The 57,671-nt window shown below is 37.1% G+C and carries 51 protein-coding genes (2 of these 51 cut by a window edge); 32 read left to right on the forward strand and 19 right to left on the reverse strand.

What is annotated here, in order from left to right:
- From P0092_RS04185 to P0092_RS04195, 3 genes are all read left to right on the forward strand, one after another.
- Positions 1-123 carry the end of a hypothetical protein gene (locus P0092_RS04185; RefSeq protein WP_004618633.1) on the forward strand. 204 nt of this gene lie to the left of the window's left edge, so only the last 123 of its 327 coding nucleotides appear in the window; its start codon lies off the left edge, out of view; its stop codon occupies positions 121-123.
- A gap of 33 nt (positions 124-156) precedes the next feature.
- Positions 157-387 (forward strand): small acid-soluble spore protein Tlp, encoded by a 231-nt coding sequence (gene tlp / locus P0092_RS04190; RefSeq protein ID WP_004618630.1) that lies wholly within the window; start codon positions 157-159, stop codon positions 385-387.
- A 129-nt stretch (positions 388-516) separates the two neighbouring features.
- Positions 517-2,106: an IS1182 family transposase gene (locus P0092_RS04195; RefSeq protein WP_117407395.1), complete on the forward strand. Its 1,590-nt coding sequence runs from the start codon at positions 517-519 to the stop codon at positions 2,104-2,106.
- A gap of 164 nt (positions 2,107-2,270) precedes the next feature.
- Here P0092_RS04195 and P0092_RS04200 read toward each other — a convergent pair whose 3' ends face one another.
- The 3 genes from P0092_RS04200 to P0092_RS04210 all read right to left on the reverse strand — a co-directional run bounded on the left by P0092_RS04200 (position 2,271) and on the right by P0092_RS04210 (position 4,989).
- Positions 2,271-2,375, reverse strand: coding sequence for a MetS family NSS transporter small subunit (locus P0092_RS04200; RefSeq protein ID WP_004621141.1), 105 nt, complete (start codon positions 2,373-2,375; stop codon positions 2,271-2,273).
- A complete protein-coding gene (locus tag P0092_RS04205; RefSeq protein WP_004621142.1) occupies positions 2,376-3,884 on the reverse strand; it encodes a sodium-dependent transporter in 1,509 nt (502 codons plus the stop codon).
- A 289-nt stretch (positions 3,885-4,173) separates the two neighbouring features.
- The gene (locus P0092_RS04210) at positions 4,174-4,989 is read right to left on the reverse strand and encodes an alpha/beta fold hydrolase (protein WP_004621144.1); all 816 of its coding nucleotides are present in this window, start codon (positions 4,987-4,989) and stop codon (positions 4,174-4,176) included.
- Positions 4,990-5,128: 139 nt separating this feature from the next.
- Here P0092_RS04210 and P0092_RS04215 point away from each other — a divergent pair, with 139 nt between their 5' ends.
- Complete coding sequence (locus P0092_RS04215) at positions 5,129-5,770, forward strand: hypothetical protein (RefSeq protein WP_004621147.1); 642 nt, start codon at positions 5,129-5,131, stop codon at positions 5,768-5,770.
- A 1-nt stretch (position 5,771) separates the two neighbouring features.
- Positions 5,772-6,326: a hemerythrin domain-containing protein gene (locus tag P0092_RS04220; RefSeq protein WP_004621149.1), complete on the forward strand. Its 555-nt coding sequence runs from the start codon at positions 5,772-5,774 to the stop codon at positions 6,324-6,326.
- A 25-nt stretch (positions 6,327-6,351) separates the two neighbouring features.
- Here P0092_RS04220 and P0092_RS04225 read toward each other — a convergent pair whose 3' ends face one another.
- From P0092_RS04225 to P0092_RS04245, 5 genes are all read right to left on the reverse strand, one after another.
- Positions 6,352-6,951, reverse strand: coding sequence for a nitroreductase family protein (locus tag P0092_RS04225; protein ID WP_004621151.1), 600 nt, complete (start codon positions 6,949-6,951; stop codon positions 6,352-6,354).
- A gap of 123 nt (positions 6,952-7,074) precedes the next feature.
- The gene (locus P0092_RS04230; RefSeq protein WP_004621153.1) at positions 7,075-7,320 is read right to left on the reverse strand and encodes a phage tail protein; all 246 of its coding nucleotides are present in this window, start codon (positions 7,318-7,320) and stop codon (positions 7,075-7,077) included.
- Between the two features lie 31 nt (positions 7,321-7,351).
- Positions 7,352-7,612, reverse strand: a complete 261-nt coding sequence (locus tag P0092_RS04235) for a phage tail protein (protein WP_004621155.1) — start codon at positions 7,610-7,612, stop codon at positions 7,352-7,354.
- 29 nt (positions 7,613-7,641) lie between these two features.
- A complete protein-coding gene (locus P0092_RS04240) occupies positions 7,642-7,896 on the reverse strand; it encodes a phage tail protein (RefSeq protein WP_004621157.1) in 255 nt (84 codons plus the stop codon).
- Between the two features lie 72 nt (positions 7,897-7,968).
- Positions 7,969-8,211 carry a phage tail protein gene (locus P0092_RS04245; protein WP_004621159.1) on the reverse strand — a complete coding sequence of 81 codons (243 nt, stop codon included), beginning with the start codon at positions 8,209-8,211 and terminating at the stop codon, positions 7,969-7,971.
- A gap of 189 nt (positions 8,212-8,400) precedes the next feature.
- On the opposite strand from P0092_RS04245, the gene P0092_RS04250 reads away from it, so the two are divergent.
- The gene (locus tag P0092_RS04250; RefSeq protein WP_004621161.1) at positions 8,401-9,759 is read left to right on the forward strand and encodes a cadherin-like beta sandwich domain-containing protein; all 1,359 of its coding nucleotides are present in this window, start codon (positions 8,401-8,403) and stop codon (positions 9,757-9,759) included.
- A 74-nt stretch (positions 9,760-9,833) separates the two neighbouring features.
- Positions 9,834-14,933: a Calx-beta domain-containing protein gene (locus P0092_RS04255; protein WP_004621162.1), complete on the forward strand. Its 5,100-nt coding sequence runs from the start codon at positions 9,834-9,836 to the stop codon at positions 14,931-14,933.
- Positions 14,934-15,021: 88 nt separating this feature from the next.
- Here the strand turns inward: P0092_RS04255 and P0092_RS04260 are convergent, their stop codons facing one another.
- Entirely contained in the window at positions 15,022-17,709 is a 2,688-nt protein-coding gene (locus P0092_RS04260; RefSeq protein ID WP_004621164.1) for a M4 family metallopeptidase, read from the reverse strand.
- 422 nt (positions 17,710-18,131) lie between these two features.
- Positions 18,132-19,826, reverse strand: a complete 1,695-nt coding sequence (locus tag P0092_RS04265; RefSeq protein ID WP_004621166.1) for a DEAD/DEAH box helicase — start codon at positions 19,824-19,826, stop codon at positions 18,132-18,134.
- Positions 19,827-20,016: 190 nt separating this feature from the next.
- On the opposite strand from P0092_RS04265, the gene P0092_RS04270 reads away from it, so the two are divergent.
- Both P0092_RS04270 and P0092_RS04275 read left to right on the forward strand, forming a co-directional pair.
- Positions 20,017-20,679, forward strand: coding sequence for an MtnX-like HAD-IB family phosphatase (locus P0092_RS04270; RefSeq protein ID WP_004621168.1), 663 nt, complete (start codon positions 20,017-20,019; stop codon positions 20,677-20,679).
- A gap of 34 nt (positions 20,680-20,713) precedes the next feature.
- Positions 20,714-21,775: an iron-containing alcohol dehydrogenase family protein gene (locus P0092_RS04275; protein WP_004621169.1), complete on the forward strand. Its 1,062-nt coding sequence runs from the start codon at positions 20,714-20,716 to the stop codon at positions 21,773-21,775.
- A 50-nt stretch (positions 21,776-21,825) separates the two neighbouring features.
- On the opposite strand, the gene P0092_RS04280 is transcribed toward P0092_RS04275, so the two are convergent.
- Positions 21,826-22,776, reverse strand: a complete 951-nt coding sequence (locus tag P0092_RS04280; RefSeq protein ID WP_004621171.1) for an L-lactate dehydrogenase — start codon at positions 22,774-22,776, stop codon at positions 21,826-21,828.
- Between the two features lie 189 nt (positions 22,777-22,965).
- Between P0092_RS04280 and P0092_RS04285 the strand changes: the two genes are divergently transcribed.
- From P0092_RS04285 to P0092_RS04300, 4 genes are all read left to right on the forward strand, one after another.
- A complete protein-coding gene (locus P0092_RS04285; protein WP_004621174.1) occupies positions 22,966-24,111 on the forward strand; it encodes a GGDEF domain-containing protein in 1,146 nt (381 codons plus the stop codon).
- A gap of 91 nt (positions 24,112-24,202) precedes the next feature.
- Positions 24,203-24,595, forward strand: a complete 393-nt coding sequence (locus P0092_RS04290) for a bacteriohemerythrin (protein ID WP_004621175.1) — start codon at positions 24,203-24,205, stop codon at positions 24,593-24,595.
- 136 nt (positions 24,596-24,731) lie between these two features.
- Positions 24,732-26,066, forward strand: coding sequence for an FAD-dependent oxidoreductase (locus P0092_RS04295; protein WP_004621177.1), 1,335 nt, complete (start codon positions 24,732-24,734; stop codon positions 26,064-26,066).
- A gap of 108 nt (positions 26,067-26,174) precedes the next feature.
- Complete coding sequence (locus P0092_RS04300) at positions 26,175-27,635, forward strand: MFS transporter (protein ID WP_004621179.1); 1,461 nt, start codon at positions 26,175-26,177, stop codon at positions 27,633-27,635.
- Positions 27,636-27,639: 4 nt separating this feature from the next.
- Here the strand turns inward: P0092_RS04300 and P0092_RS04305 are convergent, their stop codons facing one another.
- The 3 genes from P0092_RS04305 to P0092_RS04315 form a co-directional block, all read right to left on the reverse strand.
- Positions 27,640-28,263, reverse strand: a complete 624-nt coding sequence (locus tag P0092_RS04305; protein ID WP_004621180.1) for an HAD family hydrolase — start codon at positions 28,261-28,263, stop codon at positions 27,640-27,642.
- A gap of 61 nt (positions 28,264-28,324) precedes the next feature.
- Positions 28,325-29,830 (reverse strand): stage V sporulation protein B, encoded by a 1,506-nt coding sequence (gene spoVB, locus P0092_RS04310; protein WP_276187080.1) that lies wholly within the window; start codon positions 29,828-29,830, stop codon positions 28,325-28,327.
- A gap of 105 nt (positions 29,831-29,935) precedes the next feature.
- Positions 29,936-30,202 (reverse strand): DUF1294 domain-containing protein, encoded by a 267-nt coding sequence (locus tag P0092_RS04315; protein WP_004621186.1) that lies wholly within the window; start codon positions 30,200-30,202, stop codon positions 29,936-29,938.
- A 276-nt stretch (positions 30,203-30,478) separates the two neighbouring features.
- Here P0092_RS04315 and P0092_RS04320 point away from each other — a divergent pair, with 276 nt between their 5' ends.
- From P0092_RS04320 to P0092_RS04330, 3 genes are read left to right on the forward strand one after another with little or no spacing between them, the layout of a single operon-like run.
- The gene (locus P0092_RS04320) at positions 30,479-30,907 is read left to right on the forward strand and encodes an FHA domain-containing protein (RefSeq protein WP_004621187.1); all 429 of its coding nucleotides are present in this window, start codon (positions 30,479-30,481) and stop codon (positions 30,905-30,907) included.
- 27 nt (positions 30,908-30,934) lie between these two features.
- Positions 30,935-32,134 (forward strand): FtsW/RodA/SpoVE family cell cycle protein, encoded by a 1,200-nt coding sequence (locus tag P0092_RS04325; protein WP_004621190.1) that lies wholly within the window; start codon positions 30,935-30,937, stop codon positions 32,132-32,134.
- A gap of 25 nt (positions 32,135-32,159) precedes the next feature.
- Positions 32,160-33,575, forward strand: a complete 1,416-nt coding sequence (locus P0092_RS04330; RefSeq protein ID WP_004621192.1) for a peptidoglycan D,D-transpeptidase FtsI family protein — start codon at positions 32,160-32,162, stop codon at positions 33,573-33,575.
- Between the two features lie 8 nt (positions 33,576-33,583).
- Here the strand turns inward: P0092_RS04330 and P0092_RS04335 are convergent, their stop codons facing one another.
- The gene (locus P0092_RS04335; protein WP_004621193.1) at positions 33,584-34,135 is read right to left on the reverse strand and encodes a GNAT family N-acetyltransferase; all 552 of its coding nucleotides are present in this window, start codon (positions 34,133-34,135) and stop codon (positions 33,584-33,586) included.
- A 92-nt stretch (positions 34,136-34,227) separates the two neighbouring features.
- Entirely contained in the window at positions 34,228-34,404 is a 177-nt protein-coding gene (locus tag P0092_RS04340) for a YjfB family protein (RefSeq protein WP_004621195.1), read from the reverse strand.
- Between the two features lie 203 nt (positions 34,405-34,607).
- On the opposite strand from P0092_RS04340, the gene P0092_RS04345 reads away from it, so the two are divergent.
- The 12 genes from P0092_RS04345 (at position 34,608) to P0092_RS04400 (ending at position 49,533) form a co-directional block, all read left to right on the forward strand.
- Positions 34,608-36,365 (forward strand): bifunctional homocysteine S-methyltransferase/methylenetetrahydrofolate reductase, encoded by a 1,758-nt coding sequence (locus tag P0092_RS04345; RefSeq protein ID WP_004621197.1) that lies wholly within the window; start codon positions 34,608-34,610, stop codon positions 36,363-36,365.
- Complete coding sequence (locus P0092_RS04350; protein WP_004621199.1) at positions 36,366-37,151, forward strand: dihydropteroate synthase; 786 nt, start codon at positions 36,366-36,368, stop codon at positions 37,149-37,151.
- An 85-nt stretch (positions 37,152-37,236) separates the two neighbouring features.
- On the forward strand, positions 37,237-38,955 hold the full coding sequence (locus tag P0092_RS04355) for an AMP-dependent synthetase/ligase (protein ID WP_004621201.1): 1,719 nt from the start codon (positions 37,237-37,239) through the stop codon (positions 38,953-38,955).
- Positions 38,948-39,733 carry an inositol monophosphatase family protein gene (locus P0092_RS04360; protein ID WP_004621202.1) on the forward strand — a complete coding sequence of 262 codons (786 nt, stop codon included), beginning with the start codon at positions 38,948-38,950 and terminating at the stop codon, positions 39,731-39,733. The genes P0092_RS04355 and P0092_RS04360 overlap by 8 nt, the downstream gene beginning before the upstream one ends.
- A 259-nt stretch (positions 39,734-39,992) precedes the next feature.
- A complete protein-coding gene (locus P0092_RS04365; RefSeq protein WP_004621204.1) occupies positions 39,993-40,487 on the forward strand; it encodes a hypothetical protein in 495 nt (164 codons plus the stop codon).
- A gap of 50 nt (positions 40,488-40,537) precedes the next feature.
- The gene (locus tag P0092_RS04370; protein WP_004621206.1) at positions 40,538-42,445 is read left to right on the forward strand and encodes a clostripain-related cysteine peptidase; all 1,908 of its coding nucleotides are present in this window, start codon (positions 40,538-40,540) and stop codon (positions 42,443-42,445) included.
- Positions 42,446-42,801: 356 nt separating this feature from the next.
- Positions 42,802-43,191, forward strand: a complete 390-nt coding sequence (locus P0092_RS04375) for a hypothetical protein (protein WP_276187081.1) — start codon at positions 42,802-42,804, stop codon at positions 43,189-43,191.
- Positions 43,192-43,301: 110 nt separating this feature from the next.
- Complete coding sequence (locus tag P0092_RS04380; RefSeq protein ID WP_004621210.1) at positions 43,302-45,479, forward strand: extracellular solute-binding protein; 2,178 nt, start codon at positions 43,302-43,304, stop codon at positions 45,477-45,479.
- A 144-nt stretch (positions 45,480-45,623) separates the two neighbouring features.
- Entirely contained in the window at positions 45,624-46,370 is a 747-nt protein-coding gene (locus P0092_RS04385) for a carbohydrate ABC transporter permease (protein ID WP_276187082.1), read from the forward strand.
- Positions 46,367-47,209 (forward strand): carbohydrate ABC transporter permease, encoded by an 843-nt coding sequence (locus P0092_RS04390; RefSeq protein ID WP_004621215.1) that lies wholly within the window; start codon positions 46,367-46,369, stop codon positions 47,207-47,209. Before P0092_RS04385 ends, P0092_RS04390 begins: the two co-directional genes overlap by 4 nt.
- A 52-nt stretch (positions 47,210-47,261) precedes the next feature.
- Complete coding sequence (locus P0092_RS04395) at positions 47,262-47,573, forward strand: hypothetical protein (protein WP_276187083.1); 312 nt, start codon at positions 47,262-47,264, stop codon at positions 47,571-47,573.
- Between the two features lie 94 nt (positions 47,574-47,667).
- Positions 47,668-49,533 (forward strand): MutS family DNA mismatch repair protein, encoded by a 1,866-nt coding sequence (locus P0092_RS04400; protein ID WP_004621219.1) that lies wholly within the window; start codon positions 47,668-47,670, stop codon positions 49,531-49,533.
- Positions 49,534-49,702: 169 nt separating this feature from the next.
- On the opposite strand, the gene P0092_RS04405 is transcribed toward P0092_RS04400, so the two are convergent.
- Positions 49,703-49,909, reverse strand: coding sequence for a hypothetical protein (locus P0092_RS04405; protein ID WP_004621221.1), 207 nt, complete (start codon positions 49,907-49,909; stop codon positions 49,703-49,705).
- 318 nt (positions 49,910-50,227) lie between these two features.
- On the opposite strand from P0092_RS04405, the gene P0092_RS04410 reads away from it, so the two are divergent.
- The 3 genes from P0092_RS04410 to P0092_RS04420 are packed head-to-tail and all read left to right on the forward strand — an operon-like array spanning position 50,228 to position 53,707.
- The gene (locus P0092_RS04410; protein WP_040759236.1) at positions 50,228-50,698 is read left to right on the forward strand and encodes an NADH-quinone oxidoreductase subunit NuoE family protein; all 471 of its coding nucleotides are present in this window, start codon (positions 50,228-50,230) and stop codon (positions 50,696-50,698) included.
- Positions 50,691-51,980 (forward strand): complex I 51 kDa subunit family protein, encoded by a 1,290-nt coding sequence (locus P0092_RS04415; RefSeq protein ID WP_004621224.1) that lies wholly within the window; start codon positions 50,691-50,693, stop codon positions 51,978-51,980. Before P0092_RS04410 ends, P0092_RS04415 begins: the two co-directional genes overlap by 8 nt.
- A 2-nt stretch (positions 51,981-51,982) precedes the next feature.
- A complete protein-coding gene (locus P0092_RS04420) occupies positions 51,983-53,707 on the forward strand; it encodes an NADH-dependent [FeFe] hydrogenase, group A6 (protein WP_004621225.1) in 1,725 nt (574 codons plus the stop codon).
- Between the two features lie 71 nt (positions 53,708-53,778).
- On the opposite strand, the gene P0092_RS04425 is transcribed toward P0092_RS04420, so the two are convergent.
- On the reverse strand, positions 53,779-53,907 hold the full coding sequence (locus P0092_RS04425) for a hypothetical protein (RefSeq protein ID WP_004621226.1): 129 nt from the start codon (positions 53,905-53,907) through the stop codon (positions 53,779-53,781).
- A 38-nt stretch (positions 53,908-53,945) separates the two neighbouring features.
- Complete coding sequence (locus P0092_RS04430) at positions 53,946-56,576, reverse strand: cation-translocating P-type ATPase (RefSeq protein ID WP_004621227.1); 2,631 nt, start codon at positions 56,574-56,576, stop codon at positions 53,946-53,948.
- 276 nt (positions 56,577-56,852) lie between these two features.
- Between P0092_RS04430 and P0092_RS04435 the strand changes: the two genes are divergently transcribed.
- Positions 56,853-57,671, forward strand: the 5' end (the start) of a protein-coding gene (locus P0092_RS04435) for an outer membrane protein assembly factor BamB family protein (RefSeq protein WP_276187084.1). It continues 996 nt past the right edge of the window; 819 of the gene's 1,815 nt are visible here — the first part of the coding sequence; it begins with the start codon at positions 56,853-56,855; its stop codon lies off the right edge, out of view.

The following is a 57,671-nucleotide window of genomic DNA, read 5'->3' on the forward strand; positions in this document are numbered from 1 at the left end:
TTGAATCATGACAGCGGGATTGTAGTGTTTGTAAAAGCTGCAAGGCACAAAGCTCAGGAAGTAAAGTCGGTAATGGAACAATCAGGAGCAATAGAAATTAAGATTGATGATGACAAAGACTAAAAATATTGTTAATCAAAAGGGAGGATATTTTATATGAATAAGCCTAAACCGGATGACAGAAGCGATAATGTAAAGAGAATACAAGCAAACATCAATTATACAATTAAGAATATTGAATTAGCTGATGAACTTATTGAAAAAACTGATGACAGTAAAATGGCAAAAACCCTTGAAGAGAAAAATGACAGAAGACGTGACGCACTTGAAGGCTTCAGGGCAGAAATAAGAGATGAAGCCCTAGACCAGAAGCGCAGGGGTAAATAAAAAAGGGGCTGTTGCACAATGAATAAATTTTATTCGCTGTGCAGCAGTCCCCTTTTTGTACCTAAAATAGTAAAATGCGGGTCCCGTAGGGCCCGCAAGTGTTGTATAATTTAATTTGTGAAAAAACTTATCCAACATAAAAATTATACCGGATTTAACGGATACTATCAATTAGTTTTGCCTTTAAATTTGGAGATGTTAATACCTGAAGATGATTCTGTCAGACTGCTAAGCCAAATATTGGAGGGATTGAATTACACAAAGTTGTATAAGGCTTACTCTTCTACGGGAAGAAAACCGGCAGTTGACCCAAAGACTATGTTCAAGATAATAACATATGCAAACTCAAATAACATATACTCAAGCAGAAAAATTGAAACTGCATGTAAAAGAGATATTAATTACATGTGGCTGCTCCAAGGGGAATCAAAGCCTGACCACTCAACTATAGCCAGATTTCGCAAGGATTATCTTCCAGAAGCAATAGAAGACCTATTCTATCAAATGGTTCAGCACCTGCATTCTATAGGAGAAGTCAAATTCGAAAACCTGTTTGTGGATGGTACTAAAATTGAAGCAAATGCAAACCGCTATACCTTTGTATGGAAGAAAGTAGTCAATAAAAACGAAGCAAAGATGTTTGAGAAAATCAAAGCTTGCTTAGTGGATATAAACCAGTCATATTTAACTAACTTTTCAGTATCAAAAGATAGTATACTGGCGGATTTAGAGCAAGTCCTTAAATATTTAAAGGATAAGCAAAAAGAAGACAATATAGAATTCGTTCATGGAATCGGTAAACGTAAAACTCAAGTACAGAAATTCACAGAGCAGCTTAAGGAATTTAAAGAACGTCAGGAAAAATACAATGCTCATAACCGGCTGTTCGAGGGGAGAAACAGTTATTCTAAAACGGATACTGATGCAACATTCATGCACATGAAAGATGATCACATGCGTAACGCTCAGCTAAAACCTGCTTACAATGTACAGATTGGTGTAGAAAGCGAATATGTTACCGGCGTTGGAGTCTTTCAGGATAGGAATGACATTGCTACACTGATCCCGTTTCTAAAAAGTATGGAATCAAACTTAGGAAGGTGTTATGAAAATATAATTGCAGACTCTGGCTATGAGAGCGAAGAAAACTATCTGTACTTGGAAGAAAAGCAACAGCAAAGCTACATAAAACCTCAAACATACAAGATATGGAAGAAGAAAAGTTTCAAGAAAGATATCAGCAAACGTGAAAATATGAAATATGATGAAGATAAAGATGAGTATACGTGCCATAATGGAAAACAATTAAAAATGTCAGGAACAACTCATAGAAAATCTGCAACAGGATATCGTTCCGAGATTAGCATATATGAATGTGAAGATTGTAGTAATTGCCCCTATAAGTCTAAGTGTACAAAAGCCCAAGGAAATCGCAAAATGCAGGTATCTAAAACATTTGTAAAAAAGAGACAAAAATCTTATGAAAACATCTTGACGGAAAAAGGCATTCTTCTAAGAGTAAATCGTTCCATCCAAGTTGAAGGAGCCTTTGGGGTTCTAAAAAGTGACTATAATTTTAAACGATTTTTAACTAGAGGGAGAACCAGTGTCAAAACGGAATTTATGCTGTTGTGTTTTGGCTATAACATAAACAAGCTACACTCCAAAATTCAAAATGACCGATGTGGAAAAGAACTTCATGAAATAAAAGCCTGCTAAAATTCCAACGAAATCTAATAGGCCTATTAAAGTGCGCTCAAATTCAATAAAATCAGGAATATCCTACAGGATAATCAACAATTTAGCAATAATATATATTGGAGCAAAAGAAAGGAGCATCACTGACTACTTTCTAAGTAGTTTTGCGACACTCCCTTTTTTATTTACTTTTTAGTTTCATTTTTAACTGCAATGGTGATTGTTACAGCGAGTCCTCCCCAGAGGAAAATAGCACCAAATAGAAAGAAAGCTATGGACGTAGCAGTCATCTACTTCACCTCCTCAGGATTATAAGAGGTAATACTTCTGTCCTTCCAAGGTCTTTGACACAATATCAAAGATAGAGCAATTCCGATAATTATTACACTCCAACCGAAGGCAATCAGTGCTTTTTGAGAATATCCTCCGTATGGTTTTATTACTTCATTTATGATGTTAGAAACAATCATGAAGGTCAAAATTGATGGAGTTACAAATTTTACCATAACATTCCACCACTTCCCTATAGAAAAATAGGAAATAGGATTGGTATGTTCTCTTATCTTGGAAGCTCCGAACAACCATCCTATAGTAATTGCCTCAAGTAAGCCAACTGTTACGATTCCGTATGAATTAATAAAGTTGTCTATAATATCAAGGAAGTATAGTCCTGCCCCTGTAGAATAAACTATACTTATGGAATACCCAACAAGGCAAACTAAAGAAACAACTTTTTTTCTTCCGGCTCCAGTTTTATCAATCATTGCGGAGGAAGAGGCTTCAACCAGAGATATGGAAGAGGTTATTCCGGCAAAAACAAGACATAGAAAGAATAATATACCAAATAGCTTACCTATACCTCCCATAACCGTAAATACTTTAGGGAAAACTACAAATGCAAGTCCGATACCCTGTGAAGCAACCTTATCTACCCCTACACCCTGAGTAGAAGCCATGTATCCTAATATTCCGAAAACACCGATTGCAGACAAGAATTCAAATCCGCAGTTGGCAAAAGCTGTCATAAATGCACTGTTGTTGATATCTGTCTTTTTTGGAAGATAACTGGAGTAAGTTACCATAATTCCCATTGCAAGGCTTAATGAAAAGAAAACTTGTCCATATGCAGCTATCCAGACTTTTGGCTCAAGTACTTTTGACCAATCCGGTGTAAAAAGTTTGTTCAGTCCAAGACTTGCCCCCGGAAGAGTTACTCCTCTGATAACAATAATTATTATTGCAATTACCAGGGTAGGAAGCAAAATCTTATTTATCTTTTCTATTCCGCTTGCAACTCCTTTAAAACATACAAGCCAGTTTATCAGCCATATAATAGTAATACCCACAAATACAGGCCATACAAAGCCTCCAAGCTTGAAAGGACTATCTGTCATTTTTAAAAAGTTCTTGAAGAAAAATGAATTTGTATCAGAGCCCCAAGCCTGATTAAAACTGAAAAACAGATAATTGACGGCCCAACTAAGTATCAAGGTATAGTATGTTAATATAATAAATGAATTAATGCTAGGCCACCAGCCCAGCCACTCCCATTTTTTGTTTGCTCTGGCAAATGCTAAGGGCGGAGAACCTTTAAATTTGTGTCCTAACCCATATTCCATAATCATTAGCGGTATTCCGGCAGTTAGTATGGCGAAGAAATATGGAATTAGAAAAGCACCTCCGCCGTTGGAATAGAGTACATACGGATATCTCCATATATTGCCCAGCCCCACAGCAGAGCCAACAGCAGCAAGGATAAATCCGGCTTTAGACCCCCACTGATCCCTCTTTTGTGTCATTTTGATACACTCCTTATTAATATATTTTTTCCCTAAATAAATAAAAATGATTATAGTCACTTTTGTCTTCTAACAGTTTACTACCCTAAATATCGTGACTAGATAATAATAGCAAGGATGAAAAAATATTTCAATTAGAAATTAATAATTGCTATTAGGAAATAATTAACAAAATACATTAATTGGAGTATTATTATTTGTTATACAAAAAAATAACTGGAGCTGTTGCAAAAAGGATAGAATTTAATTTTGCGACAACTCCAAGAATCAGTCTTATACTAAACTTATGCTAAAGTTGGTCGGCGAATTTGACTAATTCCATATTAAACTTATCTTTTTCCTCAAAAAACAGACTATGTCCGCTATACTCAAAGGGTACGAGCCTTGAGTTTCTTATTGCCTTGTTCATGGCTTCCGCCAGTGGAAACAGACAAACACGGTCATGTATGCCGTGAAGTATCAGGGTGGGAACCTGAATTTGGGGAAGGTCATTAAAAAGGCTTTCATCACGGAAGGTTTTGGCGCACTCTGCCGTTGCCCAGCTAGCGGCCTCAAAGCCAAGCTGGAAAAACCAGTCGGATAGAGCCTTGGTTACAGGTTTATAAAAAAACATCGGTGCAGTATCCAGAAGCATTTGGGGGCGATTGTCGTATATACTCTGAATTATTTTTGTTATATCTTCTTTAGGAAGACCGTAAGGAAAGTCAGGGCGCATAGTCAGACTTGGTGCAGCTGCAGCGAACAGTGCCAGTTTTGAAACGCCATATCCTTTAAACAGCGACATATAGCGTATAACAGTAGCACCTCCCATTGAGTGGCCTCCCAGAACGAAGTTTCTAAGCTTCAATGCATCAACTACACAACGTACATCTTCAGCCAATCTGTTATAGTCATAACCCCAAAAAGGCTTACTTGAATTGCCGAAGCCTCTCGTATCTATACCAATACATCTGTAGCCCATTTTAGGAAGCACATTGAATTGATACTCAAATGCCCGGTGGCTTAAAGGCCAACCGTGTACAAAAAGAATTGTTTTTTTACCATAAGGATTGATGTCGTTTACATAAATATTTACATCCTGTTCTGTCTTAACAGTGTACTCCATAATTTTTCCTTTCAATAAAGTACAAGAAATTCTATAATATAATATTCAAAATGTATTAATTGAGTGTGTTAAATAAAAATCAGCACTTGAGAACAAAATAACTAATAGAAAATAAATATAAAATTTAACGGAGGAAAATATGAGTCTATTTCTTGGTAAGATACATTACTGGCTTTATAACAAGATTATTTGGTATGAAAAAATCGAGTTGGATATTATTAAATGGGCTCAGGAAGAGGAGCTGCCCATAGGCACATGGGTTCAGGATATAAATGAAAAGTATGGCCCTCCTTTGGGGGCTGAGCCATTGGAGCAGTTGATTGATACCTCAAACATACACGCGTGGCTTCAGGAAAGGATAGAAAGTGCTGAACTAAGGCAGGCAGCTATTATAACTCAGGTATTAAACAGAAATGTTGATTATATGAAGGCTTTGACCGGGATTTACAAAAATCAGGGAAAAGCTGCCGCTGAGGATTATCAAGGAGAAACATCTGTACCGGAGGACGTATTTAACGCATTGAATGACTATATCCTAGAGGGAATGCCTTGTGACCGTGTAAATGAAATATTATCTTCCGATGACAATGAATTTGTATGGAAATCAACAATATGCCTTCATGCTCCATATTGGAAAAAGGTTGAGGGAGATGTGAATATTTTTTATGAACTCAGAGAGACTTGGGTAAAAGCCTTCGTAGAAGAGCTGAACCATGATTTTACTTATGTAAGGTCAGTTGATAATACACACAGTATATCCCGTAAGCAGAAAGGAAGATAATATGGATTGTATTGATTTAATGGTTGATGAACATAAAAATATAAAGCGTATGCTGAAAGTCATTCGTGCATATTGTTACAAGATTTTAAAGGGTGAAGAGGTTAGGTATGAGGATTTTTTCACAATGATTGATTTTGTGAGAAATTATGCAGATGCTCACCACCACGGAAAGGAGGAAAAACTACTTTTTGACAGGATGGAAAAAGAAATGGGGCCGGCTGCACAAAAGCTTGTAAGACATGGTATGCTTGTTGAACATGATCTAGGACGGCTTCATATGCAGGAACTTGAAGCTGCTGTAAAAAGAGTTATGGAAGGTGATGATGAATCAAGGCTTGATATAATTGCCAATGCCGTTTCATATACACACCTGCTTTACAGGCATATTGAAAAAGAAGACGGAGTAGTATACACATTTGCAAGAAACAACCTTGTTAAAGAAACAATGGACAAACTGAACTATGAATGTGAAAAGGCAGAAAACAAAGCGCAGGAACAACATTTACAGGAGAAATACCTCAAAATGATAGAAGAATTTGAGCAAAAGATATTATAAAAAAAACCGGCAATAGCCGGTTTTTTTATTTGAAAACTTTAAATCTTGATTCAATTGGCTGAAATTGCTTTTCATCAGGCGATGCAGTTGGTTTTCCAAAAGGCATTTGGGCAACAAGCCTCCAGTTCAGCGGGATTTTCCATTCAGTTCTGACCGCATCATTTATCAATGGGTTATAATGCTGAAGAGAAACTCCTATGCCCTCAATTTCTAAAGAAGTCCAAACTACATACTGCAACATTCCGCTTGACTGCTCTGACCAAATGGGAAAATTATCCTTGTACGCTGCAAATTGCTGTTGTAGTGATTCGACAACTGAGTTATCCTCAAAAAACAAAACAGTACCATAGCCACTTTTGAAAGAGTTGATTTTTTGCTCTGTTGCTGAAAAGTTTTCAGGCGGCACCACTTTACTGAGGGTATCTTTAGTTATGTCCCATAGCTTATCATGGTTCGCTCCCAATAATAATACAACTCTTGCACTTTGACTGTTAAAGGCTGAAGGCGTGTGGAGAACCGCGTCTTTAATAATCTCCTGAATCCTTTCATCGGAAACAGGAATCTGCTTATCAATTCCATAGTATGTGCGCCTGTCTTTTACTGCTGTATAAAAATTTTTAGACAATATAACTTCCTCCCTTATTATTAAATCTGTTATTAACATATTAATGTGTTTAATTTACCAACATTAACATATCAATAAACATATTTTTTACAATAATAAGGTAACTATCCATAAAAACTGTTTTTATTGTCTTTCAGGATATAATCCTTCAGTTGCAATGCAGAAGGCAGTATTTGAATCTGGTTCCGCACCTCTTAAATCAGGCAGTCCAAACGTAGTACTGCCATTGCCTCCAAACTGAACTCCCAGCAGTGAATATAAGGCAGTATTTGATTGAATGTTTAAAATTGCACCGTTACAAATGGCCCACCCACGAGGGACATAGGAAAACGGAAAGAGTTTTATCATACCCATAATAGGACAATCCATTATAATAACCTCCATAAATAAATTTTCATTTTTAACTTCTTTGGGGATATAAACCTTCTATCGCAATGAAGTAAGCCATAGGACGCGGTGACTTAGACTGATAAGCACTCGCCTTTAGCATATTTGGAACTACAAAAGTTGAATTTGGGACTCCTCCGAATTTATTACCGATTAATGAATATAATGCCTGATTTTGACTTACTGGTAATGTTGCACCATTGCATAATTGCCAACCTAGTGGTTGAAATCCAAGGGCGAAAAGTTGAATCTGACCTAGAAAAGGACAATCCATTATAATAACCTCCCTGAAAATATAACTACTTAATTAGGTGTAGGAAATAAGCCTGTCATAGCAATATAATACGCCATGGGGCGAGATGCTTGATACGCACTGGCTTTTAGCAGATTCGGAACGGCGAAGGTCTGACCGGTTATACCGCCAAATTTGTTTCCTATTAATGCATATAATGCCTGATTCTGTGCAATTGGATACACCGTTCCATCACATAACTTCCAATCCATTGGAGCGAAGCCTAAGGCAAAAAGCTGAATCTGACCTATAAAAGGAAAATCCATAATAATAGCCTCCTGAGCCGCAGAACGGCTAAAATAAATTTTTTTAAAGCTTAAATTTTATTAACAAGCAACCTAACCCTGTGTAGGATAAAAACCTTGTATTGCTATATAAAACTTTGTATTCGGTATAGGCTCTGTGCCTAATAAATTAGGCAGGGCAAAGGTTGTTCTTCCGTCGCCGCCATAAGAATTTCGCAGTAACGAATACAGTGCTTGATTTTGTGCGATGCTTAATAACTGGCCATTGCACAGAAGCCAACCTCGCGGTACAAAGGTAAACGGGAAAAGTTCTATTTCACCTAACATCGTCTCCATATAAACACCTCTCGCTGATTTAGTATATTGTATATTATATATTATCGTGTAAAAATATGTCAATAGAATGTCATAAATAATGACAATTAGAAAAGTTTTGATTGTAATTTGGATTAAGTTACAATATAATAATAGTATCACATAATGTAAAAAAATACAAATTTTAAAATATACAGGGAGGAAGTACATATGGGGAATATCGCATTAGCCGGCCTTGTTTCAGCATCCAGTTATATAGCTCCTTTTGAGGCCAAAAGAGCAGTTGATGGAATAGCAAAGCCTGTCAACAGATGGGTTGGAGAAGTACCTTGTTCACTTAATTTTATACCGGGCAGCTTGTATTGTGTAAATCGGTGGGTTGTAAGTGGCATGGCATCAGTGGGGTGGGACTCTCAGCAATACTATTTGCTGACTTATTCTTTACAGGGTAGCAATAACAATACTTCATGGGTAACCCTTGATACAGTTGATAACACAAATACCAGCACAATAGCGTATAGTTCGGACAGAACCTTTGTCCCTACTGCCGCATATACATATTATAGGGTTCTTGTATCAAAAGGATTAAAATGTAATCCAAATATTGCGTCAATTTCCAATTTTCAATTGTTCTCTGTTGACCCATCAAGCCCATATCTGTCAAAACTGACAATAAACAGCGGTACACTTACACCGACTTTTAATAAAAGTACATTTGCATATACTGCCACAGTTGATTATGGAGTTACCAGTATTGTAGTAACACCTACTGCAGAAACTCCGGCTGCCTACGGACAAAATGCAGTTATAAAGGTAAATGGAGTTCCAACTAATAGTGGAGCAGGAGCAACTGTAAACCTTGCAGTCGGTGCTAATAACATAGCTATTGATGTTACTTCGGCGGTTGGGTATGTTACTCAGAGGTACACACTGATTGTCACCAGACTAAACAGTAATAAACTCACCAGTCTTTCTGTACTTAACGGAACCACAGTACTTCCTATGGCGCCGACTTTTGATAAAAATACTTACGGGTACACGGTAGAAGTTGATAGCACGGTTCAAAGCGTAATGTTAAATGCGACATGTGAAAACCCTGCATCTACCATGACTATAAACGGAGGAGCTGCTGTCAGCGGTACACCATACGGGCCGATTGCATTGCAGGCAACTGGAGATACAACAGTAAATGTCATAGTATCTACAGCAACGATGTCACCGCAGACGTATACGGTAACAATTAAGAGGAAAGAGGATTTGACGTTGACAGCGTTGGTATTGCAAACCACGTCACAGCTTATACTTGATCCAACTTTTAGCCCGCAATCGTTTTATCCGGGGACTACATATAATGCAAGTTGTGCATATACTACTTTTATAGGTGTAAAAGCAACAGCTTCAAACCCATTGGGAGTAACACTCACTGTAAATGGTACTACTTTAACAAGCGGAGTCAGAAAATCTGTAAATGTTACACCGGGTGCAAATGATATTAGCATTACTGTTACATCAAATACAACGGGTAATTTCATTGTATATAAATGTAGTATAAATGTTGCAAAACAATAAGAGTGCCAACAAAAATCACATCTCGATATTATATATTCGGGATGTGATTTTCATGCTATTTAAGGAGGTTAACTATGAAAAGGGTAAGCAGGAGTCTGTTACTAGTATTTTGTATTGCTTTGATTTTTATTTTTGTAAGCTCTCAGGTGGGTGTGGTATATGCGGTGGCACCACAGGATCAGAATTTTGATACAGATAATGTTTCTGGAGATATAGAAGGAACATTACGTATCGGTGATTTGACTTTTGAGTCTAAAAACACAGTTGTTTCCGTAGTAGGCTGCGATGGAGTCAGTGCGGGTTATCCCGCAAATAAGTTAGAAAATATTTTTGAAAAAAAAGCTATAATTAATGACTACTATGGGGATTTAGTAGCCAAAGAATTTAAAATCACTTCAAATCAGGGAACATTCAAGCTAAATTCTTTTTTTGTATTGACACATGATTTAGAGGAGACGCTAGGTACAGCTACAGCTAAAGTTATAGACATTAAGGGCTATCGTGGTTCAGATGTTATAGCTACAGCTACAGGTATTGACTTAACTATAGATGGAGAAAAAACATACGATGGAGGTGTTACATATACGAGGAAATGTACCTTTACAAATGGTACATTTGGTAACGAATATGGAGGAATTCTTCAGTTTAGTGATGACTGGTATAACATAGATACAGTGGTTATATCAACCTCAGATACGAATAAGCCCCTTCGTATTGCTTTAGATTCCCTCGACTTCTCAAACCTGACAGACCTTTCAATAGATAATACAACTGCCAATGAAGGAGAAGATGCAGTTTTTAAGGTAAATTTGACAAAGCCTTATACCCAAGATATAACTGTTAACTACTCAATAATTGTCGGTGATTCTGCAACAGCCAATGCCGACACTGCAACAGCAGATGATTTGGGCACCACTGTACTAAATGATAAAATTACTATTTCTGCAGGGAAGCCTTATGTGGATATAAAAGTACCGATAAAAACTGATACTGACTTTGAAAAAGACGAAGTCTTTAAAGTCACTATTTCGAACCCCAGTGTAGGCGGTATTATAAAAGGAGAGGCTACCTGTACCATAAACGCCAATGGTACTCCTCCAAAAGTTAAATTAAGCATTGATAAAAGCAGTATAAGTGAGAAGGATGGTTCTGCAAAAATAACGGCTACTCTATCAAATAAGACCTATGAAAATGTCACAGTTAATCTTGGCTTTTCAGGTGCAGAACCCGGAACTGATTTTAACGCTCCTGCTTCAATTACCATACCAGCTGGAAAAACCTCTGATTCGGTTGACATAACCCCAGTATATGATGATATCTTTTCAGGTGAAAGTAAAAATGTAACCGTTGACATAAGTGGTGTAACGGGTGACATAAACGGTGCGGATGGAGGAGATAAAGACGACAGCTTTATTCCACCTAAACTTACTATAACGGATAACGAAACCGAGCCAAAAGTAAATTTAAGAATAACACCGGGCTCAATATCAGAAAGCGGTACTAATACAGCAACAGTAACAGCCAAGCTTACAAATAAATCAAGCAAGGACGTAACTGTAAAACTTTCTTATGCAAATGCTGTGAAAGATAAGGATTTTACAGTTTCAAATGATACTATTACAATACAGAGTACCAAGACTGAAGCTTCAGTAGAAATTAAAGGAATACCAAATAGTAAATTCAACAAAGACAAGACTCTTAACATTAGCACCTCCGATGCTGATGTTACAAACGCAATTCTGGGAACCGATAAATCAGTAGATTTAACAATAACCAACGTAGACCCGAAACCCAAGGTAACTATAGCGCCTGTTACACCTGAATTTAATGAAAAGGATTCAGCTAACCAAAAGGCCATTTTTGAAGTTTCATTGTCACAAACAAGCGACGAAGCTGTCACTGTTGACTATGAAACCTCGGACGGGACTGCAAAGAGTAATGAAGACTATACAGGTAAATCAGGACAGTTAACCATACCCAAAGGCGAAACAAGCGGCAGAATTGAAGTAGATATAATAAATGACACCATGGATGAATATGACGAAGATTTTTCACTTACCCTAAAAAATCCTATAGGTGCAGATTTGGGTGCTTCACCTTCTGCAACATGTACTATACAAGACGATGATGCTGCTCCCGACTTACTTGTAACCAATCCGGAGGTAGAAGAAAGTGATTCCAGCAATACTACCAAGCTTGTATTTGAAGTAAAACTTTCAGCAAAAAGCGGAAAAACCGTAACGGTAACTTACTCAACTGCTGACGGAACTGAAATTCAAGATAAAAAACCCGCTACGCAAGGAGAAGACTATACCGCTATTACTGGTATAACTCTGAATATTGCTCCGGGTGACACAAGCCCACATCAAATTGAAGTGACTGTTTTAGGAGACGATTTACAGGAGCCGGATGAGACAGTTACATTGATTTTGACAGCTGACAATGCGAACGGTTGTACTGCAACAGGTACAATTAAGGATAACGATAAACCAACAATCTCTATAAGCGATGCCACTGTTACAGAAGGAGCCGCTCCAAAGATAGAATTTAAGGTGTCACTAAGCAAGCCATGCTCTGAAGGCGTAAGTGTTGAGTTCAGAACAAAAGACGGTACTGCTTTAAAGGGACAGGATTATGTACAAAAGGAAGATAGTGTTACTTTTGATAAAGGTGAATACGGGGATAAGATTATAGACATTGACATAAAAGACGATGAAATATATGAGGGAACCGAATCCGAATTCTTTAATGTTGAACTGTTTGGTTTAACAAATACATCTGTAAAAATGGATAAAGCCACAGGAAAAGGAACTATAAATGACAATGAATCCAAGCCTTTAATATCAGTTGAAAATATTGCCGTAGAAGAAGGTGATTCAGATAAGACTACCGCTTCCTTTACAGTATCTCTTTCAACAGCCAGTGCAAGTGAGGTATCTGTAGATTATGCTACATCAGATGTAAATGCGAAAGCAGGAAGAGACTATACAGCTGCAACAGGCACCCTAAAAATACCTGCCGGACAAAAAAGCGGAATAATCAATGTAGATGTGTTAGGAGACAAAGTGTATGAAGATGACGAAACCTTTAAAATAATTCTTTCTAATTCACAAGGTGCAGATATAGACGCTTCAAAAGGAACTGCAATATGCACAATTAAGGACAACGATCCCATACCTGCCTTGAAATTTGAAGGTGAGGTACCTGTAGAGGTATCTGTAAAAGAAGGAGATTCAGGAACTACACAGCAGGAGTTGAAAGTAGAGCTTGATGCGGCGCGCGAAAAAGAAGTTGTTATTGATTACGTAACAGAAGACGGAACAGCAACAACTGCTGATAACGACTACATTCCGTTGTCCGATAAGTTGAAATTTGCTCCGGGTGAAACAACCAAGAAAATAACAGTAAGTGTCGTAGGAGATAAAACAGGAGAGCCTGACGAAAGCTTCTATGTCACTTTGAAAACCAAAACCGGAGATATTAAAGCTGAGGTAATTATTAAAGACGACGATAAGGCTTCTATTAAGATGGTGGAAAATGAAGGCAATACTGAGATTGCAAACGGTGGTACTGTTAAATTTAAAGATACAAAGGCAGGGGAGAAAAACGAGTTGGCGTTCACAATTTCAAATACCGGTAACAGTGAACTTGACTTGGAAAAACCTTATATAACCATAAACGGTGATAAATCGGATTTTTCGGTTAAATCAGAGCCGGTTAGTCCTATTGACGGAAAAGATTCAACCACCTTCAGCATACAATTTAACCCGTCTTCTTCTGGAACAAAAACAGCTGAAATAACCATAGCGGGCAAAGATGCAGAAAACAGTCCGTTTACGTTTAAGGTTTCAGGAACTGTACCAAGTAGCCAGACAGACAGCCCTTCCGGCGGAGGTACAACACCTGAACCCAAAAAAGAAACAATAGACATAAATGTAGGAGATCAATCTCTTAAAAATATAGCTGTTGATGTAAAAAATGAAAACAATACTAAAACTACCACGGTAAATCTGGATGAAACAGAAGTACAAAAAACCCTTAATGAAATGGAAAAAACTAAGCCTGACAAGGAAAAGAAGGTAGTAATTCCTGTTACTAATAATTCAGATAAAGTAGTGGGAGAGTTAAAGGCCAGTACATTAAAGGCTATGGCAGATATGGACACCATACTTGAGGTTAAAACGGAAACTGCATCCTATACCTTGCCTGCCAACGATATCAATATAGATGAAGTCGTGAAAAAATTGGGCGGCAACCCCGAACTTAAAGACATTTTGGTTAAGGTCACAGTTACTAAAGCTACTGGAGATAAATCGGATAAAATAAATGCTGCGGCAGCTCAAAAAGGCTTTGAAGTTAAGGGCAAACCTGTTGAGTTTGAAATATCATTTACAAATGCAGGCAGAGAAGTTACAGTTTCTTCTTTTAACAAGTACGTTGCAAGGACTGTAGCAATACCTGCGGGAATGGACCCAAATAAAATAACAACAGGTGTTGTGTATAATACTGACGGTTCCTTCTCTCATGTACCAACAGCTGTTACTGTAATCGACAAAACTTACTACGCACAGATAAACAGTCTTACTAACAGCACATATGCACTCATATATAATCCGCTGACGTTCAAGGATGTTGAAAAACACTGGTCAAAGGATTACGTAAATGATGCAGGTTCAAGACTTATAGTCAGCGGGACAGGAAATGGAAACTTTACTCCTGACAAAGCAGTTACAAGGGCTGAATTTGCAGTAATGATAGTAAAGGCATTGGGGCTGAAGGGTTCCCAGTTTGCTGATAACTTCTCTGATGTGGGCAAGGATAATCCATATTACTCATATATCTATACTGCATACAAATATGGAATTATTACAGGCTATACTAACGGTAAATTCGGGCCAAATGATTTGATTACAAGAGAACAGTCTATGACAATGATTTCAAAAGCCATGAAAATTGCCGGAATTAATACTCAACTTATAGATACTGATAATCTTAACAAATACTTTGCTGATTCCGGAAATATCTCAAAATGGGCAAGAGAGGGAGCGGCTATCAGTGTAAACGGTGGATTGTTTGTAGGAAACAAGGGAATGCTTAATCCAAAAAATAATGTTACAAGAGCTGAAAGTGCTACAGTAATTATAAAGCTTCTCAAGAATGCACATTTAATATAGGACACTTACTAAAAAAAGGGCATCTGCAAAACCCATTGTTTTGCAGATGCCCTTTAATGTTGAAAAATATTTCATTTAGTTTTATGTATTAAGAATTTACAGTCACAGGTTGACTCAAAAATGATATTCTGTTTCCTGCTTCATCTATCTGTGCAACATAGAAATTATAACTGCCGATTAATGTATACACTGTTGCAGTTGTACTTGTGGTTTCTATACATTTTTCCGGTAATTCGGTTGAGTCGGCAGCCACTTTATATATTGCATACCTTGCACCCGAGGTACCCTCCCAGGAGAAGTTTATCTGTAAGCCTGAGCGGTTTGTAATATGAAAGTTTGACGGAGCAGGGTATTCAGTATTAACAAGAACAGAATTGCTAAGGAAAGATGATATTTCTCCATTCTCGTCAATCTGTGCTACATAATAATTGTAGTTTCCGTATATTGTACTCAAGGATACTGTTGTGCTTGTGGTTTCAGCGCATTTTTCAAGGGGAGCAGTTGAACCTTGGGCTTGTCTGTATATGGCGTATTTTGTACCGGAGGTACCAGTCCAACCGAAGCCTATAATAAGACCAGAGCGGTTTGTAATATGAAAGTTTTGAGGAGCAGGATATTGAGTACTTACAGTAACTAATAGGCTTGAAGTAGAAACAATATTTCCATTTTCGTCAATCTGAGCTACATAATAATCATAGTTTCCGTATAAGGCAGTTACTGATACTGTGGTATTTGTGGTCTCGGCACATTTTTCAAAGAGAGTTTCTGAACCTTGCAGCTTTCTGAATACACCATATCTTGTACCAATAGTACCCTCCCAACCAAAGCCTACCTCCAGACCTGTTCTGTTTGTAATATGGAAATTTTGGGGAGCGGCGAAGGGAAGTGTATAAGTAAGAGGACTGCTAAATTCTGAAACTCTGTTTCCGTTTGCATCTATTGCTGCAATAAAATAATCATAACTTCCCGGTATTGCCTGAACGGACTCTTTGGTGTTAGTAGTTTCAAGAATTTTTACAGGTTCGGCTGTAGAGTTTTTTTCTCTTCTATATATTCCGTAATGTGAACCTGATAGAGGAAGCCATGTTAATGACAATGATGGCCCTGATGCATAAACTATTCTCAAGTCAAGACCAACAGCACCTAAAGCCTTCCTTACAGAATTAACTTCAGCACTGTCCGCTCCATATAATGCTTCTGAGGACTCAACAAGGGCTGCCGCAAATTGAGAGAATTTCATGTCATAAACCATATTTCCGTCATTAATGGCATGATAGAATATTTCTGCAAGTTTTTCCATTCCAATTGGATTTACGGTAACATTTTTAAAAGTTCCGCCCATTGCCATAAGACTTGCGGCTTTTGTAATAACACCACCGCCTTCGTGTGGTTTGGGATATTTGAGAGAACGGTCATTTTCACATTCTAAAATGCGTCTGTTATATTCATTATAAGTATCAATTACGGGATTAGCACAATCCCTGAGAATAGTTCCGGTATCTTCTGCTATTGTCCAATCAGGTGTTCCTTCACTTGGAAGAAAGTATTCACATATTGTACCAAACACGTCAGATATACCCTCGTGTAAGGACAAGCGCTCTGTTAAAGGAGGATTAAATTCGAAGTGACCGTCACTGGAATCTCCTAAGCCTTCCGATTTAAGTATTCCATGAGTAAATTCATGTGCCATGGCATCTACCGCGAAGGCAACGGATTTACCTGCCAAACCTTTACCTGCACCGATTCTTACCTCATTTGTGTCTGCAAAGGCATTAAAGACGTTACCGCTGTCTTTTATAATTTCAATGGTATACTCTGAGCCGTTGTCATCGTTTCCATTACGGTAAAAAGGAGCACCTTTAAAGAAATTAATAACATTTGTCATATTATAATGAGCATCTACGGCATCTTTTTGAAAGTTTAATCCGGTGTCCGTGTCAAAATTATTATCATTTTCACTATATATTCCGTCTAATTCGTGGATAGTTTTTAGATTTTCAACGGTGTTTTTAAGATAGTATACATCATTATCCTTTACCATTTTTAATGGCTGCTTTACCGCTCCGGATTGCCCTATACCGGAACCTACTGCCGGCTCTTCAAGACTTAATTCCTGATTGTTTTTTCCAAATACCGACAGATTACTTGCATAAAGATAATATATATAACTCTTAAATGCAGGATTTTTGAATTTGATACTTACTTTGTATATGTAGTTATATTTTCCATAAACAGGATATAGAAGCAACTGGCTTTTAGGGCTCTCAGTGTATACCGGCTTAAATCCCAAATCTCTCTCGATTGCAGAGAGGATTGAGTCTTGGGACATTTCAGCGGGTTTAACAGCTAAGGAAACTCTATCTGCTATATCATATACATAGCTTCCAACAATATATACAATAACACCGTCAGAATTGATAAAATAGTTTCTGTCACTGTTTTGAACAGGTACGCCGTTATAGGTTTGAACTGTTTTTACTACCGTTCTGTTAAGGGAATTTACAAACTGCTCAGTAACCTTAAACTGTATTGCCGGCAATTGATATTTTTGAGCTTCTTGAAGAATATATTGCTCAACTATTTGCTTTGGCGTTTTGTCAGACGCTGCCGTTAGGTTTCCTGATATAAACGAAGGAATAACTTCTTGAGCTTGAATTGCTTCGGATTTTACATTATTGCCGGTGTTTTCAGTATTAGCATAAACCCATGGAAAACTACTGGTAACAAGTGAAACAGATAGCAAAACAGCACTTAAAATTTTTTTTGCTGATTTCATTTAATTCTCCTTTTACAATTCATAAATTTCTATCTGCCTGTCGTCACAGACAAATAACATTTTATCTTGCAAGATTGAAAACAATAATATCACTGTTTACTGTTTGTGTCAAAAAAACAATTATTTACCATGGAATAAATTTAATTTGCTATTTGTACAGATTAGGTATATACTTACAGAGTAGTTGAAAGAAGGTGGTAAATTGAATAAGGAAACATTTTTGGTAACACCGAGTGTTATCGAGGAATGCCTGGGTGAGTCCTTTGATGCTTCTGAAAAGAAACATCCTGAGAAGGTCAAAACCCAAAAAACGTTGAAATAGCCTATTGCAAGAGGCTTTTTTTATTTTCCAAAAATAAAAATGAGCTGTGCACTAGCGGAAAATTCCTACTAATGCGACAGCCCGGTCTTGCTTTTATGTTTTATTTAGATTTTTTAGGACTACGTCTGTTAGGCGGTGTCGAACGATTAAATGATGAGCCGCGTCCACTTTTCTTTCTTGCATTTGATTTTTCTATATTGATACGTTTTCCCTTTATAGTATAGTTCTTCATTGATTTCAGAACTTCCGGAGCAATATCCTTTGGAACCTCTACAAAGGAATATCTGTCAAATATGTCTATTGCACCTACCAGCTTACCCGGAAGCCCGGTTGATGCAACAAGACTTTCGATAATGTGCTTTGGCTGTATTTTGCTCTCACTGCCTATATTAATGAATAGTCTGACCATATCCTTGTTGCTGCCAGGTTCTACAGCATTGTCAATCTCATTAACCTCATTTGGAAGATTACCGCTTTGTTCACCGTACATTTTCAATAATGCAGCTGCAACATCAAGAGAAGTTACGAAGTTTTCTCCCTGTTCTTCCGATTCATTATTGATTGTGTCAATGAAGCGTTCAATGTGGCTGACGAACTTTGAGATGCTGTCATCCTTTAGGTTATCTTTCAAAGTTTTAAGGATGTTTAACATTTTCTTTTCTTCAACTTCATTAAGACTTGGTGGCTTCATTGCAACAATAGTAGATTTCGTATACCTCTGTATATCCCTTAGCTTGTACATTTCTCTTCCGGAGATAAACGTAAAGGCTTTTCCTGTTCTTCCGGCCCTTCCGGTTCGTCCGATTCTGTGTACATAGTATTCTTCGTCATTTGGAAGATCATAGTTAAATACTGCTTCAACGTCGTCAACGTCGATACCTCTTGCAGCTACATCTGTTGCAATGAGTATATCAAAGTTACCTTTTCTGAAAAGGGACATGACTTTGTCACGGTGTTCCTGACGCATGTCACCATGCAGTGCTTCAGCAGAAAAACCTCTGGACTGGAGGCTGGCTGTAAGTTCATCAACCCTCTTTTTAGTATTACAGAATACAAGAGACAGCTTGATATCGTTGGTATCTATCAATCTTGATAAAACCTCGAGCTTTGCAGATTCCTTTACTTCAAGATAATACTGCTCGATACTTGGAACGGTAAGTTCCTTGTGTGCTATCTTTATATGAACGGGATCTTTCTGATATTTCTTTGTAAGCTCCAGAATCTCTTTTGGCATTGTAGCGGAGAACAATATAGTCTGTCTGTCCTCAGGGACTTTCTCCAATATTGTATCAATATCTTCTCTAAAGCCCATGTTCAGCATTTCATCGGCTTCATCAAGAACAATCATTTTAAGGGATTCCAGTTTTAGAGTTTTACGTCTCATATGGTCCATAACACGACCGGGAGTTCCTATAATAATTTGAGGGCGTTTCTTTAAAGCCATAATCTGTCTGTCAATTGGCTGTCCGCCATACACAGGTAGAATTCTTATACCATCCTTATATTTTAATACATTTCTTAATTCTTCACAGGACTGTATAGCAAGCTCTCTGGTGGGGCAAAGGACCAAAACCTGAATTGAATCAATGTGTGAATCTATTTTTTCCACTGCCGGGATTCCAAATGCACAGGTTTTTCCTGTTCCGGTCTGAGCTTGACCAATCAGATCATTGCCTTCCAAAATATATGGGATTGACTGGGACTGAATAGGGGTCGCCTCTTCAAAGCCCATATCCGCAATTGCATGTTGTACCTCATCAGAGAGAGTTAAATCTTTAAAACTTAAATTTTCCATTTTTATTCCTTTACTTTAATAAATTTATATACTATTCAATAATAATTACTATTGCCAAGTTTTGCAATGATTATTTATCAATAAAAAGTAAAACTAAAATTATATTATAATAATGCTATAGGGAATTATGGTATTATATGAAAGAAAAAACTAATGACATGGTATGTTATATGCCGGAACGGAGCAATGGATGACGAAAAAATTTGCATTTGTATCTGATTTTGACGGAACACTCACAGATAGAGATTTTTATCACATAGTTATGGACAAATACCTAAAGGACTGGTCATGGAATTATTATGATGAATGGAAGAAATCCAAAAAGATAAATGTTGATTTTCTTAATAAAATGTTCGGAGCAATGGACAGAAGCGAAGAGGAAATATTTCAGGATATATTGGAGTTACCCCTTGATCCGTATGCTGTTAAATTCATTCAAATGGTTCAAAACAACGGGGGAGATTTCTTTATACTAAGTGCGGGAACATCATATTATATCAATAAACTACTTGAGTATTTTAAAATAAAGAATGTTACTGTTATCTCAATGAACGGAAGATATCACAACAGAGGAATTGAGATAATGCCTGATCCCAAAAGCGAATTTTATTCAGAAATGTGGGGAATAGACAAGCAAAGAGTTATCCTCTCATTGAAAGAAAAATATGAAAAGGTGTACTTTGCAGGTGACAGCGAGCCGGATATTGGTGCTGCAAAAACCGCAGATTGTGCATTTGCCACAGGTTCCCTTAAAGATTGGCTCACAAAAGAAAAGGCTCCATATATAGCCTTTGAGCATTTTGAGGAAGTTGCAAAATATCTGGTCAGGGAAAAAGTATTTACAGATTTCTAAGTAAAGATTATTTGTGGATGGAGGTACTTGAGTTATGAATGCTGTACACAGAATTGAAATTCCTTCAATACTTGAAGTTAATAATAATATACTGGGTAGCGTGGGGGCGTACATTGAAAGGGCAGGAATAAATAATGTTGTAGTGCTGTTTGGAGAAGGAATCCGTGACTTGTTTGGTGAAAAGATTATGGAATCCATCTTGTCGAGAAAATCACTTAACCTTCTTGAAACATATGACTATGATGATATAAAGCTTGAAAATCTCATGCCCAAGGCCTTTACAATACCATACAAAACTGATGCAGTTGTGGGAGTGGGTGGGGGAAAAGTACTTGACGCAGCCAAATATATAGCTTTTTTAAACAAACTCCCATTTATAAGTATACCCACATCAACTTCAAACGACGGTTTTTCCAGTTCCGGCTGTTCTCTGATAATAAATGGCAGACGTACCTCAGTACATGCTTCAATGCCCTTTGGAATAATTGTTGATTTAGATGTTTTAAAAAATGCACCTATGAAATTTATATATTCAGGGCTGGGAGACATTATTTCTAAAATAACCGCTGTCTATGACTGGTATTTTGAAGAAAGCAACAATGCTGCAAAAGTTGATGACTTTGCTGCAATGCTGGCCAAAAAGTCTGTAAACAGTATTGTCAGAATGCCGTATACTCAGATAACAGAAAACTTCTTTTTAAAGGAAATGGTGGATTCACTGACAATGAGCGGAATTGCAATGCAGATAGCAGATAGCAGCGCACCTGCCAGCGGCAGCGAACATCTTATATCTCATGCATTGGACAAGCTTCTGGAAAATCCTCAACTCCATGGAATACAGGTGGGGATTGCAACCTATCTTATGAGCAGGGTTCAGGAACACAGATATGAGCGGGTAGAAAAATTCCTGACTGATACGGGTTTCTTTGCTTTTGTTGAAACTTTAAAAATGAAAGTGGAAGACTTCCAAAAAGCAATTGACCTTGCTCCTTCCATTAAACCAAACAGATACACCTATCTACATGTGCCGGAAAACAGAGAAAAAGCAAAAGTGTTGCTTAAAAGCGATAACATACTTAAAAGAATACTTGTTTAAAGGAGCTTATCGGATGCCTATATCTAAAGGCATCCGAATTAAAGTACATTTTACAGATTCAGTCCGCTGATAACCTCTTTCAAGGCCTGAGCAGATTTATTAAGTAACCCTGTTTCCTCATCGTTTAGAGGAACATTTAAAATCCTTGAAACACCTTCCGAATTTACCTGACTGGGAATACTCAGGCATATGTCATTTAGACCGTATTCCCCTTCAAATAGGCTGGATACCGTCAATATGGAGTTTTCATTACGGACAATAGCTTCTACAATTCTTCTTACAGCCAGAGCAACTGCATAGTAGGTTGCATTTTTTCTGTCGATAATTTCATAAGCTGCGTTTTTTACTTTGTCAAAGGTATCACGCTTGAAGCTTTCATCATCACAGGATTTACATTCTTTGCAATAAGAATCCATGGGTATTCCGGCTATGGATGCAAGACTCCAGGTAGGAACTTCCGTGTCTCCGTGTTCGCCGATTATATATGCATGTACGTTTCTTGGGTCAACTCCCATATGTTCTCCAAGCATATATTTGAAACGTGCAGTGTCAAGAACTGTTCCTGAGCCTATAACTCTGTTTTTAGGGAAGCCGGACAGCTTGTAAGTTACATAGGTTAAAATATCCACCGGGTTTGTAACAACAAGGAGAATGCAGTCTGTATTATATTTAACAATATTTCCAACAATATCTTTGAAAATTTCTGTGTTTTTATTAACAAGGTCAATTCTTGTCTCACCGGGTTTCTGGTTCGCGCCTCCTGTGATTACAACAATATCTGCACCCCTGCAATCTGAATAATCTCCATTATATATTCTTACAGGTCTCACAAATGGCATACCGTGATTCATATCCATTGCTTCGCCTTCAGCTTTTTTTGAATTTTGGTCTATAAGCACAATTTCTGAAACCAGGCCGCTTACCATTAACGTATAGGCAGTAGTTGAGCCCACAAAGCCTGTACCCACAATAACTATTTTATTTATTGATTTATTTTTCATAATAAAATAACCTTCACTTTCTTAGAGTAATTTGCTTAGTATAAATATACCCTTAATTTGTAAGATATAACAAAACAATATAAATGTAAAAAAATATACTATTTTGTTGTAAAATCTCCCATAATATTGTAAAATATTATTATAATATAACAGAAAGTGGAATAAAAAAAGAAAAAGGAGATAGTGCTTATGCAAACATTAATTAATCATCAATTGACGATTATCTCTTTTGGAATCTTATTTCTTTTCTTGATTTACGCTAATTGTGTTTTGGAAAAGAAATCTGTTATGAGAAGCTTGTACCTTTCAGCTGCGATTTTGAATTTATTTCTTACATTATCGAATTTGCTGCTAAAAATATTATTGGAAAATTACACCCTTCCCTTGGTAATACCAAGAATAATACGTGGTATCAACTTTATAGCATCGCCTCTTCTGGCTTACACATTTTTATTGTTTGTAAGTAATTATTTCGCTAACCCATTCAGGATAAAGAAACAGACAGGACTGGTTATAAATTTACTTTTCTTCGTAAATACAATTGCGGCAATTATTTTTTTTAGAACTGATATTTTTTCGGAAAAACTCGCTACGAGAGTATATATTATCCCCTTTTCAATAAGTTTGATTCTGTTATCATACAGCATTTATGTAATATTCAAAAGACGGAAGTTGCTCTTAAAGATTGAGTACATTTATATTATGTCGGTAAGTACAATGATTGCAACTGTAACAGCCTTTGAGGTTATTTTAAATAAAACAGGGTATATTTGGTGTTTTAATTCACTTGCCCTTATACTGATGTTTGTCATTATTCAGCAGGGGGAGCTGTACAAGGATTCACTTACAGGGGCCAGAAACAGACAGGCTTTGAAAAAATGTCTGGATTGCTTTGAAAGACGCAATTTAAGGAGACTGTCAGCGGTAATGCTGGACCTTGACTATTTTAAAAGTATCAATGATTTGTATGGTCACTCCGAGGGGGATTTTGCACTTAAAGCATTTGTAAAAGTGCTGCAAAGAGTATATCTGAATTCAGGAATTGTTTTCCGCACCGGCGGTGATGAATTTCTTGTTCTTATTGATAATAAATCAGAACCCCAGATTCACGACCTTATGAAGAAGGTTTCAGGGGCAATAGAAAAATTTAATGCAGGTGGCAATAAGCCTTACAGTATAAAGTTCAGTTATGCCTTTGGAACATATAATAGAACCGATAAGGGAGTAAATCAGTTTTTACATGAAATAGACCTGCAGATGTACAACAATAAAAACGGCAAAAAAAGAATTTTTGGTGAAGGCCTTCAATCCGGTATTTACGCAGGAATATTATAACATTTTTAAGTTAAAATTCATTCCTTTGTATTGTTTATATTTCGGGAAGTAGGTATAATCTTGATATACACTACATTTAAGGAGGGTCCATATGATAGAATGGAGGGACGAGTTCATTCTTGGAATCGAGAAAATCGATGAACAGCATAAAAAGTTATTTCAGATTGCCTCAGAAATTTATGCTGTTATGAAAAATCAGCTAATTACTGACAAATATGACGAAATTGTACACCTTATTACAGAACTCAAAGATTACACAATCTTTCACTTTACTTACGAAGAAGAATATATGCATAGCATAGGATACCGAAAGCTGCTCTCCCATAAAGTTGAACATCATGACTTTATTGAAAAAATCAGTAATACGGACTATAGCAGAATAGATAAGGATCAGGATCAGTACTTAATGGAATTACTTGATTTTACGGTTGAGTGGATTGCAAATCATATTATGAAAACAGATAGAGCATATATAATGAAATAGAAATTGTTTAAGGTACATTCTAAGGTGGATGTACTTTTTATTTGCAAAAAAAGAAATGTTATATCGATTCTGTTTATAAAATATATCACGTGGTATATATGGGATATATTTACATGCAAACAGAGGAGGATATAGTATGAAGATAGTAGTAATCGGATGTACTCATGCAGGTACGGCAGCAATAACCAACATGGTAAAGCTTTACCCCGGGTCGGAAATAACGGTTTATGAAAAGAACGATAATATTTCTTTTCTTTCCTGTGGTATAGCCCTATATGTAGGCGGTGTGGTAAAGGAGCCGGAGAGCTTGTTCTATTCGTCACCTGAAAAATTAAGTGATATGGGCATTACAACCCATATGCGTCATGAGGTTACGGATATAGATATGGATAAAAAAATCTTGTGGGTAAAGAATATTGAAACGGGCAGCAGTTTTACAGATAATTATGACAAACTGGTGATTTCTTCGGGTTCATGGCCCATTATTCCTAAAATTGAGGGTATTGAGCTGGAGGGGGTGCTTCCGGCAAAAAATTATAACCACTCAAAAGAAATAGTCAGTAAGGAAAAAACTGCTCAGAGTATTGTAGTGGTTGGGGCAGGATATATCGGTGTGGAACTGGCAGAAGCCTTTGCGGTGAATGGTAAAAAGGTTACATTGATAGACACTGAAAAAAGAATACTAAGCAAGTATTTTGACAAAGAGTTTACGGATATTGCTGAAGAAAAGATGAAAGCCAAAGGTATTACGCTTGCCTTGGGTGAGACTGTAACGAATTTCATGGGAAGCCGGAATAAAATTCAAAAGGTTAAAACAGATAAAGCAGAGTATGATGCTGACCTTGCCATTCTTTGCATTGGTTTTCGGCCAAGCACCGGATTATTTAAAGACAAGCTGGAGATGCTGCCTAATGGGGCCATAATTGTAGATGAGTATATGCAGACAAGCAGAAAAGATGTATTTGCAGCAGGAGACTGTTGTGCATCTATATATAATCCTCTGGGAACAAGTAAATATATTCCTCTTGCAACAAATGCTGTCAGGATGGGAACTCTCGCAGCTTTAAATCTTGAAAAGCCTACAGTAAAGTATTTGGGTACACAAGGAACGTCAGCAATAAAAATATATAACCTTAACTATGCATCAACAGGCTTGACCCAAAGCGCAGCAGAATTTGAAAAATTAGATGTAAAATACATTACAATCAGAGAGAACTACCGCCCGGAATTTATGCCGGACTATGAAGAGGTATTATTGAAAGTAGTATTTGATACCAGAAAAAGAGAGATTCTAGGAGCCCAGATTCTATCCAAGGCAGATTTAACCCAGTCTGCTAATACATTGTCTTTAGCAATTCAGAAGAAATTGACTATTGATGAACTTGCATTTACAGACTTTTTCTTCCAACCTCATTACAACAAGCCATGGAATTATCTTAATACTGCAGGGCTTCAAGCCAAGGACATTTAGACATTGTTTTGCTAAAGCTCCATTTGACTTCAATTAAAGTTGATATGAAAAAATATTTATGTTATTCTAAAATGAATTTGTTTTATTATTTTTTTAATGGAGTTAAATATGGAAAACGCAGATAAACAATATAAAAACAAGGGCTTAGTACTTGTAAACATTGTACTATTGACTTTTATGGCATGCCTTGACAGCAGCATTGTAAATGTTGCACTGCCTGTAATGGCAAATAAATTTTCCGTTGGAATGAGTTCTATTTCAGCAATAGTGTCAACGTATTTGATTGCTATTTCTGCAACTGTGCTGATTTTTGGAAGGCTGGGAGACATTAAGGGAAAAGTAAAAATATTTAAAACAGGTATTGTTGTATTTACACTAGGCTCGTTATTGTGTGCCGTTTCACCTTCCCTGAATACGCTGGTGTTATCTCGAATTGTTCAGGCTATAGGTGCAGCTGCTTTTATGGCAACAAATCAGGGTATAGTTACAAGGGCGTTCCCGGCTAACGAAAGAGGCAGGGCACTTGGTATTACAGGTTCGTTTGTTGCACTTGGCACGCTTGTTGGACCTCCTCTGGGCGGATTTATTGTTGACGTAGCAAGCTGGCAATACATATTCCTGATAAATATACCTATTGGTATTTTCGCATTCATAATGGGCTTGAGGGTGCTTCCTAAAGACGAGCAGAGCAGTGAATCAAAGTTTGACATTAAAGGTGCCATTCTTTTTCTTATAAGTATAATATCACTCTTTACCGCATTGCTGTCGGGTGAGCAGATTGGTTTCCTTAAACCTGTTATTTTGGCAAGTTTTGCAGTGGCAATTATATCATTTGCTTTATTTGTTAAAATGGAGGGAAGAGTAGACAGCCCTCTTTTGCAGCTGAATATTTTTAAGAATAAGCTTTTTTCGCTAAGTATTTTTTGCGGATTTTTGCTCTTTGTATGTATGAGCTGCTCAAACATTATATTGCCATTCTATTTTCAGGATATTATTAAAATGACACCTTGGTTAACGGGAGTATACCTTATGTCGTATCCACTGATACTTCTGGTGGTATCACCCATAAGCGGATTTCTGTCAGATAAAATTGGCTCAGAAATGCTTACCTTTGTAGGACTGGCAATTTTTAGTACAGGCTGTTTCCTGATGGCTACTATTAATCATACTTTTAGTCCTGTAAAAATTATATTGTTTATTTCCTTGATGGCTGTGGGTAACGGTATGTTCCAGTCACCTAACAACTCACTTATTATGTCAACTGTACCGAGAAGTCGTCTGGGAATTGCAGGCAGCATTAATGCGCTTGTAAGAAATCTTGGTCTGGTAGTTGGTGTATCTGTATCTACATTAGTGCTTTATGGCATGATGAGTTTCAAGCTGGGCTATAAGGTAACGAATTTTGTTAAGGGGAAAGAAACAGAATTTATTTTTGGTATGAGCTCTGCGTATATATTCATTGGAGCACTTTCCTTGGTTGCAGCAACTCTGACAGCAGTCAGATTATACAGAATCAAGAAAAATGCTAATTCCAATGACGGTTATACTGATGCTCAGGATTATCAATAATAATTTACAGCTTTAATATATCAAGCAAATCTGAAGGCTTTTTGAAAAAGAAGTCTGCATTTATATTTTCTGCGTTATTTGAGCCCCATATAGCTAATGCAAACTTTACTCCGGCATTTTTTGCACATTCTCTGTCAAATACCGTATCACCGATATACAGAGTTTCGGAAGGAACAGCCTTCAACTTGTCCATTGCAAATAGCAAAGGCGCCGGATTTGGCTTGTGTTCAGAAGTGTCATCTGATGATACTATAGTTTTAAAGTATTCAGTAAATTGCTCCAAACAGCTGTCAGCTTGTATTTCATAACGGCACCTTGAGGTTACAACACCCATTGGGATATTTAACGCTTTAAGGTTTTCCATTACTTCAGGTATGCCATCAAAGGCAGTACATTTTTTAAAGCCTTCAATCAAATAATGGTAATATTCTTTCAAAGCGGCCTCAATATCAGTAAACCCATATCTTTCAAGAGAAAGAGGCGTAGGAACGCCATAGCCCTTTAATAGTTCTTCATTGGTAAAATATCTGCCGTGTTTTTTATAAATAATACTCTGGTATGCATGGTATACGGCTGCTTCTGTATCAATCATTGTTCCGTCAATATCAAAAATTATGTACTTAAACATTATTGCCTCCTTGTTATATGCCTCGATTATACAAGGTATTATAACACCAAAGGAGACATTCTCACCAGTTATGTTTACAATTATAAAATTTTGTTAAATAGAATATAACAAAAAAACATATACCAACAGACATAATTACATCAAATACCATAAAATTATCCGGTATAATGATACTGACTATTCTCATTGAAGCAAAACCGGCAAGTCCGCATATTGCAAGGACAACCCCACTTGGCAGTGAAAATCTGATTTCGCAGGACTTGCGTATTTCAATTAAATTCAGAACCAGAGCTGTCAATGAGGTAACGGCAAGTGAGATTCCTACGCCGTAAATGTTGATTGAGGGAATACCGGTTAATATGAAGACCAACACAAGATTTTCAACGGAAACAATAATAGAGTTTTTAAGATTAACATTTTGTTTTCCAAGTCCGTTAAGTATCCCGAAAGAGGTTGAAGCCACGTAGCTTACAAAATTACATACACCGGCTACCATAACCATTTTACCTAAATCATTTCTTCCGTAAAAGAACAAGCCCAGTTTTCCGGGAATACATATTGAGACAATCAATGTTCCCAACCCTATCATACAGGAAATTCTGAGAACCTGTGAAATCCTTTTTCCTGTACTCCACATGTCTTTTTTACTAAGGCTCAGAGACATATCGGGAATCAGTACAGTCATCATGGAGCCAACAATTATAAACGGAAGGTTCACTGTTGTAAGAGCCATACCCATGAATTTGCCTATTTGCTGTAAAGCAACATCATAGCTTACTCCTGAACTCATTAATCTCCCGGGAAGAATCAGGGTTGAAGCTGTGGTCAGGATGGAGGAAATAAAACCGTTCAGGCACAGGGGACAGGATATTACGAGGACATCTGCCAGCAATTGCAAAGGGTTCTGTACCTTAACTCCGGAGGGTTTCAGCTTCCGTGATACAAGCTTAAATCCTGTTAGAAGAAACAACATGCTGATGAGTTCTCCTATTGCCAGAGCAAAATAAGCAATTGTAACGGTATTTTTTATATCGTTTAGCTGTAGCAGAGCAATTGTTGCGAGAAGTATTGAAATTCTGATACATTTTTCAATAATATCAATTCCGGCGGGAATAGTGAACTTTTCAAATCCGTAAAAAAAGCCTTTGAATATAGCGGACATGGGGACAAAAATCAATGCCGGGCATATGATTCTCACAGCACTTAAAGCCCGGATATCCTTTATGATATATTTGCTTATAAACGGTGCATTGAAAAATACCAGTACGGCTACGGCGATACTCCACAGCCCCAGAAAACATATGGCTACTTTTACGCTTCTGTGAAGATTTCTGTAATCCTTCTTACTGTTAAATACTGCACAGGTTTTTGAAATTGCGGTTATGAGCCCATCTGTAGTAAGACAAAGCAGCAGGGAATAGACCGGCATAATAAGCCCATATAGCCCAAGTCCTTCAGCTCCGAGTTTTTTTGAAAGAACTATTGAAAATGTAAAACCGATAAAGCCTGTTACCAAATTTGAAAGAGTAAGTATTGCTGAGTTTTTATAAAATTTATCAAGTCCCATTAAAATAAACCTCGTATTTGCTGTGTTAATTAAAGGTTATTCAAATGGCGACATCATTATTCCATCATAAGCAGGCATAAAAAAGAGGCTTCACACTTCAAAACCTCATTTTTTAGTAAGAAAATATATAAAAACAAATTGAGCAACGATTATTAGTGGAATGATTGTCATGAAGTACCAACGGCGTGTTTTATGCTTGAAAGTAAGTAATCCTATATATACGCCAATGCTTCCTCCTAATATGGAGAGAAGAAAAAATGACCTTTCAGGTATTCTCCATAACCTGTTTTTTGCTTTATATTTATCAAGTGAAACTAATCCAAAACCGATTATATTTAAAATAATTACTATTGCAATAAAGTATTTATGCATATAAGCACCTCGTAATTTTTTAACTGCACTAAGAGAGTATTATATTTTATATCATACATTATTATACAATTAAAGTGTAGATTTTGTTCTATAAAATCTTAAAAATAAGTCAACCTTCCTACTCTATATCTAAGGTTAATAAGCTAAGCGGATAGAAATGCTCTCATATATAAGATATAATAAATGGAAGCAAATGTATATTTTTTCTATGAGATTTGAAAAAAGTGGCTAGTTTATATATAATAAAGAAAAACTTATTGACTGGAGCATGAGCTTATGGACTTTAGTTCGCTTTCGGTAGTATTTAGAATAGTATTGGTTGTATTAATTTTTATTATAATTTTATATGCATTAAAAATAATGTCCAAAGATTTAAAAAGGGGCAAACCCGGGAAAAACCTTGGATGGAAGCTGAGAATAGAGTATTCCGGTGATAAAAGCAGTTTAGAAGACGGAGATATTGTCCCAATCGGCAGTAAGCTTACCATCGGGAGAAACAAAAACAATCAGATGGTTTTGCCATCCAGAGCTGTTTCTAACTTCCATGTAAAAATTTATTTTGAGGACGGCAGGTACATGCTTGAGGATATGGACTCCACAAACGGTACTTTTGTAAACGGTAACAGGGTTGATAAGAAAAGTTTGCAGCCGGGTGACGAAATCAGAATTTCGGAGACGGTTTTTACCGTAACTGATGATGATTAAAACATTCTGTTATATTAGGAGAGCCAAATGACTAAAAAGTTAAGGATGTTTCAATTTTTAATATATGTGTTTCTATTTTTCGGATTTCTGAACCTTGGTGTGTTAAAGAAGCCCTTTGACCCAAAGGCAGGAATATTTTTCGGTATATTGGTTGTAATTATCGCATTGACTACATGGATTCTTAAAAGATTTTATCCCATGGGAGACAGAATAATATTCCTTTTGGCAATGTTGCTATGTTCAATAGGAATAATTATGCTTTACAGGCTCAATATCAAGCTTGCTACAAAGCAGCTGGCATGGCTGTTATTAGGGATTTTAGCTTTTCTTTTTGTAGTACTTTTCCTTAAAAGAGGACTTGCTCAATTTTCCCGGTTGAAATACGTGTTTCTGGCAGGAACCATTATGTTCATGTCTATGGCAACCTTTATAGGCTATGAAATACTGGGTGCCAAAAACTGGGTAAAGCTTGGGCCTGTGAGCTTTCAGCCTTCTGAATTCGGTAAAATATTTTTGATACTATACCTTGCAAGTGCTCTTTCAGATATGAATACCAGAAAAAAACTTATAGAACCCGGCATAGTTATTTCAATATCACTGGGCTTCATGGTAATTCAGAGAGACTTGGGAACCGCACTTATTATATTTGCAGTATCTGTCACAATGGTGTATCTTGCAACCTCTAAGAAACTGTATGTATTAGTTTCGCTGGGACTGTTTGCGGCAGGTGGTGCAGCAAGTTATGCAATGTTTGACCATATAAAAAGAAGGATAATGATATGGCATAATCCTTGGCCATATGTCTATAACGAGAGCTACCAACTTGTGCAGTCCATGTACGCTATTGCTACGGGAGGACTGTTGGGAAGGGGCTTGGGAATGGGACATCCGGGGTATGTTGCAGTTAATGAATCGGACTTTATTTTCTCGGTAATATGCGAAGAAATGGGTCTGTTAATGGGTTTTGCCATATTGATTCTGCATTTCCTGCTTTTTTATCGCTCCATAAGAAGCGCAATACATGCAGAAAATAATTTTTCAAAGCTTCTTACCGCAGGACTCAGTGTAATGATTGCAACCCAAACGTTGGTTATTGTTGGGGGAGTAACTGGGTTTATACCTTTGACGGGAATAACACTTCCTTTTGTCAGCAGCGGTGGAACTTCCTTATTAATCAGTTTTCTTTCCCTGAGTATCATTCAAAAGGTTTCGGAAGGTGAAGACTGAATGGCAATGGAGGCTTAATTAACATATGGATAATTTAACTAATAATATAAAGAGAATAATGATAATTTTTCTGGTTGTATTTTTTGTCCTCATAAGTTATCTGGCTTACTTTACTCTTGTAAAAGGCCCTGAAATAGTAACAAGGCCTGATAACAGAAGAATGTGGGATATAAGAAACAAGGTTGTACGCGGAACCATATATGACAGAACCGGAAAGGAACTTTCCTTAAGTGAGAAGAAGTCCGGCAGCGGGGACTATAAAAGGGTGTATAAGGGCGGTGCAGCCACAGCTCATTCCTTGGGGTATTATGACCCTAAGTACGGGATAACAGGCTTGGAAAACCTGTATGACAGCTATTTGTCCAGTAATATATCAGCATCTCTGATGGCGTGGATTGGAAACGGCTTCAAAGAGGTTAATAAAAAAGGCGATGACGTATACAGTACTCTTGACTACCAGCTTCAAAAAACAGCCTATGATGCCCTTGGTTCATCAAAAGGCTCTGTAGTTGTACTCAAGGTTGATACAGGAGAAATACTTGCCATGGTGTCTAAACCTTCATACGACCCCAACAGTCTTAACAAGAATTGGGAAGCACTTGTGAAAAGTAAAGACGTTCCATTACTAAACAGGTCAGTTTCAGGGCTTTACCCACCGGGTTCAACCTTTAAGGTGGTAACGGCAGTAAGTGCTTTAGAGAATATAAAAGGTATAAAAAATGAGACCTTTAGCGACAAGGGAAAACTGAATTTGGGGGGAGGATATACTCTCAGCAATGACCATGGTGAAGTTCTGGGTAAAATAAATCTTGAAAAGGCTTTAGTAAAATCAAGTAATGTCTTTTTCGGAAGCTTGGGTATAAGGCTGGAAAATGATTTATTTAAGACGGCACAGGAGTTTCGATTCAATAAAGAGATACCTTCTGATGGTATTATAATTGATAAAAGCAGATTTCCAAAGTATAAGACTTATGAAAAGGGTAATATGGCCCAAAGTGGAATAGGGCAGGCGGAAGTACTGGCTACACCAATACAAATGGCTCTTATTTCTCAAACAATTGCCAATGACGGAGTTATGATGAAGCCTACCTTAGTTAACAAAATTACCGATTATAACGGCAATGCAATACAGAGCCTTAAAGCGTCAGAGGTAGAACGTGTTACATCAGCGGAATATGCAGGTGAGATAAGAAAGTATATGAGAGAGGTTGTGTCAAAGGGAACAGGCACAAGAGCACAGGTCAGCGGAATTGAGGTTTGCGGAAAAACCGGAACCGCTCAGCACATAGAAAGTAAAACTCCTCACAGTTGGTTTATCGGTTTTGCACCCTATAAAAATCCCCAGATTGCTATAGCAGTAATAGTTGAAGAAGGGGGTTACGGAGGAGTTGCTGCGGCCGGAATTTCACAGAAGGTTATGAACAGGTATTTCCATAAATAGGGTGCCTTTTATACATTTTCATTAAGCAAAACCATGTGTATATGGTCTTCCCATTTACCGTTTATTTTTAGGTAGCTATTTGAAACACCTTCATAATTAAAGCCAAGATTTGAGACTACTTTTAATGAACGAAGATTTCTGGGCATGATATTGGCTTCAATCCTGTGGAGACCATATTCACTAAATATTATATCAATTCCCTTTTTTAGGGCTTCAGTTATGTAGCCTTTATTTATTTCATCCTTATCCAGACCATAGCCAAGGAAACAGGATAGAAAAGCTCCTTTTATAATATTACTGAAGCCTATGTTGCCTATAGTCCTGCTAGGGTCGTCTATTTTATATATCCATAGCCTAAGGGACTTATTCTGATTTATTTGCTCATATTCGTTTTTCAGGTTTTCTTCATGATGTGAAATAGTATAAAATTCTTCCTCTCTTTTTGGTTCCCACTCCAGTAAAAAATCCCTGTTACGGAGGTAATAATCTAAAACCTGATTGGCGTATGTTTCATCAAGTACTTTTAGTATAAGTCTGTCAGTGAAGTATATAGTTTGCATTGTATAAAAATCTCCTTGATTAAATAAAAAACAGTATAAGAGGCAGGCTTAATCAAAAGTCTGCCTCTTGTTGATAAAATTTGCACAATTGTTTAAATACTAACATCAAATTTACTGCCCAAACCCGGATTTACGCTAAGCTCCATCATTTTAGTTAAATTGGCACCTGTCTGGCTCATACTATCCATTGCCAGCTTAGTAACGGCAATATTAACATTTTGGGCCAATGAAGCCTGGGACATTGATATTGAAACAGCTGCAACATCCATTTCAAAACACTCCTCTCGTAAACAGTCTTGCATAGTTTATCCATATAATTATATTTTACATCTTTAATGTTAAAAGTTCAAATTTTCTGTGTTTGTATAGAAGAACGGTATCCTTGACTGCCTTAATAACAAAAAGTATAATAATTTCCATGAAGGGTGGCTTATATACCCGGCTATTATAAAAAACAAAAGGTAAGGAAGACATGAATATATTCAGCGACAGAGATTATTTCCTTTTTGATGGTGCCATGGGTACCTATTATTCAGCAAAGAATAAAATCAATACTCCCTGTGAATTTGCCAATATCAGTGAAAGAGAAAATATTTTAAATATTCATTTGGAGTACATAGAAGCCGGTGCAAATGCAATTAAAACAAATACCTTTGGCGCAAACCGTTATTCACTGGGTTGTCAACAGTCAGAGGTTGACAGAATTATAAAATCGGGATATGACATTGCCGTACAAGCTTGCTTGGGACAAGATGTGGCGGTCTTTGCAGATATTGGCCCTATACCCGACGGAAAAGGAGCCAATGTAGAAGAAGAATATAAAAAAATCGTTGATGTTTTTCTTGAATGCGGTGCAAAAAACTTTCTGTTTGAAACCTTTGCGGGTACTGATATATTGACGGGGATTGCCGCCTATATAAGGTTACGTTTGCCTGAGACGGTGATTATTACTTCTTTCGCAGTTTATCCTGACGGCTATTCAAAAGAAGGTTTTTTTTATATTGATATAATGGAAAAAATGTATGCCAGCGGTCTTGTTGATGCGGTTGGTTTTAACTGTATCAGTGGCCCTGCCCATATGTACCGTTTGATTAAAAAAGCAGATATCAGAGGCAAAAACATTATTATAATGCCTAATTCGGGATATCCGGGCTCAGAGAGAGGCAGAACCGTTTATTATGACAATTCTGAGTACTATGCTGAAAAGCTTGTGGAAATAAAGAATCTGGGAGTTAAAATTCTGGGTGGCTGTTGCGGAACAACACCACGGCATATAGCAGCGGCTGCTAAGTTATTAACCAGCCCGCAATCTACTGAAGCCAATACAGCTATAAGTACTCATATAGAGACTTGTGAGCTTGCAAATGAGAGTATTATCGACAAACTGATTAAGAATAAAAAGCCTATACTTGTAGAAATAGACCCTCCCTTTGATACTAATTGGGAGTACATGCTGAGGGATGCGCTTATTCTTAAACAAGCAGGGGCAGATATAATTACTATTGCTGATTCACCTCTGGCAAAAGCAAGGGCTGAGAGTACCATTATGGCTGCAAAAATACAGAGAGAAGTTGCCATACCCGTTATGCCTCATATAACCTGCAGGGATAAAAATCTTCTGGGAATAAAGGCGTCCCTTTTGGGGGTGCATATAGAAGGAATACGAAACGTGCTTGTTATTACAGGTGACCCTATTGCCGATATTGAACGAAGCAGGATAAAAGGAGTTTTCAGTTTTAATTCTTCCAATCTTGCAAACTATATTAAAAGCTTAAATAGCAATGTTTTTTGCGGACAGGACATTAAAATAGCCGGAGCGTTAAATGTAAATGCAGTAAATTTTGGTGCTGAGTTAAAAAAGGCTTTCACTAAAATCGAAAACGGCATCAGTTGTTTCCTCACTCAGGCAATTTACACAAAAAGTGCCGTTGAAAATTTACTAAAAGCGGTTGAAACCCTGAATATACCTATATTTGCCGGATTTATGCCAATTGTGAGCTACAAAAATGCTCAATTTATAAATAATGAGGTTCCCGGAATAGATATAGATGCAGAAATCATAGAAAAATTCCGGGACAAAAGCCGTGAAGAATCAGAAAAGTTAGGAATGGAGATTACGATGGATATTGTTGAGAAAATTTATCCTCATGTTTCCGGCTTTTATCTTATGACTCCACTTAAAAGAACAGGTGTAATATGTGAATTGATTAAAAAGATTAAGGAGTTATAAATGATTATAGTTGGAGAGAAGTTAAACAGTTTCACACCCAAAATCTTTGATGCAATGAAAGCAAAGGACACCGAAGCTATCAGACAAATAACCATAAGTCAGCAGGAGGCAGGAGCAAGATATCTTGATATTAACACAGCTATATTCAGAGAAGATGAGTTTGAAATGCTAAAATATATTCTGGATATAGTTATGGAAAATACAACTTGCGGAATCATGCTCGATTCAACCTCGCCTGTTGTAATAGAAAAGGCTCTGCCACTTTTAGCCGGTAGGGATGTAATAATAAACTCGGTAACTCTAAAGGACAGAATAAATGATTTGCTTCCTTTGGCTAAAAGCTACAAGACAGGGATTGTAGGGCTGCCTATCGATGCAGAAGGTATTCCTCGAACAGTGGAAAAAAGAGTGGAAAACTCACTGAAATTAATTGAAATAATGAACAAGGAAGGGATTAAAAATACCGACATATACATTGACGCTCTTGCAGAAGCTATAGTTACGGAAAGTGGGGTGTCAGTAATTACCATAAAAACAATAGAAGAGGTCAAGAAAGCTAATCCCGAAGTCCATCTTATTTGTGGAGTTTCAAATGTCTCCTTCAGACTACCTAAAAGGGCAGATGTCAATTCTGTTTTCCTCTCAGCTGCAATTTTTGCAGGACTTGACAGCGGTATTTTGGATATTACCAATGAACAGATTAGAAGCACTGTTTATACTGCCGAAATGATAGCAGGACATGACGAGCAATGTAGGAACTATTTGGGCTATATCGGAAATAAGTAACATAAAAAAATAGTTGCAGAATATACACAGCATATATGATAAAATATTTTATAACATTCATAAAAATCCGGGAGAGGGTATCAAAGTGAATAGTAAACCATTATATGAAGTAAGAAAAATTTCAAATCTTAAAGACATGATAGAGCAAAGTGCGAAGCTATATGGCTCCAAGCCTGCTTTTCTGGTTAAGCAAAAAGGAAATTCTGCTTATATTCCTAAAACTTTCAAAGAGTACAAGAACGATATTGATGCAATTGGAACAGCACTTGTCAGTCTCGGACTGAAAGGCAAAAAGATTGCTTTGATTGGCGAAAACAGGTACGAATGGGCTACGACTTATTTAGGTGTGTGTAACGGAACAGGCATTATTGTGCCTTTGGATAAGGAGCTACCCCAAAACGAGATTGAAAACTGTCTTCTAAGAAGTCATGCTGATGCTATAATTTTTTCAGGTTCAGTGTCAAAAAATATTTCCAGTATTCTTAAAAATATTACTACCTGTAAATATTATATAAACATGGACATTGCTGAGGATTCGGACGGTCAGATGTCCTACGACAGGTTGCTTAAAAAAGGATATGACCTTATAAAAAGCGGAAACAGAGAGTTTTTGGATGCAGTTATAGACAATGAGATAATGAACATGTTATTGTTCACATCAGGTACCACTGACAAGTCAAAGGCGGTTATGCTGTCTCACAGGAATATTGCAGAAAATCTGATGGCTATGTGTTCTATGCTTTATATAGATGAAAAGGATGTTTTTCTTTCTGTTTTGCCTGCACATCATACATACGAATGCACCTGCGGCTTCCTGTGTCAGATGTACAGAGGGTGTACGATTGCGTTTTGTGAAGGGCTCCGTCATATTGTCAAAAATCTCAGCGAATCAAAGTGTACCATGATGAATGGTGTACCGTTAGTTTTTGAATCAATATACAAACAATTAATGCATCAGGTTTCCAAAAAGCCGGGAGGAGCAAAAAAATTAAAGTTTGGAATAAAGCTGTGTAATGCTCTGGATAAACTGGGAATTGATGCAAGGAAGAAGCTTTTTGCGGAAATTCATCAGGCCTTAGGAGGACATTTGAGACTGTTTATCAGCGGTGCTGCTGCTATTGACCCGGAAGTAGCAAAGGGTTTCAGAAATATTGGTATAAAGCTTGTTCAGGGTTATGGCCTTACAGAGTGTGCTCCTATTGTAGGATTAAACAGGGATTGCTGGTTTAAGGATGATGCTGCAGGCTTACCTTTGCCCGGGCTGAAGGTGGTAATACATAATCCCAATGCCGAGGGAGTAGGAGAGATAAAGGTGTCTGGGCCAAGCGTAATGATGGGCTATTACGAAAACAAAGAGGCCACGGATGAAGTAATCAGAGACGGCTGGTTTTATACGGGAGATATGGGATATCTGGATTCAGACGGATTTATCCATATTACAGGCAGAATGAAAAATGTAATCATTACAAAGAACGGTAAAAACGTTTATCCGGAAGAAATTGAAACCCTTCTTAACAGAAGTGACTATATAAAGGAATCTTTGGTATTTGGAAAAAATGATAATGGTGATGTAGTTGTTTGGGCCCAGATTGTGCCTGACAGAGAGAAGATTGAAGAAGATTTTAAAAATGCTATTCTTGGCACCGGCGATGTGCAAGCTGTTATAAACCAAGAGGTTAAAAGGATTAACAAGGAACTGGTAACATATAAATACGTAAAAGAGTTTACTCTCAGAGATACTGAGTTTGAGAAAACTACAACTAAAAAAATAAAGAGGTATCAGGAGCTGAATAAAGGTGAGTAATATATTAGAAACTGCAATAAACGATGCAGTAGAAATGGTTCGGGAAGCAGGAGAACTTTTGCTGCAAAGTATGGATGACAAGAAAGTCATCACAAAGAATGGTACTGCTAATTTTGTAACAGAAATAGATTTGAAGGTTCAGGAGATATTATTCGGTAAGTTAATTAATTTACTTCCTGATAGTAATATAATTGCTGAGGAAACGGCAGATAATAATTTTGCCTTGGGAAAATATACATGGATACTTGACCCTGTTGACGGAACTACTAACCTGATGTACGGGTACAAATGTTCTGCCATAGCCCTTGGATTGGTGGTAGAGGGTGTTCCTTATGCAGGAATAGTATACAATCCCTTTTTAAACGAAATGTATACTGCAAAAAAGGGTCAGGGAGCATTCATAAATGGTAATCCAATCGGGGTAACTTCAAACGAGAGTTTATCTAGCAGCCTTTTGGCTTTCGGTACTTCACCCTACGACAGAGGGAAGGCCGATGAGACCTTCAGAATAACCAAGAATGTCTTTGGAAAATGCAGAGATATAAGAAGAAGCGGTTCAGCTGCTCTTGACATATGTAATGTAGCTGCCGGACGAACTGACGGGTATTTTGAAATGGAATTACAGCCTTGGGATTATGCAGGAGCATCCATAATTCTGAAAGAGGCAGGCGGCAGAATAACCGATTGGCAAGGCAAGGATTTAACCTACATTTTAAAAAGCCCCGCAATTGCTACAAATGGGCTTATACATGAGGAATTAATAGAAGCAATGAAATAGATAACAAAAACATAAAACTTAAGGGATTAGTAAGAGTCGAAAAAGGATAATAACCACAAAATTTGTATTATATGGATTTTGTAGGTGTTGTCCTTTTTTTACTAAAAAAAGAATTTTAAATGCATTTCATACCAAAAAAGCAGCATTTCAGGAAGCAAAGGGATTTTAAAATGACTTTTTAAGATATACTTACAGGCATACTTATTAAATAAATACAATAGGTATTTCTTTAAAAATAACATTCGGAGGAAACAAAAAAATGAAAAAGATTATGGCAAGTATATCAGCACTACTTATTTGCATTACAGTATTAGCAGGTTGTGGAGCAGATCCGGTACAAGATGACCTGATTAATTACATTAACAATCAATTGCCAACTATTGCGACATTAGAAAAGAAAGTAACCAGTGAATATCAAGCTGTTAAGTCAGACAGTAAAGCAGACGACGCAACGTTTGGGGCTAAACTAAAGGATGTGATAATTCCTGCAGCTGCCGAATTAATCGCAAAAGCAAAAGCAACCGTTCCGGCAACAGAAGAAGTGAAAAAAGTACACGATAAGTATATTGCATCAGTGACAGCACAATCGGAAGCTTTTGCAATACTGCTTGATGCGGCTGGAAAGAATGATGCAGAACTAGCAAAAACTGCAAATGATAAACTAACAAAGGCTGAAAAGCTGTCCAAAGAATATTTAGCAGACTTAGAAACTTTGAAAAAGGATCATAATGTAGAGAATAAAGAGAGCAAGTAGCATTGATATACCATGCACATATTTCCAATTATACTGAGGGGGAATTAACTATGCGTAAGTTTATGAGTGCAGCTTTGGTTCTGGCTATATGTGTCTTTACAGTACTATTTAGTGGTTCCAACGTTGAGGCGGCAGTAAAGGTTGCACCCTACACCGTTTTAGTGTATATGGTTGGGTCTGACCTTGAGAGCAATGGTGGGGCTGCAACAGATGATTTAATTGAAATGGCAGCAGTTGGCTCAACAAAGAATGTAAACATTTTGGTTGAAACCGGAGGAACGAAAAAGTGGAATTTGCCTATGATAAGTAACAAGGTAAACCAGCGCTGGTTGGTTCAGAAGGAAAATATCAAACTATTAAAAAATGATTTAGGAAACCGTAGCATGGGTAAACAGAGCACTCTTCAGGACTTCCTTGTATGGGGAATAAAGAATTATCCTGCAAAGAAATATGCCGTAGTATTTTGGGATCATGGTGCTGGTGCTAAAGGCTTCGGATATGATGAAAACAATAGCGGTAATGATCCAACTCTGTCTATAAAAGAAATAAATGGTGCTTTAAAGGCTGCAACAGCTGCCAGTAAACAAAAATTTGAACTGGTTGGATTTGATGCTTGTTTGATGGGAAACATTGAGACGGCTACAGGAATAATGGATTATGCTTCATATATGGTAGCTTCCGAGGAGCTTGAGCCGGGCCATGGTTGGGAATATACTTCGGCTTTGCAGGCCTTGAACAAGAAACCTACAGCAACAGGTGCTGAATTCGGAAAGGCAATAGCTGACGGCTATAAAAAGCAAGCAACTTCACAGGGCACTGTAAACCAAATTACACTATCGGTAGTTAACCTTGCAAAAGTTAGTGCAGTTAACACTGCATTTGAGAATTTTATAAAGAAAGCCAGCAATGATATTAAGGATCCTCAAAGGATTACTGCAGTGTCAAAAGCAAGAGTTAAAGCCGAGGACTATGGAGATGCGGGCGCTCATGGTGGTACTACCGACATGGCTGATATCTATGACATAGCATATAATCTAAAGAGTATTTATCAGACTGAAGCAAATCAGTTAATGAAAAGTATAAAGGCATGTATTACATACAAGGTTACCAGTGATACTAAGCCAAATGCAAATGGGTTATCCGTATATTTCCCATGCAAGGACAAGGAAAGCTTTAAGGATAACTTAAAGGAATATCAAAATACAGGCTATTCCAAAAACTATCAGAAGTTTCTTGCCACATATGTGGATGGGATTTTAAAAGACACAACCCCGATTCAGTTAATACAGGCTGACCCCAAAGCAGGCGGTGGAGATTCGAATAGCCTGTTTTCAGTACAGATAGCCCCGGAAGATATTGCGGATATAAATGAGCTTTATTCAGTACTGGCAATGCCCTGTGACGAAGAAGGCAATACAATAATGTATCTGGGTATGAATAAGGATGTCGAGCTGGATCCTATTACCGGTATAGTAAAGGAAAATTTTACAGGTACCTGGACTACTCTTGGAGGGCAAATTGTGTCAATGTATATTGACGAAATAATTGATGATAATTATGTAACCTATTCCATTCCTGCCAAGCTTAACGGAGAATCTGTAGATATAAAGGTTTTATATAGTGAAGAATATCCTGAGGGAATAGTATTGGGTGCATGGAAAGGCATTGACGAGAAGACCGGTATGCCTGACAAGGATATCATTAAGATATGCACCGGGGATGAGATTATTCCGCAATACTATTATTATGGAGTAACAGATGATTTAGGTGGCTACGTTAACGGCTATGTTGACGGAGAAGCTATTAAGGTAGGAGATGAACTCAAGCTGGAGGTAGTTGAATTGCCAGAAGCAGATTACCTGTACGGATTCTATATGACAGATACTGCACAAAACTCAAGTACCTCTGAATTTGTAACCTTTAACATTAAGGACGGCTATATTACTGTCAAGAATTAAACATGAATAAGTGTCAGAATAAAAAACCCCCTTAGGTGATACCGAGAATAGTATCACCTAAGGGGGTTTTTAACAGTAACTCATTCAAATATTGTGAAGTTACAATTTAAGAAGAAAAACTATTGAGTAAAATATTTACAAATGATTTATGGTATTTTTCAGTTAGGATTGGTATCATATTGTCTTTTATTGTTGGGTTAGCATAAAAGATCCTTTATTCGTATTTATACCAAAAGTTGACATATAATAAAAATAATGCTAAATTATAGCAGTGGAATTCTGAGGATTATATCTCATATTCTATTTATACACATGTGTATTAGGCACATATGACATTCTGGTTTAATACTAAAATATTGAGGGGGACTTTAAAAGTGAAAAAAACAAGACTGACTATTTTATTAGCTATAGCCTTAGTTATAGCTTCAAGCATTTCTACTTTTGCGTGTACATATAGTGTATCAGTATATCATGATAATACAGCAACAAGCTATTATTACAAAGATGGTACAATTTCTACTACATTTAGTTGGGACAATTCAAACTATCATCCAAATCTTTATTATCAGGAAAGTCGTTACGGGTATACACATAGTGGAACACTAACAAGTTACGCAACTAGTACTGGGAACACACAAACATTTGTGTCTAGTGATCCAAGTACAGATTGGTATCAATATACTACAAAAACCTACACTACACTTTATGAAGGAGATATTACTAATTCTCAGTGCGGTTGGATATAAAAGTGACATTATTAATTCTGTTCACATTATAGAAAGATAACGAAACACAATTACAATGTTGGTATACCTAATGCGCATGTGTAGACTATTCCTAGAGGAGTGTTAAAAAAATGAAAAAACATATATTCATCATTCTTTTTGCCATGGTTCTGTTTCTCATCAGTGGATGTAATGGGACTTCAAAGGAAACATTACCGAATTCTCAATCTAATAACTCTATAAAGAAATTTACCGAAATCCAGCTGAAAAACAAAATCCCAGAGGGCTATGCAATTACAAAAGTTCTTAAAGAAACCCCTGACGGCTTATATGTACTGTGCTTAAATTTTAGTAAACCGGATGAGCAACATACTCATAAAGATGAAACGCAACATAAGGATGAAGTTTATAATCAGAACAGGATATTTTTTATAAATCAAGATATAAATAAGAGCATATGGACTGGAAATTGTGAAGCAGCAGCTATGGATTCCAATAATCAGCTTTACATATTAAGTGAGGTAGGAAATGGGTCTTCTAAAAAATTTGTTTTAAATAAATACGATGATAAGCTTAACTTATCCGGTAAGTGGACACTGAAGTCACCTCCCAAAGAACATTCTATACTTGTTAACGATATTATTTTATATAATGACCGAATTGCCGTTATTAGGACAGGTGGAGTGCAAATTTTTGATTTATACGGGAAGGTTCTTTGGGAAAAGAGTTATAAAAGTATAAATAACTATGCTTCGGATAATCAAAATCTTTACCTGACTGAGTTTCCCGTTTATGGAGGGGACACTAACAGGCTTTTTAAGCTTAACGTTTTTGGATTTAGGGAGGAATGGTCAGCTAATATCCAGTTAATTCAGGACCAAATCAAAAACCTGTCATATAATAAATATGACTCAAAACTGTATCTCATTTTAAACAATCGCTTGATGAGCTGTGATAAAGGCAAACTATCGGAGGTTTGTAATTTTTTAGATTTCAAGAGCGGAAAGCTTGTATCAAATGCTGCCGTTTCAAATGATGAAGCTCGTTTTACAAACTATCTGCAATTGATGTTTAATAATAATAGTTTCACACTTCTTTTATATGCTATAGAAAACAATCCAATGTTTTCATATTCACCTTCTAATCAAGCTGTAAAATCACCAAGTACTTCTGTAAATTTGCTTCTGCCTACACATAATAATACACTTGAGATGACAGCGGCTAGGTTTGAAGAAAAAAATCCTGATACCAAAATTAACTTTACCTATTATAAAGAGACTGGTGATGTCAGCCAACCGGATTTTATACAATTTATGAATCTGAAGGTCTTATCAGGAGAACAAAACTGGGATATAGTTCCCATCATTTATTTACCTTACTGGCAATATATTCAAAAGGGTATTCTGGCAGACTTGGATTCGCTTGATAAGAAACACGATCTTAGTAACTCGGCTGTTTATTATACAAATCTGATTGATGGGTGTAGAATAGATAAAAAACTTTATTATTTACCGATATGTATAACATTTCCGACATTTATAATAGACATAATGAATAAAGAAGCAGACAGCTTTATTCGGGACTCAAAAACTTGGACATGGACTGAATTGGAAAAAAATATAGCTTCTTGGAAGAAAGAAAGCAAACCATTTAAAAAAAATCCTTTGGCTGGTGCTTCAGTAATTTCAGTAATGATTTATCAACCATACATATCCGGATTTTTCACTGGGGAAAAAAAGGAGCAAGATGTGAAGCTGTTTGAGGAATGTATGACACTCTTATCCAGTTTTGAAAAAAAGGGTTTGTATGCCGATAAAGATCAGGTTGGAGTTTTAATGCCTTCGATGGATACTAATTGGTCAATATTTAGCAATGGCATTATTCCACTCTCTGAGAATGATAGAGTAATTTCGGTTCCTACTCTTAATGGAAGTAACCGACGTTCATTTACTATTCAGGAGGCGTATGCCATTAATTCTCAAAGCTCTAATCCTACCTTAGCCTTTGACTTTCTGAAATTTTTAGCGAAAGATAGCTCAATGAGTCACCCGGAGGCTATTTGTAGATCAGACAGAGAGTATATCATTAATAATTTGGCTAACCAATTGCAAGCCTCATCGGAGAAAGTCATCCCATTCGTAGATTCATTACTGGCTGCTAAATCATCTTTGAATCATGCCGATTACTTTGACCCGCAAGTAGGCAGAATAGTTTTTGAAATTGTTGACCAGTTTAGAAAGGGCTTAATTTCAAAAGAAGAAGCTGCCAGAGACATTTCAAAAAGGGTTTGGCTCTACGCAAATGAATAACGATGTCTGCTGCATGTTCAAAAAACTATGGGAGGAAAACTTATGATTCATAGCCGCAAGTGGTTGGTTTTACTTCTCCTACCAGGATTGACAGGGTTTATCTTTTTTTGGGTATACCCTGTTTTGTCAGGAGTTTATATAAGTATGACTAATTATTTAGATGGGGGAAAGTTTGTTTTTCTCCATAACTATATACAGCTATTTCAAAACAAAGTATTTTTAAAAGCACTCCTGAACACTTTTTGTATTACTACTGTGGGAGTTTCTTTGATAATGGTAATTTCATTTATAATTGCATATTATATTTGGAAAACGTTAACCGTGCACCGATTACTAAAGGTTGTACTTTTACCGCTTGCGGTTGCTACAGTAGCAATTTCATTTGTATGGGAAACACTATTCAATTCAAACGGTGATATTAATAAACTTTTTACTGAAATCCTTGGGTTGTCATCAATAAATTGGCAATCGGGTGCTTTGTCGTATATTCCGATATTACTTCTGTACATATGGAGATATATTGGGATTGACATAATTGTATTTGTTGCAGCTCTCAACACAATTTCTACAGAAATAATACAGGCTTTTTTACTGGACAGTAAAAGCAAATTGAAACAAATGTACTATGTATTTATACCCGGTATCGTCCCTCAAACAATTTTTGTTTTTTTTATATCCCTCATGTATTGTTTGTGGCTATCCCAAGATATTTTTACGCTATGGAAGGACTATCCGCCTGAACAGCTATATTTGCTGCAACACTTTATTACAAACAGTTTTCGAAAACTAAATTATGAAAATGCTGCCGCAGCTTCCACGGTGCTTATTATTATTATAGGTGTTATATTAGTATTTTTGAGGAAGCTGGAGAGGAGGTATGATATTCAGTGAAGAAGATTTATAAACGTATTCCGACTTATACATTATGTATTATATTATGTTTAATAATAATGTATCCTATAGTTTTCATTGTGTCATGTTCCTTTTTTGGTAGCCGAGAACTAGCTGATAATTTTATAAATTTATTCTATTTGATTCGAAAAGATTTTTCACTCTCTGGATATCAAATAATATTATATAGCTTTCGCTTTCAATCCGGATTGATATTCTCATTAATATACGCTATATGCATAACATTCTTGCAATATGTATTTGGAATTTCAAGTGGTTTTGTTCTAGCAAAATTCCGGTTTAAGTTTAATGAAGCACTTTATTTTGCATATCTTTTGTGCATGATTATGCCATTTAGCGTAATTGTTTTGCCTCAATATATGCTTTTTAAAAGTATAGGGATATACGATAGCGTGTTTGCAATCATCTTGCCGGGCGGCTTTGGGGCTATGGGAGTTTTTTTCTATCGACAATTTATAAAGCAAATTCCAAACAATATACTTGAGGCGGCGCAGGTTGACGGGGCTTCTCCATTTGTACTTCTTAAAAAGATACTGGCTCCAATGTTAAAAGATTGCACATTCGCCTATATGGTTATTTGTTTCTGTACAAATTGGAATTCAATAGACCCTTCAATTGCATTTATTCGTTCAGTTAGTATTCAACCTCTTTCTGTGGCTCTTAAAGAAGCTTTTAATAATGCCCCGGAAGTATTTTTCGCTCCGGCAGTATTGTATATGGTACCTCCTATTTTAGTTTATTTTTTCTTTTCAGAGGAGCTTATTAGAGGGTTATCATTTAATAAATCTTCAACGAAAGGACCTTCGCATGAAATATAAAAAAGTAATTTTTCTTACAATATCAGCACTGCTTGTATTAACCATTTTAATTATGCCAACAGTAATATGGCAATTTATGCCGAACGTAGAAACCCATACTGTTATTTCTTTGACAAAAGAAGGGTCTTTATTACCAATATCGGTAGTCAAATTGAAAGATAATCCCTGTGTTTATCAGTTGGTTTCCAATAAAAGCTTTTGGTATAATGGGTTTGTTGCTAAATGTATTCCGGTTAAAGTAATAAAAAGCGATGAGGATTCAGTAATGGTTGCTAATATATTTCATCCTTCAGAAGAATTGATTGTATTGGATAGGCATAATTTGCACGATGGTATTCATGTTAGAAGGAAAAACACCGAGTAAATTATTTACAAATGATTTATGGTATTTTTCAGTTAGGATTGGTATCATATTCAGTAAAGGCTATTTTATTAACCGCAGACAATGGAGGCTGAAGATGAGAACACCGGAAGAAAAGTACAAAAAAAGAGTAGATGTTTATAAAAGAAAGCTTGAATTATACACCGGAAAAAGCAGTACTACAGGTAATTACAAGCTGTTAGTATTTTTTACGGGTTTGATTGGGGCGGCTGTTTTATTTTTCTTTAAATTATATATACTAATGGCTGCAGTAATACTGCTTTTTGGGGGATTGTTCGCTTATCTTTCCATTATTCACAACACATATATAAAAAATAAGAACTACTATCACGCAATGTTTCAGATAAATCAAATGTGCCTTAAAAGAGCTTTAGGTGAATGGAATGAATTCTCAGACATAGGGGAAGAATTCTTGAATCCGCAACACAACTACACATATGACCTTGATATATTTGGGAAAGGTTCCATTTTTCAGATGCTTAATATGACAGCAACATATTCAGGTAGACATAAACTTGCAGAATTGCTTTTAAATCCTATGGAGAATAAAGAAGAAATATATAAAAGGCAGGAAGCATTACAGGAGTTATCCAAAAAGCTTATATTCAGACACAGGCTATTTTCAAACGGCTTAACCCTTAACAAGAACACAATACTAACTGACAATAACGAGAGTGATAAAAAAAGAAAGAAAACTCTTCTGGATACTATGAACAAGTTGGATGATGTATACACATGGGCAAAGGAAGAAAAAAGCCTGTACACATCGCCTAAATATAAGCTGTTGATATTCGGACTTCCTAGTCTGTCATTCTGTATGCTGATACTGGGAATAATAAGTCTTGTACCAGTTTATGTACCCATAGCCCTTTATCTGGTACAGTTCATAATGATTGGTTTCAGGGCTCAAAACAGAAACAAGAGTTTTGAGTTAGTAGAAAAGCACTCAGACACCCTGAAAGTATATAAAAGCTTATTAAGAATATTTGAAACGGAGAAATTCTCAAGCAATTATATAAATAGCTTAAAGAATAAGTTAAAGGATGATTACGGAAATCCTGCTTGGAAGCAAATTGAAAAATTATCAAAGATATGGGAGCTTATTGCAAACAGGTACAACCTGATGCATATCTTTATAAATACAGCCGTGTTATGGGATTTCCATTGCCTTGCAGCACTTGAAAACTGGAAAAAAAGCGGAGGCAAACATGTTGAGAGGTGGTTTGACACAATAGGAGAGGTTGAAGCCTTATGCAGTCTGTCCCTGATGTGCCACGATAATCCCGAATACATAATGCCACGTATTTGTGAAGAAAATACTCCTCAAATAGAAGCATTGAGATTAGGACACCCGTTACTGACAAAAGCCAGAGAATGCAATGATATAACAATAAATTCAAAAGAGCCGATACTGCTTATAACTGGTTCTAATATGTCAGGTAAAAGTACATTTTTAAGGACTGTAGGAATGAGTCTTATATTATCGTATCTTGGACTGCCAATCTGTGCGGAAGCTTTTAGCTGCCCTGTACTGAAGGTATATGCATGTATGAGAACCAGTGATAATTTAGGACAAAGTGTATCCTCCTTTTATGCCGAGCTGCTGAGAGTTAAAATGATTGTAGAGGCAGTAGATAGGGGAGAAAAAGTATTCTTCCTTCTGGATGAAATCTTTAAGGGAACAAATTCGGCAGACAGACACACAGGTGCTAAAATGCTGATAAACCAGTTAGATAAAAAAGGTGCATGGGGACTTGTTTCTACCCACGACTTAGAACTTGCAGATATGGAAAATGAGAGTCAGGGCCGCATCAGGAATTACCATTTCAAGGAGTATTACAAAGATAATCAGATATACTTCGATTATCAGCTGAGAAAAGGTGTATCAGATACAAGAAACGCTATTTTTCTAATGAAAATGGCAGGAGTTAATATAGAATAATAAAAAACCAAGTAACATAAAAGGACTGTTTCAAAACTTAATTTTTATCTTTTCTAGCCGTACGTGAGTATAAATTGTATCAATGGAAGCTTGGAAGCAATCATTGATACAATTTTATACGGGAGTACAGGTGTTAAAACAGGAAAGCTTTATAGTTTTGCAACATCCCCTAATACTCTTCTTCCTGAATGTCAAAAACAAAATTACAATTGTCACATCTGAAAACCAGCAGTGAGCCAAAATTATCACTTTCGGTTTTTTCCACGTGAATCAAACCCCCGCAATCACATTTCTTAGGATAACCTTCCATGCAGGTACAGCATTGGCAATGGTGTGAATTAGATTTCTCATAGCCCGTGGATTTAAAGTCAGACATTTCCATCACCCCCGTTATATTATGTATTTATTTTAATACATAATAGATTATATGTAAAGAAATCTTCCGATAATAAAAGAATATTTTCAATATATCAAAAATTCTGTGAAAAAAATATCAAACTTTGATTGACAATACAAATCACAGTAATTACAATATTAATGGATATATTATAACGTGTATTACAGATACGGTAAAAGTTTTTTAAATTGTATACAATGTACTTTAAGGGTTGGTACTTTGTTCCTTATTTGTCATTAGGGCAAGGGGAGAATTAATTTTATATGAGGGGTCGTTATGGCCCGCGGGAGGGCAAAAATGGAGAAGGTTAAGGAGATATTGAATCGCTACGGCAATTCAAAAGACAATCTTATTCAAGTGATGTTGGAACTGCAAAATATTTCGGGGACTAATTCCCTGCCCCATGATTGGGTTGTATTTGTAGCAGAAGCACTGGATATGCCTGTTAGTAGGGTATATAGTGTAATTACTTTTTATTCTATGTTTGGCAATGAGCCTAGAGGCAAGTATTTGGTTGAAGTCTGTAAAAGCGGGCCTTGCCATGTTTCAGGTGCAAAAACTGTATTGCAGCTTATTGAAGAGAAACTTGGCTTAAAGCCCGGTGAGACCACTGAAGATGGAGTTTTTACATTGATTCAGTCAAGCTGTTTTGGTGCATGTGATATAGCTCCTGCTATCAAAATAGGTGAAAAAGTTTATGGTAATCTCACAGCTGAGAAGTTGACTGAGATAGTAGACTCTTACAGGGAGGGCCAACATAATGGATAAGGTACTGAGCGCAAGATTTGGAAAAATTAAACCTGACAGTGTTGAAGAATATATTCAGGCCGGAGGTTACGAAGGCTTGAAAAAAACAATGTCAATGGAACACCTTGATGCAATAGAAGAAATAAAGAAAGCAAACCTTTTTGGAAGAGGCGGAGCTGCTTATCCTACCGGAATTAAGTGGGAGCAGGCTTATGCTATTCAAAGAGGACCTAAATACATGGTCTGTAATGCAGATGAAGGTGAACCCGGTACATTTAAGGATAAACATATATTGGCCGAAGACCCTTTTGAACTCATTGAAGGTATGACCATAGGTGCATATATAATGGGTGCTAAGGAAGGCTATATTTATATCAGAGGCGAATATGCAGCTATTCAGAGAATCGTGAAAAGTGCTATTGAAAATGCAAAAAAAGCGGGATATTTGGGTAAGAATATTCTAGGCAGAGAAGGCTTTGATTTTGAATTAAAGGTTGTTTCAGGTGCAGGCGCATATGTTTGCGGTGAAAATACAGCTTTGGTTGAATCAATTGAAGGAAAGACAGGAAGACCAAGACAAAAGCCGCCTTATATAAAGAACTGCGGTTTGTATCAAATGCCTACAATACTGAACAACGTTGAGACATATTCATGTATTCCATGGATAATAAAGGACGGCGGAGATAAATTCAGCTCAATGGGAACTGAGTTCAGCGGCGGAACTAAATTGATGTGCTTATCAGGTAATGTTAACAACAGAGGTGTTTACGAAATACCTTTCGGATTAACTTTGAGAGAACTTATATTCAACTTGGGCGGAGGAATGAAAGACGGACGTAAGTTGAAATTTGTTCATCTTGGCGGTTCATCAGGAAGCTGTTTCCCTGAAAGCATGATTGACACAAAAATATGCTATTATGATTTAAAAAAAGCAGGTTTTTCATTGGGGTCAGGTGCAGTGCTTGTAGTAGACGACACACATTGTGCAGTAGATTACCTGAAAACCGTTATGGAGTTCTTTGAAGAAGAATCCTGCGGAAAATGTACACCTTGCAGAGAAGGTAACCTCAGACTGGTTGAAATTCTTGACAAGATGACAGAAGGAACTGCAACTATGGCTGATTTTAATAAAATGAAGAGTCTTGCGCAAACTATGAAGACAACAAGTTTCTGCGGATTGGGACAAAGTGCTCCAATGCCATTGATAACTCTGGTTAAATATTTTGAAGAAGAATTTTTGGAGCATATTAACGGAAAATGTAGAGCCGGAGTGTGCAGCATGTCTGGAAAGGCAGGTAAATAATTATGGATATGATTAATTTAAAAATAGACGGGTTTGATGTTTCTGTTCCAAAGAATACTACAATTCTTGAAGCTGCAAAACAGCTCAATATAGATATTCCGACTTTGTGCTTCATGAAGGGCATAAATGAGCCCGGTTCATGCAGAGTTTGTGTTGTTGAGGTTGAAGGTTGGAGAGGTCTTCACCCTGCATGTGTAACTAAGGTATCTGAGGGTATCGTTGTAAAGACTGCTACAAGCACAGTAAGAGAAGCAAGAAAGAACATACTTGAGCTTATTATGGCAAACCATAACAGAGAATGTCTTTCATGTCCAAGAAACCTGAAGTGCGAGCTGCAGACACTTTGCAATGACAACGGAATAGATACAATTCCTTATGAAGGAAAGGTTGACAAGGGATGTCTTGATACTTCCGGCCCTATCGTAAGAGATCCTAACAAGTGTGTTCTTTGCGGAAGATGTGTTAGTGTCTGTTCAAAGATACAGGACGTAAGCGCCATCGACTTTGCTTTCCGTGGAGCCCATATGACAGTTACAACTGCATATGAAGAAGGTCTTGTTGGTCAGGATTGTATAAACTGCGGTCAGTGTATCAAGATATGTCCTGTTGGAGCTTTACAGGAGAGAGATGATACTGACAAGGTATGGAAGGCTCTCGAAAACCCTGAATTACATGTTGTTGTTCAGACTGCTCCTGCTGTAAGAGTTGCTCTCGGTGAAGAATTCGGATTTGCGCCGGGAACAAATGTTGAAGGTAAAATGGTTACTGCACTTAGAAGATTGGGCTTCAACAAGGTATTTGATACAAACTTCAGTGCTGACCTGACAATTATAGAAGAAGGCAACGAACTTATAGAAAGAATTCAAAACGGTGGTAAACTCCCAATGATTACTTCCTGCTCACCGGGATGGATTAAATTTTGTGAGCATAACTACCATGATTTTATAGAAAATCTTTCATCCTGCAAATCACCGCAACAGATGTTTGGTGCAATTGCAAAATCCTATTATCCTGTTAAGGCTGATGTTGATCCTAAGAGCATGTTTGTGGTATCAGTAATGCCATGTACTGCAAAGAAGTATGAAGCGGACAGGGAAGAGATGAGTGTTGACGGACTAAAGGACATTGATGCGGTTATTACTACAAGAGAACTTGCAAAGATGATAAGACAGGCGGGAATCAAATTTGCTGAACTGGAAGACAGCAAGCAGGACAGTATACTTGGAACTTACTCCGGTGCAGGAACAATATTCGGTAATACCGGAGGAGTTATGGAAGCTGCTCTTCGTACCGTAGCTGACAAGCTTACAGGAAAATCACTTGATTGCATTGATTACACTGCTGTAAGAGGTTTGGAGGGTATTAGAGAAGCTACAGTAAATATCGCCGATATGGAGATAAAAGTTGCTGTTGCAAATGGTACAGGAAATGCGTCAAAGCTTCTTGATAAAATAAGAGCAGGTGAAGCAAACTATCACTTCATTGAAGTAATGGGTTGTGAAGGTGGATGTATCAACGGTGGCGGACAGCCAATCATTAAGGATAAATCTACTACAGAGGCTGTTAAAACTGCAAGAATCAAGGGTCTGTATAATATAGATGCATCATGCGAAAAGAGAAAGTCACATGAAAACCCTGAGATACAGAAATTGTACTCAGAGTACCTTGGAGAAGCAGGGGGACACAAGGCTCATAAGCTGCTTCACACACATTATACAGCAAGATAATTTAATTGAATGCTAATAAAAAAAAAGACGCTGCGGGTTAAACCCACAGCGTTTTTTTAAGTGCAAATTACTTATTTAGTCTTAGTCTCCAAAACTGACTTTTTAATGTTTCCTTTTGAAATACGTTTCTGATTTTCCAAGTTTTGAGTATCAGCAAAATATTCTACACCATCTGATTTAGTACTTTTATTCTTTCCCATATAGAAATAACCTCCCTGACTGATATTAATATACAGCCTTATTGTTTGGTCATTTTACTATTACTATTCATACCCGTTCTTATAGCTTTGTATATTTGAATAACAACCAGTGGAACTAATGCCAGAAGAACAATTATTCCCAGATTTTCCAAGACGGCGGGATTGACTGTGAAAAGGCTTTGGAGTAAAGGAATCCATAGTACCAATGCCAGTAATGCAACTCCTATAAGCAAGGCACCCCAGAGGAATATATTTGAAAAAATTCCGACTTTATATATGGGGTACTTTGAGCGGCAGTTGAAGCCATGAATCATTCGTGATAAGGCGAGAACTGCAAAAGCCATAGTGCTTGCAAGGGTGGCATCGCCTTTGCTTAACCCATAGTAAAAGGCTGCAAGAGTACTGGCGGCAATAACTGCACCTTCAAAAAGAACGTGGAACAAAAAGCCTTTGTTTAGCAGTGGTTCATTAATATCACGAGGCTTGGAATTCAGCGCATCTTTTCTGTAAGGCTCTAACCCAAGGGCTATAGCCGGCATGGAATCAGTAAGAAGATTTATAAACAATAAATGCATTGCTGTAAAAGGAAGAGGAAGTGCCAGAATGGAAGTGTACAGAACAGCAAGTATTCCGGCTGTATTTCCTGAAAGCAGAAACTTTATGGAATTTTTAATATTTGTATAAATACTTCGGCCGTTTGACACCGCCTTAACAATAGTAGCGAAATTGTCGTCCACAAGAATCATGGATGCGGCATCCTTTGCTACCTCAGTGCCTACTTTCCCCATAGCTACGCCTATGTCTGCCTGTTTCAGGGCGGGTGCATCGTTTACTCCGTCTCCTGTCATTGCAACAACATTTCCTTTGTCCTGCCATGCTTTAACTATTCTTATTTTATGCTCAGGGGATACACGTGCATAAACTGAAATGTCTTCAACATTATTTCTTAATTCTTCATCGGACATTTTTTCAACGTCGGTACCTTCTACGGCTCTTCCGTTTTCTGTCATGATGCCGATTTGACGAGCTATTGCAGAGGCAGTAATCTTGTGGTCTCCTGTTATCATTACAGGCTTAATTCCGGCTTTAATACAGTCTGCAACTGCAAGCTTTGATTCCTCACGAGGCGGATCAATCATAGCAATTAATCCTACAAATGTAAGAGACTTTTCGTCTTCAACAGAAATATTTGCCTGGGAGTCAAACTTTTTATATGCAAATGCAAGAACTCTTAAACCGTCATTGGAAAAGTCCCTGTTTATCCCTTCCAACATTTCTATGTCACTTTGGGATATGGGCCTTTCTCCGTTTTCTTGTGCAATATTACTTACTCTGCTGAGAATAATATCGGGAGCACCCTTTGTAAACATCATGTACTGGCCTTCAATGTTATGAAAAGTACTCATAAGCTTTCTGTCTGAGTCAAAAGGGACTTCGGAAAGTCTTGGGTATTCCTTGCGAAGGTCTTCTTCTTCATAGCCGTAATTATTTGCAAGCTTTATAAAAGCCAGCTCAGTGGGGTCGCCCACGCCTTTGTCACCTGTTATGGTAGCATCACTTGCCAAAGCACTCATTTTTACAACTGTTCTTTGGAGAGTATCTTCCATTGAAAGGCCGCGGGATTCCAGAACCTTTGAACCAACGAATACTTTTTCTGCCACCATTTTATTTTGTGTGAGTGTACCGGTTTTGTCGGAGCAAATTACAGAAACACTTCCAAGGCTTTCTACAGAGTGAAGTTTTCTTATAATAGCATTTTCCTTGGCCATTTTCTGAGTACCTATTGCAAGTACAATGGTAACAATGGAGCTAAGTGCTTCAGGAATGGCAGCAACAGCCAGTGCTATTGCGAACATAAATGAATCTATAAGGGAGTAGCCTCTTAAAACATTTGCAGCAAATATTATTCCGCACAGTACAAGTATGGCAACAGCCAGCTTTTTTCCGAACTTATCAAGACTGACTTGCAGGGGAGTTTCCTTACTTTTAGCCGAGTCCATTAAATGAGCGATTTTTCCAAGCTCGGTAGACATTCCTATATCTGTAACTGCCACAACGGCTCTACCGTAAGTAATAAGGCTGCCTGTAAACACCATATTCTTTCTGTCGCCTATAGCGATTTCAGTATCTTTGATTACTTCTGTTTCTTTAAGTACGCTTTCAGATTCTCCGGTAAGTGAGCTTTCATTTACCTGAAGACTGTAATTTTCAAGGATTCTTCCGTCTGCGCTTACAAAGTCGCCTGCTTCAAGAAGAAGTATATCACCTACCAAAACTTCACGGGACGGTATTTCAATTTTTTCATTATTCCTTATAACCTTAGCAATTGGAGATGAAAGTGTTTTTAAGCTGTCAAGGGATTTTTCTGCCTTAAAATGCTGAACCGTGCCTAAAATTGAGTTAAGTATAGTAACTGCAAAGATTACTATTGCACTTTCATAATCTTTTAGAAACAGAGAAATAACACCTGCAATGAGAAGGATTATTACCAGAAAATCTTTAAACTGACTGAAGAAAACTTTAAAGAAACCTGCCTTATTCTCGGCTTTCAGTTCATTAAATCCGTATTGGCCTCTAAGACGGTCTATTTCTTTACCGGATATACCTTCCATACTGGTGTTGAGTTTTTTTAGAACTTCATCAGTGGACAGGTTGTAGTTATTATTCATAAGCTCCCCCTTTGATATTTTTACTAATTATAAGTTAGATTAAGCAAAATTGTCCATATATATAATTAATTTCTGCTAATTAAAAGGATTGTATTCAAAAGAAATTGGCAAAATTAAGATATATAGGATATGCAAATTTTAACAAAAGTATGTTAGAAAGGTTACAACATTTTCAACAAAAAGAAATATAATTATTTTTATCAGTCTGATATAATGAGTAGGATATACTGAATTGCCAAATGTGGCCAAAATAGTGATTAAAAATGGAGATAGAAAATGAGCAGAAGAAGAAAAAATGTTAATAAGCTGCTTCCCGCACTAGTTGTTGCTTTGCTTGCTATATTAGTAGCTATGATAGCAATATACTTGGTTTATACCGGGAAGCTTCCACCAAAGGTATCAAATAAAACACCGCAGACTTCTACGCAGACGACTGCAAACGCTACCTCGTCGGTTTCAACGGGTACTGTTGCAGAGAATACTCCAACTGATGATACGGATAAGGAACAGAAACCCACTGAAAGTACTAACCCAAGTGATCTTTTGATTTCGTGGAAGAACCCATCAAGTTTTATATCAAAGGCTGCAATGGGGGACGGTTCATTTAAGAAAACATTTAAAGATGGAAACATAAGGTACTGGAGACTTGTAAGCAATCAGGTAACATCAGGCTACAATCCGCCTTACAACCTTGCTTTTGGTTCTTCCGAAATGTACTCGGAACTTGAAGGTGTTACTACCTTCAGAGGAAATAACTATAGGACGGCTCCTTCATGGGGAAAAGCTGATGTTAAGGAGAAAAAGCTTGAAATAGTGTGGACACATGACATTGGGGCTGTTTCAGGGGTAGGAAGCTACTGGCCCGGTGCAGGTTGGACGGGGCAGCCGCTTTTGGCTCACTGGTCACCGGATGTCAGAAAAATAATGAACATAAATAATAATTTAAAGGACAAGGATCTTGTGGAAGTAATATATCCTGTATTTGACGGACATATTTATTTCCTTGACATGGAGACGGGAAAAGAGTCCAGACCCCGCATAAATCTAAGGTTTACCGTTAAAGGAACAGGTATGGTTGACCCAAGGGGGTATCCT

The organism is Ruminiclostridium papyrosolvens DSM 2782, from assembly GCF_029318685.1.
GTDB classification, from domain to species: Bacteria; Bacillota; Clostridia; order Acetivibrionales; family DSM-1351; genus Ruminiclostridium; species Ruminiclostridium papyrosolvens.

Bases quoted from the DNA above. Each gene is read 5' to 3' on its own strand.
- tlp (WP_004618630.1), top strand. From the start codon at position 157: ATGAATAAGCCTAAACCGGATGACAGAAGCGATAATGTAAAGAGAATA.
- P0092_RS04200 (WP_004621141.1), bottom strand. From the start codon at position 2,375: ATGACTGCTACGTCCATAGCTTTCTTTCTATTTGGTGCTATTTTCCTC.
- P0092_RS04205 (WP_004621142.1), bottom strand. From the start codon at position 3,884: ATGACACAAAAGAGGGATCAGTGGGGGTCTAAAGCCGGATTTATCCTT.
- P0092_RS04210 (WP_004621144.1), bottom strand. From the start codon at position 4,989: ATGGAGTACACTGTTAAGACAGAACAGGATGTAAATATTTATGTAAAC.
- P0092_RS04215 (WP_004621147.1), top strand. From the start codon at position 5,129: ATGAGTCTATTTCTTGGTAAGATACATTACTGGCTTTATAACAAGATT.
- P0092_RS04220 (WP_004621149.1), top strand. From the start codon at position 5,772: ATGGATTGTATTGATTTAATGGTTGATGAACATAAAAATATAAAGCGT.
- P0092_RS04230 (WP_004621153.1), bottom strand. From the start codon at position 7,320: ATGGATTGTCCTATTATGGGTATGATAAAACTCTTTCCGTTTTCCTAT.
- P0092_RS04235 (WP_004621155.1), bottom strand. From the start codon at position 7,612: ATGGATTGTCCTTTTCTAGGTCAGATTCAACTTTTCGCCCTTGGATTT.
- P0092_RS04240 (WP_004621157.1), bottom strand. From the start codon at position 7,896: ATGGATTTTCCTTTTATAGGTCAGATTCAGCTTTTTGCCTTAGGCTTC.
- P0092_RS04245 (WP_004621159.1), bottom strand. From the start codon at position 8,211: ATGGAGACGATGTTAGGTGAAATAGAACTTTTCCCGTTTACCTTTGTA.
- P0092_RS04250 (WP_004621161.1), top strand. From the start codon at position 8,401: ATGGGGAATATCGCATTAGCCGGCCTTGTTTCAGCATCCAGTTATATA.
- P0092_RS04255 (WP_004621162.1), top strand. From the start codon at position 9,834: ATGAAAAGGGTAAGCAGGAGTCTGTTACTAGTATTTTGTATTGCTTTG.
- P0092_RS04260 (WP_004621164.1), bottom strand. From the start codon at position 17,709: ATGAAATCAGCAAAAAAAATTTTAAGTGCTGTTTTGCTATCTGTTTCA.
- P0092_RS04265 (WP_004621166.1), bottom strand. From the start codon at position 19,826: ATGGAAAATTTAAGTTTTAAAGATTTAACTCTCTCTGATGAGGTACAA.
- P0092_RS04270 (WP_004621168.1), top strand. From the start codon at position 20,017: ATGACGAAAAAATTTGCATTTGTATCTGATTTTGACGGAACACTCACA.
- P0092_RS04275 (WP_004621169.1), top strand. From the start codon at position 20,714: ATGAATGCTGTACACAGAATTGAAATTCCTTCAATACTTGAAGTTAAT.
- P0092_RS04280 (WP_004621171.1), bottom strand. From the start codon at position 22,776: ATGAAAAATAAATCAATAAATAAAATAGTTATTGTGGGTACAGGCTTT.
- P0092_RS04285 (WP_004621174.1), top strand. From the start codon at position 22,966: ATGCAAACATTAATTAATCATCAATTGACGATTATCTCTTTTGGAATC.
- P0092_RS04290 (WP_004621175.1), top strand. From the start codon at position 24,203: ATGATAGAATGGAGGGACGAGTTCATTCTTGGAATCGAGAAAATCGAT.
- P0092_RS04295 (WP_004621177.1), top strand. From the start codon at position 24,732: ATGAAGATAGTAGTAATCGGATGTACTCATGCAGGTACGGCAGCAATA.
- P0092_RS04300 (WP_004621179.1), top strand. From the start codon at position 26,175: ATGGAAAACGCAGATAAACAATATAAAAACAAGGGCTTAGTACTTGTA.
- P0092_RS04305 (WP_004621180.1), bottom strand. From the start codon at position 28,263: ATGTTTAAGTACATAATTTTTGATATTGACGGAACAATGATTGATACA.
- spoVB (WP_276187080.1), bottom strand. From the start codon at position 29,830: ATGGGACTTGATAAATTTTATAAAAACTCAGCAATACTTACTCTTTCA.
- P0092_RS04315 (WP_004621186.1), bottom strand. From the start codon at position 30,202: ATGCATAAATACTTTATTGCAATAGTAATTATTTTAAATATAATCGGT.
- P0092_RS04320 (WP_004621187.1), top strand. From the start codon at position 30,479: ATGGACTTTAGTTCGCTTTCGGTAGTATTTAGAATAGTATTGGTTGTA.
- P0092_RS04325 (WP_004621190.1), top strand. From the start codon at position 30,935: ATGACTAAAAAGTTAAGGATGTTTCAATTTTTAATATATGTGTTTCTA.
- P0092_RS04330 (WP_004621192.1), top strand. From the start codon at position 32,160: ATGGATAATTTAACTAATAATATAAAGAGAATAATGATAATTTTTCTG.
- P0092_RS04335 (WP_004621193.1), bottom strand. From the start codon at position 34,135: ATGCAAACTATATACTTCACTGACAGACTTATACTAAAAGTACTTGAT.
- P0092_RS04340 (WP_004621195.1), bottom strand. From the start codon at position 34,404: ATGGATGTTGCAGCTGTTTCAATATCAATGTCCCAGGCTTCATTGGCC.
- P0092_RS04345 (WP_004621197.1), top strand. From the start codon at position 34,608: ATGAATATATTCAGCGACAGAGATTATTTCCTTTTTGATGGTGCCATG.
- P0092_RS04350 (WP_004621199.1), top strand. From the start codon at position 36,366: ATGATTATAGTTGGAGAGAAGTTAAACAGTTTCACACCCAAAATCTTT.
- P0092_RS04365 (WP_004621204.1), top strand. From the start codon at position 39,993: ATGAAAAAGATTATGGCAAGTATATCAGCACTACTTATTTGCATTACA.
- P0092_RS04370 (WP_004621206.1), top strand. From the start codon at position 40,538: ATGCGTAAGTTTATGAGTGCAGCTTTGGTTCTGGCTATATGTGTCTTT.
- P0092_RS04380 (WP_004621210.1), top strand. From the start codon at position 43,302: ATGAAAAAACATATATTCATCATTCTTTTTGCCATGGTTCTGTTTCTC.
- P0092_RS04385 (WP_276187082.1), top strand. From the start codon at position 45,624: ATGACTAATTATTTAGATGGGGGAAAGTTTGTTTTTCTCCATAACTAT.
- P0092_RS04395 (WP_276187083.1), top strand. From the start codon at position 47,262: ATGCCAACAGTAATATGGCAATTTATGCCGAACGTAGAAACCCATACT.
- P0092_RS04400 (WP_004621219.1), top strand. From the start codon at position 47,668: ATGAGAACACCGGAAGAAAAGTACAAAAAAAGAGTAGATGTTTATAAA.
- P0092_RS04405 (WP_004621221.1), bottom strand. From the start codon at position 49,909: ATGTCTGACTTTAAATCCACGGGCTATGAGAAATCTAATTCACACCAT.
- P0092_RS04410 (WP_040759236.1), top strand. From the start codon at position 50,228: ATGGAGAAGGTTAAGGAGATATTGAATCGCTACGGCAATTCAAAAGAC.
- P0092_RS04415 (WP_004621224.1), top strand. From the start codon at position 50,691: ATGGATAAGGTACTGAGCGCAAGATTTGGAAAAATTAAACCTGACAGT.
- P0092_RS04420 (WP_004621225.1), top strand. From the start codon at position 51,983: ATGGATATGATTAATTTAAAAATAGACGGGTTTGATGTTTCTGTTCCA.
- P0092_RS04425 (WP_004621226.1), bottom strand. From the start codon at position 53,907: ATGGGAAAGAATAAAAGTACTAAATCAGATGGTGTAGAATATTTTGCT.
- P0092_RS04430 (WP_004621227.1), bottom strand. From the start codon at position 56,576: ATGAATAATAACTACAACCTGTCCACTGATGAAGTTCTAAAAAAACTC.